We start from the raw sequence: 56,016 nt of genomic DNA on the forward strand, positions 1-56,016 counted from the left end.
GACGGCACCGGCCTTCGCGTCGTCGTCGTCGCCGGCACCTGGCACGACGTGATCACCGGCGGACTCATCGCGGGCGCGCAGCGCACGCTCGACGCCGCGGGCGCAACGCACTCGCTGGTGCGCGTGCCCGGCTCATTCGAGCTGGCGCTCGCCGCGCAGGCCGCCTTCGCCGGTGGTGCCGATGCGGTCGTCGCGCTCGGCGTGATCATCCGCGGGGGCACCCCGCACTTCGAGTACGTCTCGGCGGCGACCACCGACGGCCTGAACAGGGTCGCGCTGGATGCCGGCAAGCCGGTCGGCTTCGGAGTGCTGACCCTCGACGACGAGCAGCAGGGCATCGACCGTGCAGGTCTGCCCGGCTCGAAGGAGGACAAGGGCGCCGAGGCCGCGGATGCCGCGCTGCGTATGGCCCGCGTCGTCGCGGAGCTGCGCGGCTGACGTCCTTCGTCTCGCTGCGCTCGCTCAGGACCCGGAAACCCCGGTTCCTGAGCGAGGAGCGCGGCGACGAGAGACGAGCGCAGCGACGAGACGAAGGATGCTCGACGACCCGTGGATGTACCGGCACCCGCTCCGCTAGCCTGAAGCCATGGAAACCCTCCGCGAGATCGTCGTGTTCATCCATCTGCTCGGCTTCGCCACGCTCTTCGGCGCCTGGCTCGCGCAGGCGGTCGGCGGAAAGCACCAGTTCACGCAGCTGATGAACGTCGGGCTGGCGATCGCGGGTGTCGCGGGCCTGGCACTCGCTGCTCCGTGGGGCATCGACTGGACTCCCGGTATGAGCTTCTACATAAAGATCACGGTCAAGCTCGTGGTCCTGATCATCATCGGCGGTCTGATCGGCATGGGCATGGCGAAGCAGAAGCGCGGCGACGCGGTGCCGGCCGGCGCGTTCTGGGCTGTCGGCGTGCTCGCACTTCTGAACGCCGCGCTCGGCTTCTTCTGGCACTGAGCCTTCGTCAGACACCGAGCCGCGCGGTAGCGCTGCCCCGGAGGGGGCGGCCATCCCCTAGACTCCGATCCAGCGCTGGGAACGCACGACCGGAGGATCACCATGACCACGACAAGCGCGCCCGCGAACCCCCGATCACGGGTCATACTCGCGAGCCTCATCGGCACGACGATCGAGTTCTACGACTTCTACGCGTACGCCACGGCTGCCGTGCTGGTCTTCCCGATCCTGTTCTTCCCCACCGGCAACGACACCACCGCCCTGCTCGCCTCGTTCGCCGTCTTCGGCGCCGCCATGGTGGCACGGCCGATCGGCGCGATGGTGTTCGGCCACTTCGGCGACCGGTACGGCCGCAAGGCCACGCTCGTGGCGTCCCTGCTCACGATGGGTATCGCGACGTTCCTGATCGGACTGCTGCCCACGTTCCAGCAGATCGGCTGGGTGGCGGCGCTGCTGCTCCTGCTGCTGCGCCTGGCCCAGGGCTTCGCGCTCGGCGGTGAGTGGTCGGGGGCCGCGCTGGTCGCCACGGAGAACGCGCCCACGGGCAAGCGCGCCTGGTACGGCACCTTCCCGCAGCTGGGTGCCCCGCTCGGGTTCATCATCGCCAACGGCCTGTTCCTGATCATCAACTTCGCGCTGCCGCACCAGTCCGACCCGGCACTGAAGTCCGCGGCATTCCTCGACTGGGGCTGGCGCATCCCGTTCCTGTTCTCGGCCGTGATGGTGATCATCGGACTGTGGGTGCGTCTCAAGCTCGTCGAGTCCGACACGTTCAAGAAGGCCGAGGACAAGGGCGTCATCCGCAAGATGCCGCTGGCCACCGTGTTCCGGCACTACTGGAAGCAGCTCATCCTCGGCACGTTCATCATGCTGGCGACCTACGTGCTCTTCTATCTGATGACGAACTTCACGCTCAGCTACGGGACCAAGCCGGCGACGCTCGAGGCTGCGTCCGCCGCCGCGCAGGCCGCCGCAGAGGCGAAGGGCCTCCCCTTCGATGCGGCCACGTTCGCCGCGCAGTTCTATCCCGGCCAGGGCTTCGGCTACACGAACTTCGTGCTGATGCAGATCGTCGGCGTGGTGTTCTTCGGCATCTTCACGATGGTGTCCGGGCCGTGGGCCGACCGGATCGGCCGACGCAAGCTGCTGATCGGCGTGACGATCGCCATCATCCTGTTCGGCCTCACCTTCCCCTGGTTCCTCGGACCGGTGGCGAGCGACCCCAACGGCGTCGCGATGACCCAGGCGTTCCTGATCCTCGGCTTCCTGCTGATGGGCCTGAGCTTCGGCCCGATGGGCGCTCTGCTGCCCGAGCTGTTCCCGACGAATGTGCGGTACAGCGGGTCGGCGATCGCGTACAACGTGTCGTCGATCCTCGGCGCCGCCGTCGCCCCGCTCATCGCCGTGTGGCTCTGGGCCTCGGCCGATGGATCGTCGTGGATGGTCGGCATCTACCTCTCGGTGATGGCCGTGCTGACCCTCATCGCGCTGATCCTCTCGCCCGAGACGAAGGATCGCGATTACGAGGACGACCTCGGCATCGCGGCGCAGCCGCAGCTGTAGCCGCATCGTCAGAAGAGCCGCCGATGCCCGTGCATCGGCGGCTCTTCGCGTCTACGCTGGCCGCATGGCGACGCTCGACGATGTGCGCAGGATCGCTCTGGAGTTCCCTCGCGTCTCCGAGAAGGTGGAGGGCCACGGCGGCGGCGCCTCCTGGCGCACCGGCGCGGGGATGCTGGCCTGGGAGCGCCCGCCTCGTCAGCACGATCTCGAGCAGCTGGACGCGCTCGGCCGCGAATGGCCGGGAGGCGTGATCGTCGGCATCCGCGTCGACGGCGAGCAGGCGAAGGCCGCGCTGCTCGAGACCTATCCCGACGTGTTCTTCACGATCCCGCACTTCGACGGCTTCCCCGCCGTGCTCACCAGGCTCGACGTGATCGACGAGCAGCTGCTGCGCGAGACACTGACGGATGCCTGGCTGCTCCGCGTCCCTCGCACGGTGGCGAAGGCGTGGCTCGCCGAGCACGGGCTGGAGTAGCGCTCAGTCCGCGAGCTCCGCAGCCGTCACGCCACGTTCAGTACTGCGCCGTCACGGTGCGGGCGGCTCCGTCGAGTGCCACCGTGCCTCCGTAGGGCAGGATCCACTGCGGGCGGGTGTGCCCGAACGGCACGCCGACGCACACGACGGCATCCGGGTTGTACCGTGCGACCTCGCCGATGACGGCGTCACGCTGGGCGGCGCGCAGCTCGGCCCGCTCCGTCGGCGACGGTCGCACATCGAAGTTGCTGACCACGGGCCGAGCGACCATCACGCCCGCCACAGCCGAGAGGATGCCGCGCTCGCCGAGACTGCGCGTCCACCGGCGCACCCAGTCCGCGCGAGGCAGCTCCTCGCTGGTCTCCAGCAGCAGGATCGAGCCCTCGAGAGCCTCGACGGTGGGCAGCCGACCGGCGATGGCGAGCTCGTCGATGACCTCGAAGCATCCGCCCCAGGTCTGCCCGGCCACTCGTCGCGCGGGCCCGGCCCAGACCCACGGCTCGGTCGGCTCGCGCTCGCCGAACGAGGTGAGTGACTCGGGGCTATCCCAGCGCTGACCGAAGTCCTCCGACTCCCCCGGTTCGGTGAGCTCGATCTCGCCGCCCTCGAACAGCGCGGCGCGCAGAGAGCGCAGATGAACGTCGTCGATACCCGGCCCCGCCCCGAGATGCACCTGAGTGGACCCTCCGTAGAAGCTCGCGATGCCGTGCATCCAGAGCCAGTTGTGGATGTTGGTGTTGTCGCTGTACCCGAGGAACGGCTTCGGGTCTGCCTGAGCGACCACCGGATCGAGGTGCGGCGTGACGAGGATCTGGTCATCACCGCCGATGGTTGCGAGGATCGCTCGGATGCTCGGATCGGCGAAGGCCGCGTTCACGTCGGCCGCGCGGGCCTCGGGGCTCGCGTCCAATTGCCGTGTGGTCGGGTATTCCACCGGGATCAGCCCGGTCTCGTCCCTCAGCCGGCGCATCGCCTGCTCGTGGATCGCCGCCGAGGCCGCCGGCGCGGCGAAGGCCGGCGAGAGGACGGCGGCACGATCACCGGGACGGGCTTTCGGCGGAATCAGCATCCGCCCACCCTGCCACACATCTTGTACCTTGATCGAGACACAAGTTGTGATAGACATATGACACAAACAGTTCAGGAGGCATCATGCCGAGCAGCGCAGCCGCGTTCGACCCAGTCACGTTCCTCTCCGGAATCCTCTTCTTCCCACCTATCGCGCTCCTCGCCGCGATCGTCATCGCCGGAGGCATCCTGCTGTTCCGCCCGAGGCCGCGGACGGACGACAACAGCAGTCCCGCGGCTCCGCGGAAGTACACCGCCGAACGTCGCGCCATCTCGGTCGTCGCGCTCGCGATCGTCGCCCTGTTCATCGCCGAGTTCATCGAGCGGGGATACATCATCACCGATTCGGAGTTCATCCACTGGTGGCGATTCGCCACTCCCCTGGCGGCCGCTGCCGTCGGAATCAGCGTCGTCCTGGCGATGATCCTGACCAGGGGCAGCCAGCGCCCGGAGCAGCCGATTGCAACGCCCGGACGCCGGACGTGGACCAGCTTCAGCACCCCAGCCGCCATCGTCGCGGCGTCCGTCGTCTCGCTCGCGCTCATCGTGACCACCCTGACCGCGGGCTTCGCCTCTTCCCCGAACAGCCAAGGCCTGTACGTCTGGCTTGAGATCCCCATCGCCAACGAGCCGTCGATCCGCCCGATCCTCGCGCTGTTCTACGGCTGGAGCTACGGCGTCCCCGTCCTCATCTGCACGGCAGCCCTCGGCGCCCTCGCCTGGGCCGCGTTGGACCGCAACGCGGCGCGCCCATTCTCGCGCCCCGAGACGATCGCCGCCGAACGGGCCGCGCGCCGAACGATCGCCGCCGGCGTGACGCAGGTCGCGACAGCGGCCATGCTTCTCACACTGTCGGGAGCGTGGTGGCTCATCGCGCGCGCGGGATCCGGCACCTCATTGACCATCCTCGGAGACCGCGTTGACGGGCACTACGACGCCACCTGGCGCTACGCCGAGCTCGCCGTCGCGGCGGGCTGGCTCGCGCCGATCCTCGAGACCGCAGGGCTCGTCGTTGTGCTGGTCGTCGCGGGCGAAGGTTTCCGGCGCGCCCGCCCCGACGCACTGGCGGAGGCTGACGCGCCGATCGCGACGGCGGCACTCCGATGACCGCCAGCCCCCTCATCGCCGCCTACGAGGACGGCGGCTCCGCCGTCGACATCTACCGCCAGCTGCGTGCACTCATTGTCACGGGTCAACTGGGCGCGGATGAGCGGCTTCCGACTGTCCGCCAGACCGCCGCCGACCTCGGCGTCGCCCAGGGCACGGCCGCCAAGGCTTATCGGATGCTGGAGCAGGACGGACTGGTCGTGACGCGAACCGCGGCCGGCACCAGGGTGTCGAAGTCGGCAGGCCTGCTGCCGACGTCGGTGATCCGCCGCATCCGTGATCTCGCTGACGAGACAGCGGCGACCGGCACCGATCTCGAGGACGTGATCAACGTGCTGCGCACTGCCGGACAGGGACACCCCTCCACGAGCAGCGTCAATCCAGGTTGACAAACTCGAATCGTCAACCTAGATTGACACCATGACCACGCGTACTGCGATCTCCACCGAGCCCGAGGGCGAGCCGCTCGCCGAATTGCACCGGCTCACCGGCATCCGTCGCGAACTCGCGCGCGCGGAAGAGACGCAGGTGCGCCGCGCGCGCCTGACGGGATACTCCTGGCAGGCGATCGCGAGCGCCCTCGGCATCTCGAAGCAGGCCGCGCACAAGCGGTACGGACATCAGTAGCCGGCTCAGCCGAGGAACAGCGCTCTCAGTCGCTTGGTCGTGAAGACCAGCCCGATCGCGATCATGACCACGTAGTAGAGCACGTGCCACAGCATCCCCGGATACAGCGCCCCGGTGGTCAGCCCGCGGATCAGTTCGACGCCGTGCCAGAGCGGCAGCGCCTGAACGACCCGTTGCACCCACTCGGGGTAGACCGTGATCGGGTAGAACGTCGCCGAGAACAGGAACATCGGCATCAGCACGAACTGGATCCAGTCCATGTGCTGGAACGCCTTCATGTAGCTGGTCACGGCCATGCCGAAGCTCGCGAAGCCGAACGCGATCAGCGCCACCGCCGGCAGCGCAAGGATCGCCGTCCACGACAGGTTGAGGCCCCAGATCTGCATGATGATCATGAAGCCGCTCGCGTAGACCAGGCCGCGCAGCAGCGCGTAGATGATCTCGCCGAGCGCCACGTCGAGCGGGCCGAGCGAGGTCGCCAGCATCCCCTCGTAGAGCTTGCCGTAGTTCAGCTTGAAGAAGACGTTCCAGGTGGAGTCGTAGATCGCACCGTTCATCGCCGATACCGCCAACAGCGCGGGTGCGATGAAGGCCGCGTAGGGCACGGATGCCCCGGATTCGGTCTGCACGTCGCCGATCAGCGCACCGAGGCCGATGCCCATCGATGCGAGATACAGCACAGGCTCGAAGAAGCCGGACAGGATCACCACGAAGCTCGACGATCGCGCGGCGATCAGCCCACGCAGCACCACCGACCAGGGGTTGCCCGCCCAGAGCGCCCGCACTCCCCCGGCTCGCACGCGCGGGGCATCCGTCGCCTCCGTCGTCGTCATGCGGCCAGCCTCCTGGCGAAGATGCGCCGGGCGGCGAGGTAGCCGCCCACGGCGAAGGCGAGCAGCACGACCAGGTGCACGGCGACCATCAGACCGCTCGTCTCGCGGGGATATGACAGGTCACGCCCGAGCTCGGTCGCATGCCAGAGCGGCGAGATCCAGCCGATCCACTGCAGCCACACCGGCAGCGTGTCCAGCGGATAGAACGTGCCCGAGAACAGGAACATCGGCATGAACACGAAGCGCTGCACCAGTGCGAACTGCCCGGTGTCCTCCTCGAGGGATGCCGCATAGGCGAGCATCGGGATGCCGAAGGCGAGCGCGGCAAGAATGCCCGCCAGGATCATGATCCATCCGGTCGCCGGCGTCTCGACTGCCGGGAACAGCAGCAGGAAGACGTAGTACAGCCCGGCCGTCAGTACCACGCGGGCCGTCACGCCGAGGACCTCGCCGTTCACGATCTGCCCCGAGGAGAGCGGCGAGGCGCTGAACCCGTAGAAGAAGCGGCGCCATTTGAAGCCGGCCATCACCGGGTAACTGAACTCCTCGGATGCCACGGTGATGGCAGCGCTCATCAGCAGCGCGGGCGCCACGAAGACGACGTACCCGACCTGCTGCCCGCCGTCCTGGATGGGCGCCTGGATCAGTGCGGCCAGGCCGAGTGCGAGGCCGACCAGGTACAGCACCGGCTGCCCGACGGCGCCGACCACCAGGGTCCAGCCGTAGGCGCGCATCGCACGGATGATGTGCTCGGCCACGTACAGCGAGCCGTGCCGTCGCGGCAGCCGCGCCGCCGCGATCGCCTCGGTCCGCAGCTCGTCGATCGTGGGTCCTTCGTCTCCCGCGGATCCTGAGCGAGCGGAGCGAGACGAAGGGCGCTCAGGAACCGGATGAGACGTGCTCATTCGATCAGCGACCTTCCGGTCAGCCGCAGGAACACGTCCTCCAGGCTCGATCGGCGCACCAGCGAGGTGATCGGATGCAGGTCGCGGGCGCTGACCTGCTCGAGCGCGGCCTCGCCGTCCTGCGCGTAGACCAGCACGCGGTCCGGCAGCTCCTCGACGCGGTCGCCGATGCCCTGCATCCGCTTCGCCGCCTCCTTGTTGTGCGCCGAGCCGAAACGCACCTCGAGAACCTCCCTGCTGGAGTGCTCGCGGATCAGCGAGGCCGGCGTGCCCTCGGCCATGATGCGGCCCTTGTCGACGACGACGAGCCGGTCGCAGAGCTGCTCGGCCTCATCCATGTAGTGCGTGGTGAGCACCAGCGTGGTGCCCTGCTCCTTGAGCCGGAACAGCCGGTCCCACAGCACGTGCCGCGCCTGCGGGTCGAGGCCGGTCGTCGGCTCGTCCAGCAGCAGGATGCGAGGGTCGTTGATCAGCCCCCGGGCGATCGTGAGTCGGCGCTTCATGCCGCCGGAGAGCTGTTCGACCTTCGACGACGCCTTGTCCTCGAGCTGCGCGAACTCCAGCAGCTCGGCCGCCTTCTCCCTGCAGACCTTCGCGGGCAGCCCGAAGTAGCGGCCGTAGATGTACAGGTTCTCGCGCACGTTCAGCTCGCCGTCGAGGGTGTCCTGCTGCGGCACGACGCCGAGCCGGGAGCGGATCTCGGGCCCGTACCGGTCGGGGTCGAGCCCGAGGATGCTGAGCTCGCCGCCCGTGCGGGCCGACACCGCTCCGACCATCTTCATGGTCGTCGACTTGCCTGCACCGTTCGGTCCGAGCAGTCCGAACGACTCCCCTGGCGCGACCTCGAAGCTCAGGCCGTCGACGGCGAGGAAATCGGGCTTCCCCTTGGAGCGGTACGCCTTGACGAGACCCTCGGCGGCGATGACAGGTGCGGGCACCCGCATCACGGTAGTGGATTCGCTGACGAATGGGCACCCGCGTGAAACGAACAGGCGGCCCATAAGGAGTCCGGAGCACAATGGATCAGCCCCCATCGAAGAAGGTCTCTCCATGTCTCGCACGGCGACAGCACGCCGACGCGGGCGCGGCGCGCAGCAGGACGGTCCGCGCGCCTCGTTCCGCCAGCTCCTCCCTTTCCTGTTCGAACACAAGAAGGTGCTGGTGGTCGTCACGATCCTCAGCATCGTCGGCGCGGCGGCCTCGCTCGTGCAGCCGCTGCTGGTCGGCCAGGTCATCCAGCGCGTGCAGGAGAGCCTGCCGCTGGGCATGCTCATCTGGGCGCTGATCGCGTTCGTGATCCTGTCCTCGGTGATCTCCGGCTACCAGCACTACCTGCTGCAGCGCACCGGCACCGCCGTCGTGCTCTCCAGCAGGCGCCGCCTGATCGGCCGCATCCTGCATCTGCCCGTGAGCGAGTTCGACGCACGCCGCACCGGCGACCTCGTCTCGCGCGTGGGCACCGACACCACGCTGCTCTACGCCGTGCTCACCCAGGGACTCGCGGATGCCGTGGGCAGCGCCCTGCTGTTCGTCGGAGCACTCATCGCGATGCTGGTGATCGACCCGATCCTGCTGATGCTGATCGTGCTCGTGATCGGGGCATCCGTCATCGTGGTGGTGCTGCTCAGCGGCCGCATCCGCACCGCGTCGACCGCACAGCAGCAGAAGGTCGGCGAGCTGGCATCCGGCGTCGAGCGCGCGGTGTCGTCGATCCGCACTGTGCGCGCTTCCGGTGCGACCGAGCGCGAGACCGAGGCCGTGACGGGCCTCGCGACCGAGGCCTACGGCATCGGCGTGCGGATCGCGAAGATCTCGTCTCTCGTGGTGCCGATCGCCGGTATCGCCCTGCAGCTGTCGCTGCTGGTCGTGCTGGGAGTGGGCGGCTTCCGCGTGGCATCCGGCGCGATCACGATCGCGTCACTGGTGACGTTCATCATGTTCCTGTTCATGCTGATCATGCCGCTGGGACAGGCGTTCGGCGCGATCACGTCGGTGAACCAGGCGCTCGGCGCATTGGGCCGCATCCAGGAGATCCTCGATCTGCCGGCCGAGACCGACGCCGACGAACCGGATGCCGCGGCAACGGCTGCGCCGGTCGCCGGCTCCGCCGCGATCGAGTTCCGCGACGTGCGCTTCCAGTACCCCGAGAACGTGGTGGCGGCTCGCGAGGCGGCCGCGAAAGCCGCGAACGACCTGCTCGCCGACGCGCACCTGGCCGCTGAGACGGACACGTCGTCCGGCTCAGCGAGCGGAGCGGTGCGCGAGGTGCTGCGCGGTGTGTCCTTCGCCGTGCCGCGTGGCGCGCGCGTCGCGCTGGTCGGGCCCTCTGGCGCCGGCAAGAGCACGATCCTCTCGCTGATCGAGCGGTTCTACGACCCGACCGGCGGCTCGATCCGGCTCGCCGGGCACGATCTGCGCACCTACCCGCGCGACGAGCTGCGCGCGCAGTTCGGTTACGTCGAGCAGGATGCTCCGACGCTGGCCGGAACGCTCGCCGACAACCTGCGTCTGGCTGTGCCGGATGCCACGGACGCCGACTGCGAGCGCGTACTGCGGGCGGTGAACCTCGGCGACGTGCTGGAGCGCGGCCCGCTGGGCCTTGAGACCCCGGTCGGCGAGGACGGTGTGATGCTCTCCGGCGGCGAGCGCCAGCGACTCGCGATCGCGCGGGCACTGCTGACCGAGGCCCCGATCCTGCTCCTCGACGAGTCGACCTCGTCGCTGGACGGCGTCAACGAGCAGCGGATGCGCGAGGCGATCGACGCGGTCTCCGCAGACCGCACACTGGTCGTGATCGCGCACCGACTGTCCACCGTCGTCGACAGCGACCTCATCGTGGTGCTGCAGGACGGCACCGTGGTCGGCCAGGGCACGCATGACGAGCTGCTCGAGTCCACTCCCCTCTATCGGGACCTGGCGCGACACCAACTGCTGGTCTGAGCGACCCACGAGACTTCCGCTGCGGCGGCGGCATCACGAAGCGGGGGCTGCGCCTTCCGGCACCGCCCCCGCTCGCTCAGCTGTGGATCAGGCAGCCAGCCCCGTGTAGTACTCCGCGACCTCGTCGCCGAGTACGCCGCGGGTGATCGTGAACTCGTCACGAACACCCAGCAGGTCGAGCAGATTCTCGACCGAGTAGTCGCCGGATGCCTGGATGCCGGGCACCGACTGGATGGCGATCACGAGGTCGCGCACGCCCGAGTTGACGATCGCACCCAGGCACATGGCACAGGGCTCGAAGGTCGTGATGAGCGTGGCATCCGACAGGCCGAGGCCCCACTGCTTCCCCGCCTCGCGGACCGCGACCAGCTCGGCGTGCGCCGACACGTCGTGGGTGGTCTCCACCTGATTGCGCACGACCAGCGTGCCCGCAGGTCCGGTGATGACCGAGCCGTAGGGGTGATCCCCTGCTGCCTCGGCGATACGCGCCTGCGCGAGTGCCTGGCGGACGTGGTCCTCGTGGTTCGTCATGTGTGTCTCCTCGGTGTCGTGTCGATGTCGGTCAGACCGTGAGCGCCCGGTCGAGGCGCCCGCGCGAGATCAGGGCGATCTGGCCCAGGGCTTCCTGCAGCTCGGCCTCGGTCGCGTTGTCCTTGCGGCGCTCGAACTCGGCGAGGATCGAGTCCTTGTCGTGCCCGCGCACCGCGAGCACGAACGGGAACCCGTGCTTGGCCTGGTAGTCGGTGTTCAGCCGGGTGATGCGGGCGAACTCCTCCGAGCTGAGGGAGTTCAGCCCGGCACTCGCCTGCTCGCCGACCGACTCGTCGGTCATCTCCCCGGCGACGGCCTCCTTGCCCGCGAGGGCGGGGTGGCCGTTCAGGAAGTCGAGGATCGTCTGCCGGTCCGCCGCCTCGACGACGGCGAACATCGCCCGGTGCAGCTCGCTGATGTCGGCGAAGGGGCGGGACTCCCAGGCGGCGGTGGCCACCCAGGGCGAGTGCTCGAAGATCGGTCCGAGGACCTCGACGAACGCGTCCCTGTCCAGCTCGTTGATCTCGTTCAGGGTGGTCACGCCTTGACCTCTCCGCCGTCCTTGATCGGAACCTGCGCGACCTCGGCCTCGGTCTCGACGATCGGGACGCTGATCGTGGTGGTCTTCGCAGACTCCTTGAACTTCGGCACCAGCGCGATGATCAGGATCGTGGCGAGCATCTCCACGCCGGCGACGATCAGCAGACCGGGAGCCAGGCTGCCGGTGCTGTCCTTCAGGCTGCCGAGCAGCGTCGGGGCGAAGAAGCCGGCGAGGTTCGCGATCGAGTTGATCAGCGCCACGCCACCGGCGGCGGCCGCTCCGATCAGGAAGCGGTTCGGCATCTGCCAGAAGACCGGGATCGCCGACATCGTGCCGACGAGAGCCAGAGCCAGGCAGGAGATCGCACCGATCGGGCTGGTGTTGATCAGCAGTGCGGCACCGGCGAGGCCGATGGCTCCGAGTGCCGCCGAGATCGATGTCTGGATGCGCGAGTCACCGGTGCGGTCCGAGATGAAGCCGGCCGAGATCATGCCGGCGGCGCCGAGCAGGTTGATGCCGGCCATGATCCAGCCGACGACCAGCGGGTCTCCGAAGCCGACCTCGGCGATCAGCGTCGGGCCGTAGAAGGTCAGCGAGGAGTTCGCCGCGATGATGCAGAAGAAGATGAGGATGAACAGCCAGATCGTCTTGCCCTTGAGCGCGCCCAGCATGCTGTGCTGCTTCTCCTCGGCGTGCACCTCGTTGTCGAGCTCGGCCTGCACGAACTCGCGCTCGGTCGGAGTCAGCCACTTGGCGTGCTTCGGACGGTCGGTCAGGTAGAAGAACGTGACGATACCCAGGATGATCGACGGGATGCCCTCGATGATGAAGACCCACTGCCACGAGGCCAGGCCGGCGACGCCGTCCATGGTGTTCATGATCCAGCCGGCGAGCGGGCCGCCGATGACACCGGCGAACGCGGAGGCCGACATGAACATGCCGAAGGCCTTGGCGCGACGGTTCGCGGGGAACCAGTAGGTCAGGTACAGGATGATGCCGGGGTAGAAGCCGGCCTCGAACACACCGAGCAGGAAACGCAGGGTGTAGAAGATCTCGGGCGTGGTCGCGAACATCATCAGGATGCTGACTGCTCCCCAGCCGAGGGTGATGCGCATGATCGTCTTCTTCGCGCCGATCTTCTGCAGCAGCAGGTTGCTGGGCACCTCGAAGAGGAAGTAGCCGATGAAGAAGATGCCGGCGCCGATGCCGTAGATCGTCTCGCTCCAGCCGAGGTCGTCCAGCATCCGCAGCTTCACGAAGCCGATGTTGACGCGGTCGATCCAGGCGACGACCCACAGCAGCATGAGGAACGGGACGAGCCGGAAGAACACCTTCCGGTAGACGCGCTCGGCGGATTCGGGGGCGGCGGCCCGACTCAGCGATGTTGACATTGGAAATCTCCCTTGATTTCGCTTCGTGGAAGTTATATTCCACAAACGATGGATGCGAAGGAGAGACTATGCGCCGAGTTCACCGAAAGTCAAGAATTTGGCGTACCAAACTTCAGATTGGTAGACCAAACGTTACCAAGGGCGCCACTGCACGAAGAGCACCACGAGTCCGGCGACTCCCGCCGCGCCGACGGCGGCGGTCACGAGCGCCGGCAGTCGCCCGCTCACGATGAGCGTCTCGTCGCGCACGAGTCCGCCGTGCGCCCGGCGATAGCGGATGCTGCACAGCACCCACGCCACAACCGAGAGGACGAGTCCGAGGAAGCCGATGAGCGTCGCCCACAGCCCCAGAGCGTCGGAGAGGTACTTGATCGCGGCACCGTTGCCGACCGCCAGTGCGAGGCAGGTGCGCCGCCACGCGAGCAGCGTGCGCTCGGTCTGCAGCCCGACATCGAACGGACGATCTGCTGCTTGCTCCGCGGCATCCGTCACAGGAACAGCCCCGCGCCGAGCAGCAGGATGGCGATGATCACCCCGGCCGCGATGACGACGCCGGTCGTGGGCCCCGCCAGCGCGAGGTGCTGCCGCATCGCGCGCTCGCTGCGCGCCCACGAAAGCCAGGCGTGCACAGTCGCGATGACGCCCAGCAGCACGAACAGCACCGCAGCCAGGAAGCGCGGCACAGGATGGATGTCGAGCTGCAGCGCCTCGATCGCGATCCCCACGGCGACCAGCGCCAGTGCAGTGCGGATCCAGGCCAGGAAGGTGCGCTCGTTCGCGAGCGAGAAGCGCGGGTCGGGCTCCTCGCCCACGCCGTACACGCTCCGCGGGAACCGTCGATCACTCATGCGCTCAGCTTAGAACCCGGGCCGGATGCGGGATGCCGGCGCACCGGCATCCCTCATCCGTGGCTCTTCTCGGCCCCTGAGCGCCCTTCGTCACTTCGTCTCGCTCCGCTCGCTCAGTACGGCGCTCGTCGCTGCGCTCCTCGCTCAGGATCCGCGGCGAGACGAAGGGTCAGCTCGCGGAGGAGAGCCGGTAGCGAAGCGCGGAGAGCTCGCTGCGCAGAGCCGCGGGCAGCCTGTCGCCGAAGATCGCGTAGAACTCCTCCGTCTTGTCGGCCTCCTCCAGCCACGCGGCGGTGTCCACCGCGAACAGCTCGTCGAGGTCGGCCTGCGGAATGTCGAGTCCGTCCAGATTGAGGTCCGCGACGATCGGGAGCCTGCCGATCGGGCTGTCGACGGCGGCGACCTTGCCCTCGATGCGACGGATGATCCAATCGATGACGCGCGAGTTGTCACCGAAGCCCGGCCACAGGAAGCGGCCGTCCTCGCCACGGCGGAACCAGTTGACCTGGAAGATGCGCGGAGCTCGATCGAACCGCAGCGTGCGCCCCACCTTCAGCCAGTGGCCGAAGTAGTCGCCCATGTTGTAGCCGCAGAACGGCAGCATGGCGAACGGATCGCGTCGCAGCTCGCCGACGGTGCCCTCGGCCGCCGCGGTGCGTTCGGACGAGATCGTGGAGCCGAGGAAGACACCGTGCGTCCAGTCCGTCGCCTCGACGACCAGCGGCACGTTGCTGGCGCGGCGTCCGCCGAACAGGATGACGTCGAGCGGCACGCCCTCAGGGTCCTCCCAGTCGTCGGAGATCTGCGGGCACTGCGCGGCCGAGACCGTGAAGCGCGAGTTGGGGTGCGCGGCGGGGCGACCGGAGTCCGGCGTCCAGGGGTTGCCCTCCCAGTCGATCAGCTCGGCGGGCGGGGTGTCGGTGAGGCCCTCCCACCACACGTCGCCGTCGGAACGCAGAGCGACGTTCGTGAAGATCGTGTTGCCCCAGAGCGTCTCCACCGCGGTGACGTTGGTCGACTCACCGGTGCCGGGCGCGACGCCGAAGAAGCCCGCCTCGGGGTTCATCGCGTGCATGCGCCCGTCCTCGCCTGGACGGATCCAGACGATGTCGTCGCCGAGGGTCTCCACCTTCCATCCGGGGATGGTCGGACGCAGCATGGCGAGGTTGGTCTTGCCGCAGGCCGAGGGGAACGCGGCGGCCACGTGGTAGGCGCGACCCTCGGGCGAGATGACCTTGATGAGCAGCATGTGCTCGGCCAACCAGCCCTCGTCGCGGGCGATGACCGACGCGATGCGCAGCGCGAAGCACTTCTTGGCGAGGATCGCGTTGCCGCCGTAGCCCGAACCGTAGGAGTACACCTCGAGGGTGTCGGGGAAGTGCACGATGTACTTCTCGTCGTTGCACGGCCAGGCGACATCCTGCTGCCCGGGCTCGAGCGGCGCGCCCACCGAGTGCACGGTGCGCACCCACGGTGCGCCCTCCGCGATCTGGCGGGTGACCGCGTCGCCGACGCGGGTCATGATGCCGATGGATGCCACGGCGTAGGCGCTGTCAGTGACCTGGACGCCGATGTGCGAGAGCTTGCCGCCGACGGGGCCCATCGAGAACGGGACGACGTACATGGTGCGTCCGCGCATCGACCCCTCGAAGATGCGGTCCATGGTGGCGTGCATCTCCGCCGGGTCGGCCCAGTTGTTCGTGGGGCCGGCATCCTCCTGCTTCTCGGAGGCGATGAAGGTGCGCGCCTCGGTGCGCGCGACGTCGCTGGGGTGCGAGCGGGCCAGGTACGAGCCCGGCCGCCACTCGGGATTGAGCTTGATGATCTTGCCCTCGTCGACCAGCTCGCGCATGATCGCGTCGTTCTCGGCGGCCGAGCCGTCGATCCAGTGCACACGCGCGGGCTGCGTCAGCGCGGCGATGCCGTCGACCCATGCGCGCAGCTCCGCCATGGCAGGAGTGTCGTACCCAGGGGCCGAGCCGTAGCTCCGTGCGGGGGCGACGGCTGAGAGGTGAGGGGTGAACGTCTCGGCGATAGCCATGTCTGCTCCTTCGAAGCGGTGTGCTGTACATCCATCTTCTTCTCGAAACGCGGCGACTTTCCGAGGAATTGGCGAGAAAGAACCACAAATCTTTCGCTATGATCAAGACATGGCGAGCACCGGACTGGAACTGACCACCCTCGGGCACCGCATCCGTCACCATCGGGTGGCGCGCGGTCTCACCCTCGACGAACTGGGCGCCAAGGTCGGCATCGCCGGTTCGCAGCTGAGCCTGATCGAGAACGGCAAGCGCGAGCCCAAACTCTCGCTGCTGCAGGCGATCGCCGAGGCATGCGGCACCGAGGTCTCCGACCTCATCTCCGGCGAGCCGCCGAACCGCCGTGCGGCGCTGGAGATCGAGCTCGACCGTGCGCAGCGCTCGCCGGTATTCCGTCAGCTCGGCATCGCGCCGGTGCGCGTGACGAAGGGCATGAGCGACGAGACCATCGAGTCCGTGCTCGGTCTGCACCACGAACTGCAGCGCCGGGAGCGCGAGGCCATCGCCACCCCGGAGGAGGCCCGCCGCGCCAACACCGAGCTGCGTCTGCGCATGCGCGCGCAGAACAACTACCGCGGCGACATCGAGAAGCTCGCCGAGAAGCAGCTCAAGGCCGCAGGCCACACCTCGGGCGCCCTCACGCACCGCACGGTGAGCATCATGGCCGAGAAGCTCGGCTTCGAGCTGATCTACGCGAACGATCTGCCGCACTCGACACGGTCGTTGACCGATCTCGAGAACGGGCGCATCTACCTTCCGCCGGCATCCATCCCCGGTGGCCACGGCCTGCGGTCGATGGCTCTGCAGGCGATGGCGCACCGCCTGCTCGGGCACACCCCGCCCACCGACTACGCCGACTTCCTGCAGCAGCGGCTGGAGATCAACTACTTCGCCGCGTGCTGCCTGATCCCCGAGACCGCCGGTGTGGCGTTCCTGCAACAGGCGAAGAAGGATCGCAACCTCGCCGTCGAGGACTTCCGGGACGCGTTCGGCGTGACGCACGAGGCGGCGGCCCTGCGCATGACCAATCTGATGACCGAGCACCTCGGCATGCGCCTGCACATGCTGCGCGTCGACTCGTCGGGCGCGATCACCCGTGTCTACGAGAACGACGACCTGCCGCTGCCCATGGACGTCACCGGTTCCGTCGAGGGGCAGCCGGTGTGCCGTAAGTTCCAGGCGCGCGCGGCGTTCGGCCAGCAGAACCGCACCACCGAGCAGCACCAGTACACCGACACTCCCGCGGGCACGTTCTGGTGCGCGACGCAGACCGGATCGTCGAGCGAGGGCGAGTTCTCCGTGACGATCGGCGTGCCGTTCGACGATGCGCGCTGGTGGCGCGGACGCGAGACCTCGACGCGGGCGCAGTCGACCTGCCCTGACGAGGCGTGCTGCCGCCGCCCGGACGCCGATCAGGTCAGCCGCTGGAGCGGCCGCGCCTGGCCGAGCGCCCGCGTGCACACGCACATGTTCTCTCCTCTCCCCCGCGGAGCGTTCCCCGGCGTCGACGACACCGAGGTCTACGACTTCCTGGAGCGCCACGCCGCCGGCTGAGCCGGCTCTCGGACACCACGCAGGCCTCGCTCCCCGTCACCCAGAACAGGAGAGCACGCGAGAACAGGACGAATCAGCAGCATCCGTCCTGTTCTCGCCGAATCTCCTGTTCCGGACAAGCACCCACCCGACGCGCCGGCCCGGCCCGGCCCGCCGAGCATGCCGCGTCAGCCGGCGCGGAAGGCCGCGAAGCGGGCGAGGGCGGATGCCGCGGCATCCGCAACCTCGTCCGACGGCGGCGCGAAGAACTGCGGCTCGGGGGCCCGACCCCCTGCCCCGGCGTGAGACCAGGTGCCCGCGACACGGCCGCCGGCGATGATCGTGGGACGCACCATGCCGTTCTTGCCCGGCCCGACCGCCATGGCGTGCTCAGGGGAGCACACCGGCGTGCGATCGGCGTAGGAGATGTAGTACTCGTCGAACGCCGGCAGAGCGTGCACGGATGCCGCCCCGGCGGCCCGCCGCGGCGACTCGGCGGCGACGAACACTCCGTCCTCGACCTCCGTCACCCGATGCCGACCCCGCTCGACTGCCTCGCGGGCCTGTCCGAGCGTGAGCCCGGCCCACCAGGCGAGGTCCGCCGCGCCGGCGGGACCGTGACCGGCGACGTACCGCACGAACAGCTCGGCGAGCGGGTCGTCCGGCTGTGCGGCATCCGTGATCCACTCCTCTGCGAGCACGAACAGCTGGTCCTTGCCCGCGACCGGCCCCTGACAGAGCACGCCGTTGATCGTCAGCACGAAGAGCAGGTGGATGCCGCGCTGATCCTTCGGGTCGATGCCGACGGACGCGAAGGCCTCGAACGCCTGCGCACGGGTCATTCCTCCGTCCATCCGTTCGCGCAGCGCCCGCTCGGCTGTCGTGACGACGGTGTCGTCGATGCCGAGCTGACGGTGCCGGCTCGCGGCCTGCTGGTGCTGTCGCGGCGCCGTGACCGACAGCATCCAGCCGAGGTCCCGGGCAGGGACGATGTGCAGCGTGCCGCGCAACGGCCAGGCTCGTACGATCTCGCCGCGGGCGAGCGCGGCATCGACCTGCGACAGGGTCGCCGCTCCGCGGGTGCGCGCCCCCAGCGCCCAGCGACCGGCGACGAAGTCCTGGCTCTGCACCGCAAGCAGGTGCGAGGCGGCATCCGCCACGGTGCGCGCCGGGGCCGTGAGCCGATGCGAGCGCAGTCGTTCCGCGAGCAGGCGTTTCGTGTTCACCTGGCCCATCATGCCGGATGCCGCGGACACGACTCCGGTCTCATCGGATGCGGGTCCGTCGGCCGGAACACCCACAACGAGTGAGACCGGAGCAAAGGGAAGGCCGACCTCCAGATGCTCCGGTCCCAACGGATGCGGGTCCGCCGGCCGGAGCACCCACAACGAGTGAGACCGGAGCGCAAGGTGGACGGATCAGGCCGTCAGCGTGACCTCGCGGCGCGTCGGGATGACGACCGGGTGCGAGCCCGCCATCGTCTCGAGCACGCGGATGACCTGGCAGGAGTAGCCGTACTCGTTGTCGTACCAGACGTACAGCACGACGTCGTTTCCGGTGGCGATCGTCGCGAGGCCGTCGACGATGCCGGCGCGGTGCGAGCCGACGAAGTCGGTCGAGACGACTTCGGGGCTCTCCACGTAGTCGATCTGCTGACGCAGCTTGGAGTGCAGCGATGCGCGGCGCAGGTAGTCGTTCAGCTGCTCGCGGTCGGCCGGGTTCTCCAGAGTGAGGTGCAGCACGGCGAGCGAGACGTCGGGGGTGGGCACGCGGATGGCCGAGCCGGTGAGCTTGCCCGCCAGCTCGGGCAGCGCTCGCGCGACGGCCTTGGCGGCGCCGGTCTCGGTGATGACCATGTTCAGCACGGCGCTGCGGCCGCGACGGTCGCCCTTGTGGAAGTTGTCGGTGAGGTTCTGGTCGTTCGTGAACGAGTGCACGGTCTCGACGTGGCCGCGCACGATGCCGTACGCCTCGTCCATCGCCTTCAGCACCGGCGTGATCGCGTTGGTCGTGCAGGATGCCGCCGACAGGATGCGGTCGCCGTCCTCGATGGTGCTGTCGTTGATGCCGTGCACAATGTTCTTCAGCTCGCCCTTGCCGGGTGCGGTGAGCAGCACGCGGGCGACGCCCTTCGCCTGCAGGTGCTGCGAGAGGCCGTCCGCGTCGCGCCAGCGGCCGGTGTTGTCGACGACGATCGCGTCGTGGATGCCGTAGGCGGTGTAGTCGACGGATGTCGGGTCGTCGGAGTAGATCACCTGGATGCGGGTGCCGTTGGCGATGATCTGCGAGTTCGCCTCGTCGACCTCGACGGACCCCTCGAACCGGCCGTGCACGGAGTCGTGCAGCAGCAGCGACGCGCGCTTGACGATGTCGTTCTCGGCGCCGCGGCGCACGACGATGGCGCGCAGGCGAAGCCCGCTGCCGCCGCTGGTGTGCGCGATGAGGATGCGGGCGAGCAGGCGCCCGATGCGGCCGAAGCCGTACAGCACGACATCCGTCGGCTCGGCGGCCTCGGCGCCGAGTGCCGGCGCGAGCACCTCGCGGAGGTACTCGTCGAGGTCGCGGTCGCCTGCGGCGTGCCCCTCGACGAGGCGGGCGACGTCGATCGACGAGGCACCGGGATTCAGACGGCGAAGTCCTTCGAGCACGGCGAGGGTGTCCTCGACGCGCAGCTGCGCGTGGCCGAGCTGGGCGACCCGTTCGTGCACCTCGAGCAGTCCCTTGGTCGACAGGCCGAGCAGCCGGTGGCCGTGCAGCGACGTCACCACGTCCCGCTCACGCCGGAGCGATCCGATGAGCGGGATCATCCGCTCGGCCAGTTCCTCTCGCGAAGCCCATTCGTCGTGGCGGGCGGCGAAATCGTTCATCTGCGTCCTTGCATGCGTGCGCGCCGGAGGGTGGGACGGCGGCGGGGTGGATCGGGACGGATCCGTCCCGTGATTCCAGGGTACGCGGCGGTATACCGGAGACCCTGAGGATTCGGGTCTCAAGATCGGCGGATGCGCACGAGATGTTAAGAAACCCGATTCGGATGCCCCGTTAGGGTGTGTACATGACCCAGTCTTTCCGCATCCGTGCCGTGCTTCTCGACATGGACGGGACCCTGGTCGACTCGACGGCGGCCGTGGAGCGGACCTGGCTGGCCTGGGCGAAACCGCACGGTCTCGACCCCGCGCGCGTGCTCGAGGTCGTGCACGGCCGGCAGGGCTACGAGAGCATGGCGATCCTGCTGCCCGACCGCCCGCACGAGCAGAACATCGCCGAGAACGAGGTCATGCTCGCCACAGAGGCCGACGACGTGACCGGCGTCGTCGCGGTGCCGGGCGCCGAGAAGCTGCTGCACGACCTGCTGCCGCACCCGCACGCGATCGTGACCTCGGCCGATGTGCGACTGATGCAGGCGCGGATGAACGAGGCGCGGCTGCAGATCCCTGCCCTGCACATCACGGCCGAGGACGTCACAGCGTCCAAGCCGCATCCCGAGGGGTTCCTGCTCGGGGCGTCCAGACTCGGCGTCGATCCTGCCGACTGCCTGGTGTTCGAGGACTCCGAGGCCGGCATCGCCGCGGCGCGGGCGGCAGGCATGCGCGTGGTCGGCGTTGGCGCGGCATCCGCCGCGCACGCCCCTGACCTCGTGGTCGCCGATCTCACGGGCATCCGGATCGAGGCGGATGCCGAGGGGCTGACCCTCACGATCGAGACGCCGTAGGTCTTCCCGGGGCGTCACTCCCCAGGCCTTCGTCGCTGCGCGTGCTCGCGCTGTGACCCGCTCAACGAATCACAGCGCGAGCGCCCTCATTGCCCGGATGCGAGGAGGAGAACGCAGCTGCGGGCCCCGGCCGAGCTGCGAAGATCTCCTTGCACGCGCCACGCCGCTGTGACCGCGCCGGTCGGCACGAGAACTTCGTTGCGTCGCGGGCAGGGTCACGGGCGAGCGACCGGAGCCGCCTCGGGCACCGGGCCATAGACTGGTGCGGATTGCGGGGAGGACATCGTGCCGATCACACGCACCGTGCTCGCCGTGGCGGAGGAGCATCCGGACCGGATCGCGATCGCCGGTCCTGACGCGTCACTGAGCTACGCCGGGCTGGTCGAGGACTCGCGGCACACCTTCGCAGTCGTCGACGCGCTGCACCGCGAACATCCCGTCGCGCCTGCGCCCGAGACCGGCGGCATGCCGATCACGGCGGTGAGCATCGACTCGGCGTTCCACGCCGCGCGCATCGTCGCGGGGCTCGCCGGATACCGGGCGGTGTCGGCGACCATCGATCCGCTCTGGCCGCTCGCGCACCGGGTGCGCGTGATCGTGCGCTCCGGGATCGGGGTCGTGATCAGCGATTCCGCCGATCTGGCCGAGGCCCTCACGACGGAGGGGTGGCAGGGAACGGTGATCGGCCTCGAGGAGTTCCTCGCGCTCGAGGCGGCGGCCGCGCCCGCTGAACCGCCGACCGTGCGGGATGGCGACGAAGCGTTCCTGCTGCTGTTCTCGTCCGGAACGACGAGCGACCCGAAGGCGTTCCTGAAGACCCGGGCCCAGTACCGTGCGAACTTCGCGATCTCGAGCGCGCATCTCGAGCCGTTCCCCGGTGTCGCGACGCTCGCGCCCGGCCCGCTCTCGTACAGCCTCACCCTGTACGCGCTGATCGAATGCCTGGCATCCGGCGGTGGCGCGCACCTCGCCGACTCGTTCGACCCTGCGGCGATCGCCCGGCGCGTGCGCGCCGAGCGCATCACGCGGGTGGTCGCGGTTCCCGCGATCGTGCAGGCCCTGACGGATGCTGCGCGGCGCGACTCCTCCGCCTTCGCCAGGCTGGAACTCGTGGTCACCGGCGGCGCGAATCTGCCGGTCTCGATCCGCACGGGTCTCGCAGATGTGCTGCCCGGAGTGCGGCTGATCAGCTACTACGGTGCCGCGGAGATCGGGTTCATCGGTGACAGCCGTGGAGGCGACGGCACGCTCATCGACGTCTATGCCGGCGTCGACGTCTCCGTGCGGGACGAGGCCGGAGCGCAGGTTCCGGACGGCGAGGTCGGCGAGCTGTGGGTGCTCGCGGAGGCCTGCTCCGACGGGTACCTCGCGGGGACGGCTTCGGATGTCCTGCGCGGCCCGGATGGCTGGGCCACAGTGCACGACCAGGCCCGCGTGGTGGATGGCCGACTCGCACTGCTCGGCCGGGCCGGCGACATCGCCGTCACCGGCGGACACAAGGTCTCGCTCCCCGAGGTTGAGCGTGCCTTCGACGGGATGCCGGGGCTCGGTGCCGTCTGCGCGGTGGCGCTTCCGCATCCGCGACTCGGGGCCGTCGTTGCGCTCGTGGTCGAGGGGGTCGATGCGGACAAGGACGCTCTGCGCGCCTGGAGCCGCGAACGACTCGCACCGCAGTTCGTGCCGCGACGCTGGTACCTTGTCGCGGCGCTCCCCCGCACTGCCGGCGGCAAGATCCGCCGCGGCGAGACCACGGAGCTCGTCCTCGCGCCCGAATCGAGAGCGGTGCGGTTGTGAGCCGCCGCGTCGTCATCACCGGGCTCGGGGCGATCACCCCGAGCGGGCTCGACGTTCCCGCGCTCTGGGACGCCGCCGTCAACGGCCGCAGCGCGATCACCGCGCTGGGCGCCCCCGAGTTCGCTCACCTCCCGGTGCGCATCGGTGGGCAGGTGCGCGGCTTCGACGCGGCATCCGTCCTCGAACCGGCGCTCGCACGCCGGCTCAGCCCTGTGCAGCACTGGGCGATCGCCGCAGCCGACCAGGCGATGGCGCAGGCCGGCGCGGGCGCCCCGCCCTGGAACGCGACCCGCTTCGGCATCCTCGCCGCGACGGGATCCGGCCCGATCGACGCGATGCAGCAGGCCACGCGCGCGCTCGACGCGAAGGGGCCGCGCGGGGTTCCGCTCACTCTCGTCGTCTACGGCGCTCCGGATGCCGCGGCCGCGCTGCTCAGCCAGCGCTACGGCGCACAGGGCCCGGCTCACGGCGTCACTGCAACCTGCGCGAGCAGCGCGATAGGCCTCGGGGATGCGCTGCGCCGCATCCGCCATGGCTATGCCGATGCCGTGCTCGTCGTCGGCATGGAGGACTGCCTGAATCCGGTCAACCTCGCGTCGAACGCGAACCTGCGTGCACTCGCGAGCGGCTATGAGGACGACCCGGCGAGCGCGAGCCGACCCTTCGACCGCGGCCGCCGCGGTTTCGTGATGGCCCAGGGCGCCGCCGCGCTGCTTCTCGAGGCGGCCGACATCGCCGAGGCCCGCGGCGCGACACCGCTGGCCGAGGTCGCCGGGTTCGGCGAGTCCAGCGACGCGCACCATCCCACAGCCCCCGAACCGCACGGGCGAGGCGCGGCCCTCGCGATCACGACGGCCCTGACGGATGCCGGGATCTCGGCGACCGATGTCGACCACGTCAACGCTCACGGCACCGGAACGCCCGCCGGCGACGCCGCCGAGCTGTCCGCGCTGCGCGCCGCCCTCGGCGATCGACTCCCCGGCATCCCGATCACGGCGACGAAGTCGTCGACGGGGCATCTGCTCGGAGCATCCGGAGCGGTGGAGGCGGTGCTCGCTGTGCAGAGCCTGCTCACCGGCATCCTGCCTCCGACGATCAACCTCGACGCCCCGGAGTTCGGCGACGTCGACATCGTGACGGAGGCCCGACGGCTTCCGATCGACACGGTGCTGTCGAACTCGTTCGGGTTCGGCGGCCACAACGGCGCGCTCGTGCTGCGGCGCGCGGAAGGGATCACCCCATGACGGACAACTCCCCTGCTCGGCACGCCGCGCTGGCCGAGCAGTACTTTCCCGATGCGCTGTTGGAGCGCTTCCGCGAGCGCGCCGCGGTCTACGACCGCGAGAACCGGTTCTTCGACGAGGATCTCGCCGATCTGAAGGATGCCGGATACCTGCGACTGTTCGTGCCGGAGGACCTCGGCGGCGCCGGGCTGAACCTCAACGAGGTGTCGAAGCTGCAGCAACGTCTCGCGACCGCCGCTCCCGCGACCGCCCTCGCGATCAACATGCACCTGATGTGCACCGGTGTCGTGCACGCGATGCGCGAGCGCGGCGATCACTCCCTGGACTGGGTGCTCGAAGAGGCAGCCGCGGGCGAGATCTTCGCGTTCGGCATCAGCGAGCCCTCGAACGACTGGGTGCTGCAGGGATCGAAGTCCACCGCCGTGCCGCAGGACGACGGCGGCTACCTGATCTCGGGCGTGAAGATCTTCACCTCGCTCTCGCCGGTGTGGACGCGGCTGATCGTGCACGGCACGGATGCCTCGGACGAGACCCAGCTGATCTACGGATTCCTGGAGCGGGATGCCGCCGGCATCACGGTCTCGGACGACTGGGACGTCATGGGCATGCGCGCCTCGCAGAGCCGCGCCACGATCCTGAAGGACGTGCGGATGCGGCCCGAGCGGGTCGCCCGGCGGATCCCCGCCGGGCGAGTGCCGGACCTGCTGACCTTCGCGATCACGAGCAACTTCCAGCTGCTGATCGGCTCGGTCTACGCCGGCGTCGCGCAGCGCGCGCTGCAGCTGGCGGTCGCCGGGCTGAAGGCCAGGAAGTCGGCGAAGTCCGGCACCACCTATGCCGAGGTGCCCGAGACCCGCATCCGTCTGGCCGACGCGCACATGGAGTACATGGCCGTCCCCGCCCAGCTGGAGGCGTACTGCCGCGACTTCGACGACCTGGCCGATCACGGCGCGGGATGGCCGCTGAGGCTGGTGAGCGCCCGTCTGAACGCCTCCACTGCCGCCCGCCGCACTGCCGAAGTGGCCCTGATGTGCACCAGCGGCTCCGGCTTCGGCAACGCCCACGAGGCCAGCCGTCTGTTCCGCGACGCCACCGCTGGCCTGTTCCATCCGCCGAGCGTCGACGCCGCCCGCCCCATGTACGCCGCCGCCCTGCTCGACGACTAGGCTGCGCAGGCCCGCCACCCCGTCACGGATGCAGGCAGGGTCGAACGTCTGCAGGCGGACACGCCGCCCCAACCACGGGCATCCGTTCGACCTGCCTGCATCCGTCACTCGACCCGAGCCATCTCCGCACCGCAGACCGCTCGCCACAGCCGGCCCGGCGGGTGTGCCGGCATCCCTCGATGGGATGCCGGCACACTCCTGCCACACCACACGTGACCCGCTGCTCCCCACCTGCGCGGGGCGAGGTGTTCCCGGAGCGAGCATTGGGAGGGCCCGCCAGCCGGGGCGGGCTTGCCCGCCCCGGCTGGCGGGAGGGTCCCACTCTGCGAGCGCAGGGAACATCTCGCCCCGCGCCCACCCTGGGACTGGCGCCCTTCGTCTCGTCGCTGGCGCTCCTCGCTCAGGACCCGGGGAGATTCCCTCGCTCAGGACCCGGGGAGATTCCCTCGCTCAGGACCCGGGGCCCGGGGCCCGGGGACTACCCGCCCCAGTCCTCGAAGATCAGCGACGTCCGCGACGACCGCACCTGCGGGATCGCCTGGATCTCCTCGAGCACGATCCTGCGCAGGTCCCGGTTGTCGCGCGCGCGGACCAGGAGCAGCACGTCGAAGTCGCCGCCCATGAGGGCCATGTGCTCGACCTCGGCGATGCTGTGCAGTCTGTCGCGCACCTCCTGCCAGCTGGCCTGCTCGATCGCGACCATCACGTAGGCCGAGGCGTGGTGCCCGAGCAGCATCGGGTCGGTGCGCACCGTGTAGCCGGTGATCACGCCGGCATCCGTCATCCGCTTGATGCGCGCGTGCGCGCCGGCCCGGGAGATGTGCACGGCGTCGGCGATGCCCGTCATCGACGCTCGGGCGTCCTTCTTCAGCATCCGCAGGATCGCGAGGTCGGTCTCGTCGAGCTCCACCATGAGCGCCTCCGATTCGTCGAGTTCTCGTGACAGTTTGTCATCCGATCGCGCCCGCGAGAAGCATCCGTCCATGAAATAGCCCTGCAGTCTGGATGATCGCTCGGGCAGCGCGCATGCTGGCGGGAGGAGACGTTCGGCAAGGAGGCGGAGCGATGACAGACATGCTCCCCCGGGAATCCCCGGTTCAGCTCATCGATGAGACGGGTGCGGCCCATGCCGACGAGCAGTATCGGATGCCGGCATCCGACGCGCTTCGCGAGGCGTACCGGATGCTCGTCGAAGGCAGGCGCCTGAACGAGCAGTGCACCGCGCTCGTGAAGCAGGGCCGCCTCGCGGTCTATCCGTCCTCGCACGGCCAGGAGGCCTGCCAGGTCGCGGCGTCGATGGTGCTCGGCGACGGCGACTGGCTGTTCCCCACCTATCGCGACACCGTCGCGGTGGTCGGCCGCGGCGTGCGCCCGTCCGATGCGATGGTCATGCTGCGCGGCGACTGGCATGCCGGCTACGACCCCGCGGTCTACGGCGTCGCCCCGCAGGCGACTCCCCTGGCGACCCAGCTGCTGCACGCAGTCGGCTTCGCGCAGGCCGCCAAGATGCGCGGGGAGGACACCGTCGTGCTCGCGCTCTGCGGCGACGGCGCCACCAGCGAGGGCGACTTCCACGAGGCGATGAACTTCGCCGCCGTTTTCCACGTGCCCGTGGTGTTCCTCGTGCAGAACAATGGCTTCGCGATCTCCGTGCCGCTGGCGCGGCAGACCGCAGCACCCTCGCTCGCGCACAAGGCGATCGGCTACGGGATGCCCGGGCAGCGGGTGGACGGCAACGACGTCGCCGCTGTGCTCTCGGTGCTCACCGACGCGATCGACCGCGCTCGCGCGGGCGGCGGCCCCTCGCTCGTCGAGGCGCACACCTACCGGATGCAGCCGCACACGAACGCCGACGACGACACCCGTTACCGGGAGCGTGAAGAGGTGCAGCAGTGGCTCGAGCGCGACCCGCTGATCCGCATGAAAGCCCACCTGCGGACATCCGGAGCACTCGACGACGATGTCGAGCAGACGATCCGTGAGGGCGCCGAGCGCATGGCATCCGAACTGCGCGATGCGATGAACGCCGATCCCGAGATCGACCCGGAGGACATGTTCCGCTGGGTGACCGCGCAGCGGTCGCCGCAGCTCGAGGAGCAGTGGGAACTGCTGCGCGGCGAGATCGAGCGGGCGCAGATGGCCACGACCGAAGGAGGCGCACGATGACGATCGCCGACGTGCGGACGACGGATGCCGCATCCGCCGCCACTCAGACCATGACGATGGCCGGCGCGCTGAACCGCGCTCTCGCCTACGCTCTGGCCGACAGCCGCGAGGTGCTGCTGTTCGGTGAGGACGTCGGAAAGCTCGGCGGGGTGTTCCGCATCACCGACGGTCTCGCCGCCCGGTTCGGTGAGGACCGCTGCTTCGACACCCCGCTCGCCGAGTCCGGCATCGTCGGCACCGCCGTCGGCATGGCGATGAACGGCATGCGCCCGGTCGTCGAGATGCAGTTCGACGCGTTCGCATACCCCGCGTTCGAACAGGTCGTCAGCCACGTCGCCAAGCTCGGCAACCGCACCCGCGGCGCGATCCGGCTGCCGATGGTGATCCGCATCCCGTTCGGCGGCGGCATCGGCGGCGTCGAGCACCACTGCGACTCGTCCGAGGCCTACTACGCCCACACGCCCGGGCTCACGGTCGTCACGCCGTCGAACCCGCAGGACGCGTACTCGCTGCTGCGCGCGGCGATCGATTCGCCCGACCCGGTGATCTTCCTCGAGCCGAAGAAGCTGTACTGGATGAAGGGCGAGGTCGACACCTCGCGGCGCACCGAGCTGGGCACCGCGCGCATTGTGCGCGACGGCACGGATGTCACGCTGCTGGCGTACGGCACCGCCGTGCCGGTCGCGCTGGAGGCGGCCGATGCCGCAGCAGAAGAGGGCCGCAGCGTGCAGGTCGTCGATGTGCGCTCGCTCTCGCCGTTCGACGACGCGACCGTGACCTCGGCTGTGCGCTCGACCGGCCGCGCTGTCGTGATCGCCGAGGCACCGGGGTACGTGTCTGTGGCGTCCGAGATCCAGGCGCGCGTGTCTGAACGCTGCTTCGAGCACCTCCAGGCGCCGGTGCGCAAGGTCACCGGGTTCGACGTGCCGTTCGCGCCGCCGAAGTTCGAGCACTGGTATCTGCCCGATGTCGACCGCGTACTCGACGCGATCGACACCCTGCACTGGGAGGACGAATGAGCGTCGCCACCGCCCGGATCTTCCGGCTGCCCGATCTGGGCGAGGGCCTCACCGAGGCCGGCCTCGTGCAATGGCTCGTCGCCGTCGGCGACACCGTGAGCGTCGACCAGCCGATCGCTGAGGTCGAGACCGCGAAGAGTGTCGTAGAGCTTCCGACGCCCTTCGCCGGTGTCGTCACCGCCCTGCACGGCACCGAGGGCGAGACGATCGCCGTAGGCGCACCGGTGCTGGAGGTCGCCGATGCCGCGGGCGCTGTCCCCTCGGGCCCCGCCCCCTCAGGCCCTGCTCCCTCGGGTCCTGCCACCTCGGGGCCCGCCGCCTCGGGTCCTGCCACCTCCGGTCCTGCTCCCTCGGGGCCTGCCTCGGGTCCTGAGCGAGCGGAGCGAGACGAAGGACGCTCAGACTCGGCCCTCCTCGAAGCTCACCGGCAGGAGGAGCAGGCCGGCTCCGGCAACGTCCTGATCGGCTACGGCACGCCGGAGCGCGCCGCCTCGGGCCGGCGCCGTCGTCCTTCCGTCCGCCCGGCCCCGACCCCGACCCCGACCCCGACCCCGGACCCCAACGCCATCCATGCGGGTGTCGCGCTGCGACACGCCGACGAGACTCGTCGTGCTCCGAAGATGGGTACGGCCCCGAAGGATGCCGGGCAGTCGGCCGCTCCCGCGTCAACGGATGCCGCCGACGAGACGGCTACCCGACGGCCGGCTGCTTCCCCGAACCGAACTTCGGAGCTCAGCGCACCCGGCCCGCGCGTCGCCCCCGTACACGCCGCAGGAGCGCTGCCCGCTCCGAAGCCGGGCACGCGCTCGACCCCGGTCGCCGTCCGCAACCCGATCGTCCGCCGCCTGGCTCGCGACCTCGGGCTCGACGTGAGCGCGATCGCCGCGACCGGCGTGGACGGCGCGGTCACCCGAGCCGACGTGCTGCGCGCCGCGGTGGACAAGGCAGTGGATCACGCAGCGGCTGCTCATGCGGCAACCGCCGGCGCGGCGTCCACGGGCGCCGCATCCGATCCCTCCGGTCTGGCGATCCGCTCGCAGGAGCCGCTGTCGCCGCTGCGGCGAGCAGCGAGCGCGACGCTGAGCCGCAGCCGGGCAGAGATCCCCGAGGCCACCGTGTGGCTCGACGTCGACGCGACCGAGCTCTGGAACGCCCGCCGCGACATGGCGCCCGAGGGCGGCCGTGCGCCGTCGATGACAGCGCTGGTGGCCCGGTTCACCCTGCTCGCGTTGGAGGACTTCCCGATCCTGGCATCGCGGTTGTCCCCCGACGCCACAGAGCTCACGGTGTTCGACGGCGTGAGCCTGGGCATCGCCGCGGACACCCCGCGAGGTCTGGTCGTGCCGGTGATCCCGCGCGCGCACGCTATGGATCTCGACGCCCTCGACGCCGCGGTGCGGGACGCCGCCGACGCGGCCCGCGCGGGCACGCTCGAGCCGTCACGGATGCGCGGCTCGACCTTCACCCTGAACAACTACGGCAGCCTGGGCGTGGACGGCTCGGCGGCGATCATCAATCCGCCGAACGTCGCGATCTTCGGCGTCGGCCGCATGATCGAGCGCCCCTGGGTCGTGGACGGGCAGATCGTGCCTCGCCGCATCGCGCAGCTCTCGCTGGTCTTCGACCACCGGGTCTGCGACGGCGGCTACGCCTCGGGCTTCCTGCGCCGTGTGACCGAGTTGATCGAGCATCCGCTCCGCGCTTTCGGGAGACTGTGACCGAGGCCGCACCGGGCCGCTCGGCGAGTAGCGTCGAGTTCGTGAGCGCATGGACGGACGAACCGGGCGTTGTGGAACTGCCGGATGGCCGACGCATCCGCGGCACCGGGTCGCGCAGACCGCGCGGCCCTGTGTCGCCTCCCGACTTCGCGGTCTTCCTTCTCGGTCGCGACCCCGCGCCCGAAGGGTGGGCGTACCGCTGGGTGCTATGGCGCGACTTCCGGCTGCCCGACTCGACCGAGGACGCGCTGGCTGCGCTGCGCGAGTCGTGGGAGCGGGCGGGTGAGCAGCGTGTCGAGATCGCCTGCGGAGGCGGCGTCGGACGAACCGGGTCAGCCGTGGCCCTCCTGGCGGTGATGAGCGGAATCCGACCCGAGCACGCCGTGTCGTGGGCCCGCACCCACTATCACCGGCGGGCCGTCGAGACGCGACGGCAGCGACGCTGGGTCGAGTCGACGGCCAGATCCATCGGCGCGCACCGCGACTGAACTCACCCGCGCAGCGCGAGTGCGAACGGCAGCACTGCCGTAGCGCCCGCCTGGCGCAGGGTGCGCGCGGCGACCGTCAGGGTCCAGCGGCTGTCTGCGAGGTCGTCGACCAGCAGCACCGGGCCCGCGGGGACATCCAGCCCATCGGCGGCGAACCGGTCCCAGACGCCCGCCAGCCGGAAGGCGCTGTTCCCGCCGGGCGCACCGGACGGGCCCCCGTTCGCGAAGCCGAGCTCACCCAGGTACGGCAGCCGGCCGATCTCGGCGAGGCCGCGCGCCAGGGAGCCGGTCAGTTGAGGCTTGGAGCGCGATGGCATCCCGACGACGGCGACCGGGCGCTCGTCCCAGCCCCACCCCGCGAGCACTCGTACGCAAGCCTGCAGCACCTGCGGGGGCATTGGCTGATCGGGCACGCCGGCCGCGAACAGCTCCCGCAGCGTGCCGCCCCAGCCGAGGTCGGTCAGCCGCGCCAGCGCCCGCCCCTCGGCGGCCTGCTCCTCCGCTCCGATCCGTCCCCGCACCGGCACGTCGAGCCGGTCGGCACCCGTGGGCCACTGCTTGCGAGGTTCGATCGGCACACCTACCCGGTCGAGCGACTCGGCCGCACTCGTCGAGGCATCCGCTGCGACAGCCGTCGGGAACCACACTCCCGCACAGTTGTCGCACCGCCCGCACGGCGCGGCCGTGGCGTCGTCCAGCGAGCGCTGCAGGAACTCCATCCGGCATCCGCCGGTCTGCTGGTACTCGATCATGTGCTGCTGCTCGGCTCGGCGCTCCGCGGCGATGCGCTCGTATCGCTCGGCATCGTAGGTCCACGGCGCGCCGGTTGCGACCCAACCGCCCTGCACGCGCCGGACCGCGCCATCGACGTCGAGCACTTTGAGCAGCAGCTCGAGCGGCGTGCGCCTGATGTCGGCCCTCGCCTCCAGCGCTGGTGTCGAGATCGGCTCATCGCCGAGAGCCGCGATCACGCGCTCGGCTCGCTCGCGATCGGGCATCGATGCGGTCGCGAAGTAGTGCCAGATGTCGCGGTCCTCCACGCCGGGAAGCAGCAGCACGTCGGCGCTGTCACTGGCGCGACCGGCTCGGCCGACCTGTTGGTAGTAGGCCACCGGCGACGACGGCGCACCGAGGTGCAGCACGAATCCCAGGTCGGGCTTGTCGAATCCCATACCGAGCGCGCTGGTGGCGATGAGCGCCTTCACCTCATTGCGCTTCAGCAGACCCTCGGACTCCTCGCGCTCCTCGGCATCCGTCTGGCCGGTGTAGGCGCGCACGTCGTGACCGTGCTCGCGCAGCAGTCGCGCGGTGTCGACCGCGGCCGCGACCGTCAGCGTGTAGATGATGCCGGATCCCGGCAGGTCGTCGAGATGGCTGAGCAGCCATGCCAGCCTGCTCGCCGCATTGGGCAGCTGCAGCACGCCGAGGCGCAGCGAGGCACGCGCCAGCGGACCGCGGATCGTCAGCACGTCCGCACCGCCGAGCTGCTCCGCGACATCCGCGACGACGCGACTGTTCGCGGTCGCGGTCGTGGCCAGCACCGGAACGTCGGCCGGCATCTGCGCGATCAGGTCGCGCAGCCGCCGGTAGTCCGGCCGGAAGTCATGGCCCCAGTCGCTGATGCAGTGCGCCTCGTCGACCACGAGCATGCCGATCCGCTGCACCAGCGTGGGCAGACGCTGCTCGCGGAAGGCCGGGTTGTTCAGCCGTTCCGGTGAGACCAGCAGCACGTCGACCTCGTCACGGTCGAGCCGGGCCAGCACGTCGTCCCACTCGTGCGCGTTCGTGGAGTTGATCGCCACCGCGCGTACGCCGGCGCGCTCGGCCGCGCTGATCTGGTCGCGCATCAGCGCGAGAAGAGGCGACACGAGTACGGTCGGCCCCGCGCCCTGACGTCGCAGCAGCAGCGTCGCCACGAAGTACACCGCCGACTTGCCCCACCCGGTGCGCTGCACGACCAGCGCGCGTCGGCGCTCGGCGACGAGCGCCTCGATCGCCTCGTACTGCCCGTCGTGGAAGTCGGCATCGGGGCGCCCGACGAGGTCGCGCAGGGCGGCGAGGGCTGCATCACGAGTGGCGGAGGAGGTCATGCCTCCACCCTGCCGCACTGCGCCGACACGAGTGCCGCGTTGTCCACAGGTCAGGCGGTCGGCGGCAGGCCGAGATCCTCTTCGCGCACGGTGCCCTTGAACGACCACGGGAAGTCGATCCAGAGATCGGTGTCCTTCCAGGCGTAGTCGGGCTGGATGATCGTGGTCGGCTTCGTGTAGATCGTCACCGATCGCACATCCGCACCCTTGTCCTGCAGCAGCTGCACGGCCAGGGCCAGAGTGCGACCGGAGTCGGCCACGTCGTCGACGAGCAGCACGCGCCGCCCGTTCAGATAGTCCATGTCGAGTTCGGGCGGCAGCACCTCAGGAGCGTCCAGCACCGTGCCGATGCCGGTGTAGAACTCCATGTTGATCGCGCCGCAGTTCTTCGCACCGAGGCCGTACGCGATGGCGCCGGCCGGCAGCAGCCCGCCGCGGGCGATCGCCACGACCACCTCGGTCTCGAAGCCGCTGTCCAGGATGCGGCGGGCGAGATCCCGCGTCGCCTCACCGAATCCGTCCCAGGTGAGCGTCTCGCGCTCGATCACTGCATCCGTCATGAACCCATTGTGGTGCATTTAGAATCGGAAAGTCCGGCTGCGCAGCCGGTGCCCGAAAAAGGGGCACGAAGCACTCCGCGGCCCAGACGAGTGGCGAGACACATACGGAATCCTCATCCGTCCTGTTTCGAAAGGCTCAGTCATGCCCACCGTCTCCGCGCACGTCGCGCTCACCATCGCCCGCCACATCGACCACGTCTTCGGCGTGATGGGCAACGGCAACGCCTATTTCCTCGACGCGCTCGAGAAGCAGACGGATGCCACCTACACGGCCGTCCGTCACGAGCAGGGCGCCGTCGTCGCGGCCGACGCGCACTTCCGCGCCTCCGGCCGCATCGCCGCCGCCACGACCACCTACGGCGCCGGCTTCACGAACACGCTCACCGCGCTGGCCGAGTCGGTGCAGGCGCACATCCCGCTCGTGCTCGTCGTCGGCGACGAGCCCACCTCGGGTCCGCGCCCCTGGGACGTCGACCAGATCGCCCTCGCCTCGGGCGTCGGGGCGCGCACGTACACCGTCGGACATGCGGATGCCGCGGCCACGGTCGTCATCGCGATCGAGCACGCCCTCACCTATCGCGTGCCCGTCGTCCTCGCGATCCCCTACGACGTCGCCACACTCGACGCCGGCGAGGTGCCCGAGGGCGACGGCCCCCGCATCCCCGCCCCGCTCGCGCCGCGCGGTGAGTTCGCCGATGGGATGCTGGACGAGATCGCGTCCGCCCTAGCCGGCGCCGAGCGGCCGTTCCTGCTCGCCGGCCGCGGAGCCTGGCTGGCCGGCGCCGGCGAGGCGCTGGGCGAGCTCGCCGCGCTGACCGGCGCCCTGACCGCCTCGTCCGCGCTCGGCCGCGGCATCTTCCCCGAGCAGCAGTACGACCTCGGCGTCACCGGAGGCTTCGGTGCGGACGGCGCCATGGCTCTGGTGCACGAGGCAGACGTGGCTGTCGTGTTCGGAGCATCCCTCAACCAGTTCACGATGCGATTCGGTGAGCTGTTCGCGCCCGGCACCCGGGTGTTCCAGGTGGATGTCGCGCCCGCCGCGACCCACGCGCACGTCGGCGGCTTCGTGCGGGCGGATGCCCGAGTCGCGGCCGAGTCGCTCGTCGAGCGCGTGCGCGCTCTGCCGGTCGTCGAGCGAGCGGAGCGAGACGAGACGCGCCACGCCCCTTCGGCAGGCTCAGCGCGCCAGCATCCCTGGCGCGAGACCGTCGACGTCGCAGCCGCACGCGCTTACGACCCGGGCGACGACGTCGCAGCCGACGGCCGCCTCGACCCCCGCTCCGCAGCGCGGCGCATCGCCGAGCTGCTGCCCGAGGACCGCGTGGTCGTCTCGGATGGCGGGCACTTCATCGGCTGGGCGAACATGTACTGGCCGGTCGCATCGCCCGACCGCATGATGATGATCGGCACCGCCTTCCAGGCCATCGGCCAGGGCTGGCCGAGCGTCGTCGGTGCCACCCGCGCCCGGCCCGAGTCGACCGTGGTGCTCACCAGCGGCGACGGCGGTGGACTGATGGCGATCGCCGACCTCGAGTCGGCCGTGCGCGCCGCCGGCGGACGCGGCGTGGCCGTGGTCTGGAACGACGCCGCCTACGGTGCCGAGGTCAACCTTTACGGGTTGAAGGGCCTCGCCGAGCAGCCGATGCTCATCCCCCAGGTCGACTTCGCGGCCTTCGCCGCGGCCGTCGGCGCCGAGGGCGTCGCGGTGCACACGCTCGCCGACCTGGATCGCCTCGCGAGCTGGACGGCCGAGGACCCGGCATCCCGTCGCTTCCTCGTGCTGGACCTGCGCGTCTCCGGCGGCGTGATCGCGCCGTATCAGCACGAGATCATCCGCGTGAACTCCTGACGCTTCGTCGCCGAGACGGAAGGATGCCCGGACCCGCCCCGCAGGGGTGAGTCCGGGCATCCTTCCTTCGTCACTTCGTCTCGCTGCGCTCGCTCAGTACGGCGCTCGCTTCGCTCGCTCAGGAGCCGAGACGTCAGTCCTCGGTCGTCATGCCGCGGCGCAGCAGGCGACCGCGCGGGGTCTCGAAGTCGATGACCTCGCCGTGCAGCCAGGTCTTGCGCACCTTGCCTGCCAGGGCCTTGCCGTTATAGGGCGTGAGCTGGTTCTTGTGGTACAGCTTCGTGACGTCGACGACGTACGCGTCGTCGGCAGCGAAGATCGAGAAGTCGGCGTCGTAGCCCGGCGCAATGCGGCCCTTGCCGGTGAGGCCGGCGAACTGCGCGGGCTTCTCGCTCATCCACTCCACGACGGTCTCAAGCGACAGACCGCGCTGGCGCGCCTCGGTCCAGATCAGCGAGAGGCCGAGCTGCAGCGACGCGACGCCGCCCCAGGCCACGGCGAAGTCGCCGTTCTCGAGGTCCTTCAGGTCGAGGGTCGAGGGCGAGTGGTCCGAGACGATGAAATCGATGGTGCCGTCTTCGAGCCCCTGCCAGAGCAGCTCCCGGTTACCCGCCTCACGGATCGGCGGGCAGCACTTGAACGCGGTCGCGCCGTGCGGAATCTCCTCGGCCGTCAGAGTCAGGTAGTGCGGGCAGGTCTCGACCGTGATCTTCAGGCCGTCGTGCTTGGCGGTGCGCAGCATCGCCAGAGCATCCGACGACGAGAGGTGCAGGATGTGCGCGCGGCCGCCGGTCCAGCGGGCGCGCTCGATGACCTCGGCGATGGCGAGGTTCTCGGCGCCGCGCGGACGGGATGCCAGGAACTTGCTGTAATCGTCGCCCTCGGGCTGCGGCGCGCGGTCGATCGCGCGGGAGTCCTCGGCGTGCACGATCATCACCGAATCGAACTTCTTCAGCTCGCGCATGTCCTTCTCGAGCTCGTCCGGGTCCAGCGGCGGGAACTCGTCGACGCCGGAGTGCAGCAGGAAGCTCTTGAAGCCGAACACGCCGGCGTCGTGCAGCGGACGCAGGTCGTCGGTGTTGCCCGGGATCGCGCCGCCCCAGAAGCCCACGTCGACGTGCACCTGGTCGCGCGCGACCGCGCGCTTGGTGTTCAGCGCATCGACACTGACGGTCGGCGGGATGCTGTTCAGCGGCATGTCCACGATGGTGGTGACGCCGCCGGCGGCTGCGGCGCGGGTGGCCGAGGCGAAGCCCTCCCACTCGGTGCGGCCGGGCTCGTTGACGTGCACGTGCGTGTCGACCAGACCGGGGATCAGCGTCTCGTCGTCCTGGAGTTCGATGATCTCGGCGCCCTGCAGGTTGTTGCCGTAGGGCTGCATCGCCACGATCTTGCCGTGCCGGACGCCGACCTCGCGCGGGACGATGCCTGCGGTGGTCAGCACACGCTGGCCGCGGATCACCAGGTCGTAGTGCTCACCGGTCGGGTCGAGCGACACCGCTCCGGCATCCTGGTCTTCGGTGGTGTGCGACATGCACGGGTCCCTTCTCTGCGACGACTTGCCTATCGTAACCGATATTCCGGTATGCGAGAACCCGATTCCGCATAAAGAGATTCAGGATGCCGCGAGAAATGCTCCTTCGAAGAAGGATGCCAGCTCGTCGCGAGCCTGCAGTGGCAGGATCGCCGCGACGTACTGGTCGGGTCGCACGACGACCACGACACCGTCGCGGGACAGCCCGCGCTCGTCGAAGATGTCGCTGCGGCACCACGCGTTCGGCGCAGCGGAGTAGACCTTCTCCCAGTCGGTCAGGCCGAGCGGGCCGGTCTTCGGCTGCAGCACGTCGGGAACATCGGGCAGGTCGATCTCCTCGAAGGCCTGCTGGTAGATCGCCTTCACATCGAACACCGCATCGAGGTCTGCGTCGGCCGGTGTGAACTTCGCGATCTCGCCGCCGATCCATGCCGCCCAGTCGTCCAGGGCAGCGCCGGAGCGGTCACCGAAGCCGTACACGCGCCAGCGGCCGTCGGCCTTGGCGTGGTGCCCGAGGTGCACGACGTTCCCGTCGCAGACCCGCACCACCTCGGCGGACTTGAAGCGTCGGCCGAGCGGGAAGCCCGTGGCCAGCTCCTGCCGCGAGGCATCCGCGACGATCATCGACGGCTGGTACTCGGTCATGAAGCCGGACGGGAACTCGGCGGTGCCGAGGTAGAAGGTCGCGAGCTCCTGCGGGTCGGAGATCTCCTCCGGCTTGCGCGCCATCAGCGAGGACCACTCCTTGTCGAAGTCGATCAGCTGCTGCGCGACGGGACGGCGCTCCGATGCATACGTCTCCAGCAGCTCCTGCGGCGAGCGCCCGGTGAGCACGGCCCCGAGCTTCCAGCCCAGGTTGAACCCGTCTTGCATCGACACGTTCATGCCCTGGCCGGCCTTTGCGCTGTGCGTGTGGCAGGCGTCGCCGGTGAGGAAGACGCGCGGATGCCGGTCGCTCTCGAGCACGTCGTCGAAGCCGTCGGTGACCCGGTGACCGACCTCGTAGACGCTGTGCCAGGCGACCTCCTTCACGTCGAGCGTGTAGGGGTGCAGGATCTCGTTCGCCCTGCGGATGATCTCCTCGATCGGCGTGGAGCGCACCTGGTGGTTGTCGTCGTCGGCGACGGCGCCGAGGTCGATGTACATCCGGCTGAGGTAGCCGCCCTCGCGCGGGATGTGCAGGATGTTGCCCGCCTCGGCGTTGATCGCACACTTGGTGCGCCAGTCCGGGAAGTCGGTGTTCACCAACACATCCATGACGCCCCAGGCGTGCGCGGAGATGCCGCCCACGTGCTTGCGGCCGATGGCCTCGCGGACGCCGCTGCGGGCCCCGTCGCAGCCGGCGACGTACTTCGCGCGGATGGTGCGGTCGCCGGTCGCCGTGCGCACCTGCACCTCGACCGGGTACTCCCCCGCCTCGTGCACCGTGAGCCCGGTGAACTCCACGCCGTAGTCGGGCACGATCCGCCCTGGGCCGTTGAGCGCGGCCTCGGCGAAGTAGTCCAGCACGCGGGCCTGGTTCACGATCAGGTGCGGGAACTCGCTGATCTTGTACCCGTAGTCCTCGGTGCGGCTGGTGCGGATGATGTTCTCGGGGTTCTCCGGATCCGGACCCCAGAAGTTCATCCAGCCGATGTTGTACGCCTCGGCGACGATGCGCTCCGCGAAGCCGAACGCCTGGAAGGTCTCGACGCTGCGCGGCTGGATGCCGTCGGCCTGGCCGAGCACCAGGCGACCTTCGCGCTTCTCGATGATGCGCGTGACCACGTCGGGGTACTGCGACATCTGCGCCGCCAGCAGCATGCCCGCTGGGCCCGAGCCGACGATCAGCACGTCGACCTCGTCGGGCAGGTCGGCGGGACGCTCGATCCCGGTGCCGGATGCCGGAAGCACCCGCGGGTCGCCGGAGACGTAGCCGTGGTGATGGAACTGCATCGTCGTCGATTCCTTCCAAGTGTTCTATATTCGAACACAGAGTTCTACTATTGAACAGATCGTATATGAAAGGCAGACTCCTTGGCCACCCCCGCCTCCCAGACCCTCAGCCGCGGCATCCGGATCCTGGAGATCCTCGCCGACGGCCCCGGCGCCCTGTCGATCGACGACGTGGCCACGCAGCTCGAGGTGCACCGCTCGATCGCGTACCGGCTGCTGCGCACCCTGGAGGACCACGGACTCGTGTCGCGGGACGCCGCGGGGCAGGTCGCGCTCGGGCCGCGGATGGCCGCGCTGGCCGCCGGTGTCGCGCACGACCTGCAGGCCGAGGCACTCCCCGAGCTCACGGCCGTCGCCAACGAGCTCGGCCAGACCGCGTTCCTCGTGGTGCTCGACGGTGACGAGTGCATCACCCTCACCAGCGTCGAGCCGCGGCACTCCGTCGCGAATGTCGCGCAGCGGCCTGGAGCCCGGCATCCGGTCACCGTCGGCGCACCCGGCAAGACCGTCCTCGCGCAGCTGCCGGATGCCGAGTGGCCGGCAGTCGACGACACTCTGCGCACCCAGATCGCCGAGGCCCGCCGGCGCGGATACGCGACCAGCCACGACGAGGTGATCCCGACCGTGCGGTCGGTCGCGGTGCCGCTCCCGCTGCGCGGCAAGCGCCCCGCGGCCCTCGCGGTCGTGCACGTCGCCTCCCGATTCAGCGACGCCGAGATCGCCGAGCGCCTGCAGCGCTCCGCGGCGACCATCCGCGAGTCGCTCGGCGGCTGAACCCGGCATCCGCCGCAGCGGAACCGTGGACAACTGCAGAATCTCGGATCCCCCCTGGAGACCTCCGAGATCGTGCAGATCTCCGACGGGATGCCCCCTCAGACCAGCCGGTAGTCCGGCAGACTGTCGTCGGTGGCGAACACATCCGTCATCCAGAGCATGCTCCGGTACATCAGGCGGTTCGAGAACGTCCAGTTCCGCATCCGGATGCGGCGCTCGGACGGCGGCGCGAGGAACGGGCCGGCGTTACCCGCGCGGGCGATCTTCGTCGGCTTGCGCATCCGCCTGTCATAGGCCGCGAACGCCGCCTCATGATCCCCGCCTGCCGCGACGAGTTCGCCCGCCAGCACGTACGAGCCGAGCAGGGCGAGTCCGGTGCCGAAGCCACCGAGGGTGTTCGCGTACCCGGCATCGCCGACGAGCGCGGTGCGACCGCGGGTGAAAGTCGACATCCGAGTGCGGGTCAGCGCGTCCAGATAGAGGTCCGGATCGGTGCGCGCCGCCTTCAGCGCCTGAGGAGTCCGCCACCGGCCGTCAGCGAACGCCGACTCGAGGAACGCCCGCTGGGACTCGAGGTCCTTGCGGTCGTAGTCCGCGCTCGCAGCGCGGAAGACGAACAGTGCCGGCGCCTTCTGCCCGCCCAGCAGCACGAGGCGATCCGGGGTGTTGTACCCGTATGCCACCGCCCGACCGCTCGGGAGCGCCGTCTCGAGCCCGTCCATCGGCACGTGCCCGCTCGCGACGGCGTAGTAATAGCCGCGCGATTCGACGAACTCGTCTTCCGGGCCGAAGGCCAATCGGCGCACTGCGGAGTGCACGCCGTCCGCGCCGATCACCAGATCGAATCGCTCCGCCGCTCGGGAGGCGAACGACACGTCGACACCGCCGGATGTCTCGACCATCGATGTGATCTCGTCGCCGAACACGTACTCGGCATCCTCCGCCGACCGGCGATGCAGGATGCCGGCGAGGTCACCGCGCAGGATCTCGACGTCGCCGCCGATGAACTCCCCCGGCACGACGGCGTTCACGCGGTCGTGCTCGTCGACCATCCGCCAATCGGTCTTGGCGGTCTGATGGGCGTGCACCTCGTCGAGGATGCCCATGCGCGTGAGCAGTTCGCGATGGGTGCGTCCCTTGAAATCGACGGCCTGACCGCCGGGCCGTACGCCCGGCGCCTTCTCCACGACGGTCACGTCGAAGCCGTTGCGCCCCAGCCACCCGGCCAGTGCAGGGCCGGCGATGCTTGCCCCGGAGATGAGGATCTTCTTCGTACTCATGAGCAGCTCCTTCGTCAGAAATAATTGCGTCCTTGGGACACAATAACTAATCGCGTACGCTGGACGCAATAACTTCTTCGAGGAGGTCGGATGGCTGATCAGGACGACTCCGCCGGAGCCGGCGTGCTGTGGAGCACCCCTGCGCCGGCACGCCGAGGACCGAAGCCTAGGCACACCCTCGACGGCATCGCCGAGGCCGCATCCGCGATAGCCGACGCCGAAGGGCTGGATGCCGTCACGATGCAGCGCGTCGCCCAGCGCCTCGGCACGACGAAGATGGCGCTGTACCGCTATGTCGCCGGTCGCGCCGATCTGGATGCGGTGATCCTCGACCGCGCGTTGGGCGCCCCGCCGACGGACTCAGGAGCGACCTGGGAGGACGCGCTCACCGGCTGGACCCGCGCCCTGCACTCCCGGGCACTCGAGAGCCCGTGGACGGTCGAGCTGGCCCAGAGACCGCACGTGCCGGGGCCGGAGGAACTCACCTGGTACGAGCGCGGACTGGAAGCCACCGACGGCCTGTCGCTGACAGCGGGCGAGCGACTCGACCTCCTGGCGTTGCTCTCCGGTCACGCACTCTCGCTCGTGCGCCAGCAGGCGGGCTCGTCAGCCCCGGAGGAGGAACTGGCGTCGCGGCTCGGCCCCGTCCTCGCCGCGCGAGCCGAGCAGTATCCGCGCGCGGTCGCCGCCTTCGCCGAGGCAGGCCGGGATGGCTCCCGCGACGACGCCCTCCTGTTCGGCGTGCACCGCATCCTCGCCGGCGTGGCGGCATTGCTCGAGGAGCGTCGCGGCGCCTCGAACTGACGCCATCCATCGCGTCACGCCGACATGCGGAATCCCGGAGCCCCCAAGGAGAGGCATCCGGGATTCCGCCGATCCTCTCGCGCCACTCACGCTTTGACCCGCTGGGCGACTCAAAGCGTGAGCGGCGCGAGTGGACGTACCGAGGTCAGGCCTTCGACATGCCGTAGATCGGGCTCTTCGCCTGTTCGGCCTCGAAATCCGGGCCGAGCGGGATGCCGCTGCGGTCGCGCAGCAGCAGCGTGGCGGCGAGTCCGACCAGCGTCATTCCGGCCAGATACCAGGTGATGCCGGTCGTGGAATGCGTGTTCTGGAAGATCGCCTGCGCGATCAGCGGCGAGAACGCGCCGCCCAGGATCGCGCCGATCGCGTACGAGATCGAGACGCCGGAGAACCGGATCGACGCGGGGAACAACTCCGAATACAGCGCCGCCTGCGGGCCATAGGTGAAGCCGAGACCGACCGTGAGCACCACGAGGGCGACGGCGAGCGATCCGACTGTGCCGACGTTCACCATCGGGAACAGCAGGAACACACCGACCAGCTGCAGGATCCATCCCGCGATGTAGGTGTTGCGGCGACCGATGCGGTCGCTCAGCCACCCGCCGAGCCAGGTGAACACCAGCCAGGTGACGCCCGAGAGAGCGACGATCCAGAACACCGGGGCGGTGTCGAGGCCGATCGGACCCTTCGGGTCGGTTGCGTAGCGCTGCACGTAGCCGCCGGTGGTCATGTAGCCCACCGCGTTGTTGCCGGCGAAGACGAGCGCGGCGATGATCACGAGCAGGGCGTGCTTGCGGAACAGCTGCACGATCGGCATCCGCGTCTCCTCCTTGCGCTCGGCGATCTCCGTGAACACCGGGGACTCTTCCACGCGGCGGCGCACCCAGTAGCCGACCAGGATCAGCACGAACGAAAGCAGGAACGGCACGCGCCAGCCCCAGGCCAGGAACGCGTCACCGGGGGCGATCTGCGCCATCAGCGCGAGCATCATCGAGGCCAGCAGCAGGCCGATCGGCACGCCGATCTGCGGCGATGCGCCGAACACGCCGCGCTTCTTCTTCGGTGCGTGCTCCACCGCCATCAGCACCGCGCCGCCCCATTCGCCGCCCGCCGAGATGCCCTGCACGATGCGCAGGAAGATCAGCAGGATCGGCGCCCACACGCCGATCGCGGCGTGCGTGGGCAGCAGACCGACCAGGGTGGTCGATGCACCCATCAGCAGCAGCGTCAGCACGAGCATGGGGCGACGGCCGATCTTGTCGCCGAAGTGCCCGGCCAGGAATGCACCGAGCGGGCGGAACAGGAAGCTGACGCCGACCGTGAAGAACGAAACGATCTGGGCGAATTCCTCGCCCATCGGCTGGAAGAACAGGGTCGCGAACACGGTCGCCGCGGCGAACGCGTAGATGAAGAAGTCGTACCACTCGACCGTGGTGCCGACGACGGTGGCGAAGACGACGCGACGCCTGTCGCCGGGTGATGCGATGGTGCCGGTCGGGGTGAACCCGTCCTGATCTGTGCCGCTCATTCTCTCTCCTTCGAGGGTGACGTCCTTGTCGCGACTGCCGGAGAATCCGATGCTTGCCGCCGGGTATCAGGATGATATACGATTTCGAATACGACGCACAAGAGCCGCGCAAGGAGGCGCCCGTGAGCCAGCCGATCCCCCACCCGGGCAAGATCATCGCCATCCACCTGAGCTACGCCTCCCGCGCGGATCAGCGCGGCAGACGCCCCGCCGCCCCGTCCTACTTCTTCAAGCCGACCTCCTCGGTCGGCGCCTCCGGCGGCACCGTCGAGCGCCCCGCAGGCACCGAGCTGCTCGCCTTCGAGGGGGAGATCGCGCTCGTCATCGGCACTGCGGCCCGCCGCGTGACGCTCGAGGACGCCTGGTCGCACGTCGGCTGGGTCACCGCCTCGAACGACCTCGGTCTCTACGACCTGCGCGCGAACGACAAGGGGTCCAACGTGCGCTCCAAGGGCGGCGACGGCTACACGCCGCTCGGCCCGGAGTACCTCGACGCGCGTGCCGTCGACCCGAACGCGCTCCGCGTGCGCGCTTGGGTGAACGGCGAACTGCGCCAGGACGACACCTCGGCCGGCATGATCTTCCCGCTCGCCCAGTTGGTCGCCGACCTCTCCCAGCACTTCACGCTTCAGCCCGGAGATGTCATCCTCACCGGCACCCCGGCGGGTTCGTCGGTGATCGTGCCCGGCGATGTCGTCGAGATCGAGGTGGATGCTCCGGATGCCGGGCTCTCCTCCGGCCGGCTGACCACGACCGTGACCGAGGGCGACGCCCCGTTCGACGAGTCGCTCGGCTCGCTGCCCGCCGTCGACGACCTGCAGCGCACGGAGGCCTGGGGGTCCCGCGAGGAGGCCGGGCTGCCTCCGGTCGCCGAGCCTCCGGCGGATGCGGGAGCACTCTCCCCGGACCTCCGCGCCAAGCTCGACCTCGCCCCCACAGCCGGGCTCTCCAGCCAGCTGCGCAAGCGCGGGCTGCATTCCTGCTTCATCGACGGCGTGGCCGCGAACCTCCCCGGTACGAAGATCGTCGGCACCGCGAAGACCCTGCGCTTCGTCCCCGCCCGCGAGGACCTGTTCAAGATCCATGGCGGCGGCTACAACGCGCAGAAGCGCTGCTTCGATGAGATCCGCCCCGGCGAGGTCGTCGTGATCGAGGCCCGCGGCGAGGCCGGAACGGGCACGCTCGGCGACATCCTGGCGCTGCGCGCCAAGACCCTCGGCGCGGCCGGCGTGGTCACAGACGGCGGCGTTCGCGACTTCGACGCGGTCGCCGAGATCGGTCTGCCCGTCTTCTCGCAGGGCGCGCACCCATCCGTGCTCGGCCGCCGGCACGTGCCGTGGGACGTCGACGTGACCATCGCCTGCGGCGGCGCGACCGTGCAGCCCGGCGACATCATCGTCGGCGACGGCGACGGCGTGATCGTCATCCCCGCGAACCTCGCCGAGGAGGTCGCCGACGCGGCACTCGCGCAGGAGGACGAGGATGCCTGGATCGCCGATCAGGTCGCTGCGGGGCATCCGGTCGACGGTCTGTTCCCGATGAACGCCGAATGGCGCGCGAAGTACGACCAGCGGGACCGAACATGAGCATCCCCGCCCCGCCCACCAGCAAGTCCGAGGCCGCCTACGCCTGGATCCGCGAGCGCATCGCGAACCACGCGTTCGGCCCCGGCTACCGGCTGGTGCTCGGCGCGATCGCCGACGAGCTCGGCATGAGCGTCGTGCCCGTGCGCGAGGCGATCCGGCGACTCGAGGCCGAGGGGCTGGTCACCTTCGAGCGCAACGTGGGCGCCCGCGTCACCCTGGTCGACGAGAGCGAGTACGTGCACACGATGCAGACGCTCGGTCTGGTCGAGGGCGCCGCCACCGCGCTCTCCGCCCCGCTGCTGCTCGAGGACGACCTGGAGCGCGCCGACGAGATCAACGGCCGCATGCGGCATCTGCTCGACCACTTCGACGCGCACGCCTTCACGGCGCTGAACCGCGACTTCCACTCCGTGCTCTACGAGCCCTGCCCCAACCCGCACCTGCTCGATCTCGTGCACCGCGGATGGTCGCGGCTGTCCGGCATCCGCGACACGACGTTCGCGTTCGTGCCCGGCCGTGCGCAGCACTCCGTCGACGAGCACGTCGAGATCCTGCACCTGATCCGCACCGGCGCGGACCCGCTCGAGATCGAGCTGGCCGCGCGCAACCACCGCTGGCGCACGATGGAAGCCTTCCTCGATGCGCGGCATCCGAAGACCGCCTGACCCCCGAAGGATGATGATGACCGACGCATACGTCCCGGCCGACCTGCCGGACAAGATCCAGCACTACATCGACGGCGAGTTCGTGGACTCGATCGACGGCGACACCTTCGAGGTGCTCAACCCGGTCACCAACGAGACCTACGTGCGCGCCGCCGCCGGCAAGAAGGCCGACATCGAGCGCGCCGTCGCCGCCGCACGCCGCGCGTTCACCGAGGGCCCCTGGCCGAGGATGCTGCCGCGCGAGCGCTCCCGGGTGCTGCACCGCATCGCCGACATCGTCGAGTCCCGCGATCAGCGCCTCGCCGAGCTGGAGTCCTTCGACTCCGGTCTGCCGATCACGCAGGCGCTGGGCCAGGCCCGCCGCGCCGCCGAGAACTTCCGCTTCTTCGCCGACCTGATCGTGGCCCAGGCCGACGACGCGTTCAAGGTGCCCGGCAAGCAGATGAATTACGTGAACCGCAAGCCGATCGGCGTCGCGGGTCTCATCACGCCGTGGAACACCCCGTTCATGCTCGAGTCCTGGAAGCTCGGCCCCGCGCTCGCGACCGGCAACACCGTCGTGCTCAAGCCCGCCGAGTTCACGCCGCTGTCGGCCTCGCTGTGGGCGGGCATCTTCGAGGAGGCAGGGCTCCCCAAGGGCGTCTTCAACCTGGTCAACGGACTGGGCGAGGACGCCGGTGACGCCCTGGTCAAGCACCCCGACGTGCCGCTCATCTCGTTCACCGGCGAGAGCAGCACCGGACAGCTGATCTTCGGCAACGCCGCGCCCTTCCTGAAGGGCCTGTCGATGGAGCTCGGCGGCAAGAGCCCCGCCGTGGTCTTCGCCGACGCCGACCTCGACATCGCGATCGACGCCTGCATCTTCGGCGTCTTCTCGCTCAACGGCGAGCGCTGCACCGCGGGCTCCCGCATCCTGGTCCAGCGCGAGGTGTACGACGAGTTCGTCGAGAAGTACGCCGCGCAGGCGAAGCGCGTGAAGGTCGGCCACCCGCACGACCCGGCCACCGAGATCGGCGCGCTGGTGCACCCGGAGCACTACGACAAGGTGATGAGCTACGTCGAGCTGGGCAAGACCGAGGGCCGTCTGGTCGCCGGCGGCGGCCGCCCGGAGGGCTTCCCCACCGGCAACTACGTCGCCCCGACGGTGTTCGCCGACGTCGCTCCCGACGCCCGAATCTTCCAGGAGGAGATCTTCGGACCCGTCGTCGCGATCACCCCGTTCGACACCGAGGAGGAGGCGCTCGGCCTCGCGAACAACACGAAGTACGGCCTCGCCGCCTACATCTGGACCAACGACCTCAAGCGGGCGCACAACTTCGCGCAGTCCGTCGAGGCGGGCATGGTGTGGCTGAACTCGAACAACGTGCGCGACCTCCGCACCCCGTTCGGCGGTGTGAAGGCCTCCGGCCTCGGCCACGAGGGCGGCTACCGGTCGATCGATTTCTACACCGACCAGCAGAGCGTGCACATCACGCTGGGCGCACCGCACAACCCCACGTTCGGGAAGCAGCTGCCTCCGGCCGCTCCCGACCTGGACGACCCGGACCCCCGCTGACCTGGCACCCGAATTCGAGCAAGGACGCTGACATGACCAACCGTGAAGACATGACGCTGACCTCCTCGGGCTTCTACGTGAGCCAGGAGGCGCCGATCCAGACTGACAACCCCACTCCGACGCCGACCAGCACTCCGCCTGACGTGCTGCGCTGCGCGTACATGGAGCTGGTCGTGACCGACCTCGCCGCGTCGAGGCAGTTCTATGTCGACATCCTCGGCCTGTACGTCACCAGCGAGGACGACGAGGCGATCTACCTGCGCTCCACCGAGGAGTTCATCCACCACAACCTGGTGCTGCGCAAGGGCCCGCTCGCCGCCGTCGCCGCGTTCTCGTACCGCGTGCGGACCCCCGAGGACCTCGACCGCGCTGTCGACTTCTACACCGAGCTCGGCTGCGATGTGCGTCGCAACCCCGACGGCTTCGTCAAGGGCATCGGCGACTCGGTGCGCGTGATCGATCCGCTCGGCTTCCCGTACGAGTTCTTCCACCAGACCGAGCACCAGGAGCGCATGTCCTGGCGGTACGACCTGCACATCCCCGGCGAGCTGGTGCGCCTGGATCACTTCAACCAGGTCACCCCCGACGTGCCCCGCGCGGTGAAGTTCATGCAGGACCTGGGCTTCCGCGTTACCGAGGACATCCAGGACGAGGAGGGCACCGTCTACGCCGCCTGGATGCGCCGCAAGCCCACCGTGCACGACACCGCGATGACCGGCGGCGACGGACCCCGCATGCACCACGTCTGCTTCGCAACGCACGAGAAGCACAACATCCTCGCCATCTGCGACAAGCTCGGCGCGCTGCGCCGTTCCGACGCGATCGAGCGCGGCCCTGGCCGCCACGGCGTGAGCAACGCGTTCTACCTCTACCTGCGCGACCCCGACGGGCACCGGGTCGAGGTGTACACGCAGGACTACTACACCGGCGACCCGGACAACCCGGTGATCACCTGGGACGTGCACGACAACCAGCGTCGTGACTGGTGGGGCAATCCGGTCGTGCCGTCCTGGTACACCGACGCGTCGCTCGTGCTCGACCTGGACGGCAACCCACAGACGGTGCACTCGCGCACCGACAGCAGCGAGATGGCCGTCACGATCGGCGCCGACGGGTTCAGCTACACCCGCTCCGCGGACGACGAGGCGATGCCCGAGTGGAAGCAGGGTGAGTACAAGCTGGGGCACCAGCTGTGACCCTCCCCGCCGAGACCATCGCCGCGATCGCGGAGGAGCTCGCCGAAGCCGAGCGCACGCGCGTGCTGATCCCGCGGATCACCGCGCGGTATCCGGATGCCACGATCGAGGACTCCTACGCGATCCAGGGCGTCTGGCGCGACCGCCGGCTCGCAGCGGGCCGGCGCCTCGTCGGACGCAAGATCGGACTGACCTCGAAGGCCATGCAGCAGGCGACCGGCATCACCGAGCCGGACTACGGCGTGATGTTCGACGACACCGTGTACGCCTCAGGCTCCGACATCCGGTTCGACGACTTCTCGAACGTGCGCATCGAGGTCGAGCTGGCCTTCGTGCTGAAGACGCCGTTGGAGGGTCCGGACTGCACGCTCGAAGACGCGCTGGCGGCGATCGACTATGCCGTGCCGGCACTCGAGGTGCTGAACTCGCACATCGAGCTCGAGGGGCGCACGATCGTCGACACCATCAGCGACAACGCCGCCTACGGCGCGATGGTGCTCGGCGACGTGCACCTGCGGCCCGACGAGATCGACCTGCGCTGGGTGCCCGGTGTGCTCAGCCGCAACGGCGAGATCGAGGAGACAGGTGTCGCGGCCGGCGTGCTCGGACACCCCGCCACCGGCGTGGCATGGCTCGCGAACAAGTTCCACCAGCACGGCGCGCGGCTCGAGGCCGGCGAGATCATCCTGGCGGGATCCTTCACCCGCCCGATGTGGGTCTCGAAGGGCGACGAGGTGCTCTGCGACTACCGGGAGATGGGCACGATCGCCTGCCGCTTCGTGTGACCTGAGTGCCGGGGGCGTAGCGTCGAACCATGTCCGTGCTCTTCGTCGCCACGATGCCGGCCTCCGGCCATGTCAATCCGCTGCTGCCGGTGCTCTCCCGGCTCACCGCAGCGGGCACCGATGTGGTGGCGGCGGGCACCGAGGAGTTCGCCGAGCGGATACGCGCGACGGGAGCGGAGTTCGTGCCCTATCCCGCCGGCGTCCTGGAGTCTTCTGACATCGCCGAGGCGACCCAGAGCGGCAGCAGCGTCGCCGTGATCGTGAAGGTGCTGAAGGCCACGGAGACCTTCGCGCCCTTCGTCGCCGAGCAGGCGAAGAACGCGTCGGCCGCGGCGATCCTGCACGACTCGAACGCGCTCTGGGGCCGCATCGGCGCGCGTCTGGCCCAGCTGCCGACCGTGTCGTTCATGACGACGATCCTCATCGGCCCCGGTGCGATCAAGGCGCTCTCGCTGCGTGAGTCGATGGCCGAGACCTGGCCGACCATGCGGTCTCTGCCCGCCGCGGTGAGCGGCCGGCGCGAGGTCGTGCGGATGTTCGGCAAGGACCTGGTGCCGCCGACGCCGATGCTGCCGCTGCGCGGCGACCTCACGATCTTCCCCGTGCCACGCGACCTGCAGGGTCCGGACGACCGACTGGACGAGACGTGCGTCTTCGTCGGCCCGACGGCGGATGCCGGCAGCCCGGCCGACCTGGACGAGCAGCTGCGCACCTTCATCGACGGGCCGGCCCCGGTCGCCCTCGTCTCGCTCGGCACGCTGCACGCCGCCGGCGAGGAGTTCTTCGAGACGTGTGCGGCGGCCCTCGGCGATCTGCCGCTGCGGGTCGTGCTGGCCACAGGGCGGGGTGATCTCGCGACCGCGCTGCCCGCCAACATCCTGGCTCTTCCCCGGGTTCCTCAGACCGACCTGCTGGCTCGCACCGACGTCTTCGTCACGCACGGAGGCATGAACAGCGCGCTGGAGGGCATCGCCGCCGGCGTACCGCTCGTCGTCGTGCCGCAGCAGGTGGAGCAGTTCCTGATCGGGCAGGCGTTCGCCGATCAGCACGCCGCCCTCATACTGCGCGAGAACCTGTCCGGCCGCCCGGTTCCGGCCGACGAGCTGCGGGTCGCCGTGCGCACCGCCCTCGACGTGCCGCGCTTCCGCGACGCCGCCGCGGCGCTCGGCGAGCGGATGCGCGAAGAGGGCGGCGCCGATCGGGCCGCCGAGCTCATCGGCGCGTTCCTCCGCCAACGGAGCTGACCCCCGCGTCCGGCGGCGATGCCCGGCCCGGGCTGTCCGCCATCCGTCGGTCTCAGCGAGTCCGACTCGCTGCCTCCCAGGCGTTCATCCCACCGGCGAGGTTCCGCAGCGCGGCATCCTCCGGCGCCGACCCGGCGAGCGCGTCGATCGCACGGGCCGACCGCAGCCCGGCCTGGCACACCAGCACGATGTCCCCGCCGACCGCGTCGAGCACCCCTGCCACCGCCGGCCAGCCGCGGTCCAGGATGTCGGCCAGCGGCAGGTGCGCGGAGCCGGGGATCGCGGATGCGCCGCGCTCCTCGTGCGTGCGCACGTCGATGACCGTCAGACCTGGTCCGCCCAGCCGTGCGACCACCTCGTCCGCCGAGATGTCATCGGAGCGCCCTGTCGGCGCGCCGCACAGGACGGCGACCTCCGCGAGACTCAGGACCGGCGGTCGTCCGGGGTCGGCGGAGAAGCGCAGCTCATCCCACCGGGCGCCGAGGGCGTCGTACCGCGCGAGCCGGCCGATGAGCGGCTCACCGATGCCGCAGATGAGCTTGAGCGCCTCGACGGCCATCGCCGAACCGACGACGCCGCAGAGGGCCCCGAACACTCCGCCGACCGCACAGGACTCGATCGCGTCGGCCTCGGGGACATCGGGGAACAGGTCGCGCAGCATCGGCCCGTGCCCGGGCAGGAACACGCTGAGCTGCCCGCTGAAGCGATGGATGCCTCCCCACACCACGGGCGTCCCGGTCAGCTCGGCCGCGTCGTTCACGAGGTAACGGGTGGCGAAGTTGTCGCTGCCGTCGAGCACCAGGTCGTGTGCGGAGAACAGCTCGAGGGCGTTGCCGGGGTCGAGGCGGCCGACCGTCCCCGTCACCTCGATGCAGGGGTCGAGCAGCGCGGCCGCATCCTGTGCCGACACCGCTTTCGCGCGGCCGAGGTCGGCCTCTCCGTGCAGCACCTGGCGCTGCAGGTTGCTGCGCTCGACCCGGTCGTCGTCGATCACCGTGATCCGGCCGACCCCCGCGGCGACGAGGTACTGGATGATCGGGGCGCCCAGCCCGCCCGCGCCGATCACGAGCACACGGGAGGCGGCGATGCGCCGCTGGCCCTCCCCGCCGACGCCGGGCAGAGTCACATGGCGGGCGAAGCGCGCCGCCCTGACCTGCGACAGCGGCGGCCCGGGTTCCACGAGGGCGGGCAGACTCACAGATCCGCCTCGGAGGGGCGAGCGGCGATCAGGCCGTCCACGGCCGAGGACGCGAGAGCGAGCGGGCGCCGGGGGATTCGCCCCGCCCCGCGTGCGAGTCGACCGGCCTCGACCGCGCCGCGCATCGCCCGTGCCATCGCCGCCGGGTCGTGCGCCCGGGTGACCGCGCTTGCCAGCAGCACGGCATCCACACCGAGCTCCATCGCGAGCGCGGCATCCGACGCCGTGCCGACGCCCGCGTCGAGCACGATCGGCACCGATGCGCGCTGCACGATCGTCTCGATGTTGTGCGGGTTGAGGATGCCGAGGCCGCTGCCGATCGGTGACCCGGCGGGCATCACGGCACTCGCACCGGCATCCTCCAATCGGCGCGCCAGCGCAGGGTCGTCGTTCGTGTAGGCGAACACCCGAAAGCCGTCTGCGACGAGCTGCTCGGTGGCGCGGAACAGCTCGATCGGATCGGGCAGCAGGGTCTCCTCGTCGGCGATCACCTCGAGCTTCACCCAGTCGGTCTCCAGCGCCTCCCTGGCCAGCTGAGCGGTGAGCACCGCGTCGCGCGCCGTGTAGCAGCCGGCAGTGTTCGGCAGGGCGCGGATGCCGAGGCGCTCCAGCAGCGCGAACACCGAGTCCCGGCCCTGCGGCGAGAACCGGCGGATCGCGACGGTGGTCAATTCGGTGCCGGAGGCGACCAGAGCGTCCTCGAGCAGGGCGAGACTGGTCGCACCCCCGGTGCCCATGATCAGGCGGGACGAGAACGACTCCCCCGCGACGAGGAACGGGTCGGCGAGGTCCTGCGTACTGACGATGCTCATGGGTGCTCCTTCTCAGCCGCCCTGGACAGCGGTGACGATCTCGATCTCGTCGCCTTCGGCGACGCGGCGGGCTGACCAACGGCTGCGCGGCACGACGGCGCCGCCGACCGCGACGGCCACGCCGAGGCGCCCGCCGTCGACGCGCGAGCCGTCGGACTGCAGGTCGTGCCCGGTGAGCCGCGCGACGAGATCCAGCAGGGTGTCGTCGGGGACTGCGGCTGTCGCGTCCCCGTTCACTCGGATGGCAATGGTCATGATCAGCCTTTCCTGACGCCGGCGAGTTCGGCGACCGCGGGTGGGGTGAGGTGCTCGGATGCGGCCACGGGCCTGTTCCCGGCATCCGGGAAACGCAGCGGGTCGAGGATCGCAGCCGTCGCCCCGTCGAGGGGAACGCCCTCGGCGAGATCGGCGCCGAGGCGCGCCGCCCACGGCGCGAGCAGCACACCGTGCCGGTCATAGCCGGCGGAGATCACCAGCCCGGGTTCAGGGCGGCCGAGCAGCGGAAGCGCGTCGGGCGTGCCGGGGCGCGGGCGTGCGAGCATCTCGACGATCTCGCACTCCGAGATGCCGGGCAGCACCGCCTCGGCGTCGCGCAGCAGGGCGAGAACCTCGCCTGCCTGCACACCCGCGACTCCCCCTTCCCGCACGGACGCGCCGAGCACGACCGTGCCGTCGTCGCGCGGAACCAGGTACACGGCGCGCCCTCGCACCAGCGCGCGCACCGTGCGGGTGAGCAGCGGGCGCAGCGCAGCGGGCACGCGCAGGCGCAGGATGTCGCCCCATACCGGCCGCAGGGGCAGTGCGGGCAGCCCGTCGATGTCGGTCACGCCGAGTCCGGCGGCCGCGATCACGACGTCGGCCTCGACGTTCTCCCCCGCCTCGAGGCGGATGCCGATGACACGGCCGTCTCGACGGACGACACCCCCGACCCGCTCGGCGCGCACCCGCTCGCCGAGGATGTCTCGCAGCGCGCCGGTGACTCGGCGGGGATCGATCCGGTGGTCGCCGTCGGCGAGGACCGCCGAGGACACCGCAGGTCCGAGCGCCGGTTCGAGCTCGCGCGCCGCGCTGCCAGTGAGACACTGCACCGGCATCCCGTGCGAGCTCTGCAGCTCGGCGAGCTCGAAGAGAGCGGCGCGATCAGCGGCATCGACGCCTGCGGCGAGTGTGCCGGTGGCTCCGTACCCCACATCGTGCCCGCTCGCCGCTTCCAGAGAGGCGACGAATCCCGGGTACAGTGTGGCGGACTCTCTCGCGAGCGGCAGCAGATCGTCCTGCCCCCAGGCGGTCTCGGCCGTGGCCGCGAGCATCCCGGCAGCCGCACGGCTGGCGCCGTTCCCGGGCTCGGGGTCGAACAGGGTGACATCGTGGCCGCGGCCGACCAGTTCGGCGGCGGTCGCCGAGCCGATGATCCCCGCGCCGATCACAGCGATGCGCATCTGCGTGCCCTTTCCTACGACGGCATGACCCGTATCAGGTTCAGCGGTCGGCACGTGGCCCTCTCAGCCTTCAGCAGGCTCCCGCGGACGCCTCTACCCTATAGGGGTGACCATCGCCGATCCGCACCCCGTCGTAACAGTGCCGTCCCTGTCCCGGTCCGAGCGGCTCGCGCGTCTCGAGGCGGCCCGGCTCTACGTGTGCACCACCGCGCGCACCGACACCGGCGATCTGGAGGACTTCCTCGAGGCGGCCTATTCCGGCGGCGCGGACATTATCCAGCTGCGCGACAAGCAGCTCGAGGCGCGGGCGGAGGTCGCTGCGCTCCAGGTCCTCGCAGATGTCGCCCGCCGGCACGGGAAGCTGTTCGCGTGCAACGACCGCGCCGACATCGCCGCGCTCGTGGGTGCCGACGTCTTCCACGTCGGACAGGGCGACCTCAGCACTGCACAGGCGCGGGCGCTGCTCGGCGCCGATGTTGTGATCGGCCGATCGACGCATTCGGTCGAGCAGGCCGCCGCTGCCGACGCCGACCCCGGCCTGGACTACTTCTGCGTCGGCCCGGTGTGGGAGACGCCCACGAAACCCGGCCGGGCGGCGATCGGCCTCGAGCCGCTGCGCGCGGCGGCCGGCTCCGCGAAGCCGTGGTTCGCGATCGGCGGCATCGGCGCGGGCCCTCGGCTCGACGACGTGCGCACCGCGGGCGCGACCCGCGTCGTCGTCGTGCGCGCCGTGACCGAGGCCTCCGACCCGGCGGCGGCGGCCGCCGACCTGCGCGCCGCGATCACACGATCCTGACCCACCCATCGAAGACGACAGAGGAGCATCCATGGCACTGCAGCTCGCACCCACCTTCCGCGCGCGACTGACCGAGAGCGACCGCGCCCTCGTCGGCATGTGGGCCTGCACGGGTTCACCTCTGGTGACCGAGATCGCCGCGGGGTCGGGGCTGGACTGGCTGCTGATCGACATGGAGCACTCCGCCAACACTCTGGACTCCGTGCTGGTGCAGCTGCAGGTCGCCGCCGGCTACCCGATCACACCCGTCGTGCGCGTGCCGTTCAATGACACGGTGATGATCAAGCAGGTCCTCGACCTCGGTGCGCAGAACCTGATCGTGCCGATGGTGTCCTCCGCCGAGGAGGCGCGGGCCGCGGTGCGCGCCGTGCGGTACCCGCCCGCCGGCGTGCGCGGCGTGGGCAGCGCGCTGGCGCGAAGCGCGCGCTGGAACCGCGTCGACGGCTATCTGCAGGACGCCGATTCGCACACCACCCTGGTCGTGCAGATCGAGACCGCCGCCGGTGTGGATGCCGCCGAGGAGATCGCCGCCGTCGACGGCGTCGACGCCGTGTTCGTCGGTCCCAGCGACCTGGCCGCGTCGATGGGGCACCTCGGTGAGCAGACGCACCCGGACGTCCTCGCCGCAGTCGCCCGCGCGTTCGCCGCGGTGAAGGGCGCCGGCAAGCCGGTCGGCGTGAACGCCTTCGACCCCGTCGCCGCCGAGGAGTACATCGCGCACGGCACCGACTTCATCGCGGTCGGCGCGGACGTCGCACTGCTCGCCCGGGCTTCCGAGGCGCTGGCGGCGCGCTTCATCCCGGCATCCGATTCTGCGCAGCGCGCGTCGTACTGACGCGCGTCGCACGTGCCAGAATCGACGGATGCCGCACCTGAGACCCGCCCGATGAGCCGTGGCCTCGCGGCGCTCGGCGACCGCAACTTCCGCTGGTTCTTCCTCGCGCGGGCGATCACGCTGATCACCGGGTCGATGTCGTCGATCGCGCTGGCGTTCGCGGTGCTCGGCATCGACAATCATCCGGAGAGCCTGTCCTACGTGCTCGCCGCGTTCACGATCGCGAACATCGTGTTCGTGCTGTTCGGCGGCGTGGTCGCCGACCGGCTGCCTCGCGCACTGGTGATCCAGGTCTGCTACGTGCTCGACATCCTCTCGATCGGCACGGTCGCGGTGCTCCTGTTCACCGGCGCCGCGAGCATTCCCGCGATGATCGGCCTGGCTGCGGTCAACGGCGCCTCGACCGCGTTCGTGCTGCCCGCGATGCAGGGGCTCATCCCGCAGCTGACCACGCCGGCACACCTGCAGCAGGCCAACGCGATGCTGTCGTTCGTGCGGTCCGCCGTCACGATCGGCGGCCCGGTGATCGCCGGACTGCTCGTCGCGACGGTCGGGCCCGCGTGGGCGATGGTCGTGCAGGTGATCGGGTGGCTCGCCGCCATCCCGATCCTCGCGATGGTGAAGCTGCCGCCGCCGTCCGGCACCGGTGAGTTCTCGCTGTTCGCCGATCTGCGCACCGGATGGACCGAGTTCTGGAGCCGCTCCTGGCTGTGGACCATCGTGCTCGCCTTCATGATCATGAACGCGATCCACGTGGGCGCGTGGGGCGTGGTCGGACCGTACATCGCGAAGAACGACGACAGGCTCGGCATCTCCGGCTGGGGCTGGGTGGTCAGCGCCGAAGGGCTCGGCGTGCTCCTGATGACACTGATCCTGATGCGCTTCCCGCTGCGCCGG

At 69.9% G+C, this 56,016-nt stretch carries 52 protein-coding genes and 1 riboswitch (2 of these 53 running past the window's edge); of the genes, 29 read left to right on the plus strand and 23 right to left on the minus strand.

The window, feature by feature from the left end:
• From ribH to ACFVDO_RS06675, 4 genes are all read left to right on the plus strand, one after another.
• Window positions 1-438, plus strand: partial view of a 6,7-dimethyl-8-ribityllumazine synthase gene (gene ribH, locus ACFVDO_RS06660; protein ID WP_378859568.1) — the 3' portion only. Its footprint begins 39 nt before the window's first position; the window shows 438 of its 477 coding nt (coding positions 40-477); its start codon lies off the left edge, out of view; its stop codon occupies window positions 436-438.
• Window positions 439-586: 148 nt separating this feature from the next.
• Window positions 587-949: a Fe-S protein gene (locus tag ACFVDO_RS06665; protein WP_378859567.1), complete on the plus strand. Its 363-nt coding sequence runs from the start codon at window positions 587-589 to the stop codon at window positions 947-949.
• 102 nt (window positions 950-1,051) lie between these two features.
• Window positions 1,052-2,512, plus strand: coding sequence for an MFS transporter (locus tag ACFVDO_RS06670; protein WP_378859566.1), 1,461 nt, complete (start codon window positions 1,052-1,054; stop codon window positions 2,510-2,512).
• Between the two features lie 64 nt (window positions 2,513-2,576).
• Window positions 2,577-2,987, plus strand: a complete 411-nt coding sequence (locus ACFVDO_RS06675) for an MmcQ/YjbR family DNA-binding protein (RefSeq protein ID WP_378886844.1) — start codon at window positions 2,577-2,579, stop codon at window positions 2,985-2,987.
• A 37-nt stretch (window positions 2,988-3,024) separates the two neighbouring features.
• Here the strand turns inward: ACFVDO_RS06675 and ACFVDO_RS06680 are convergent, their stop codons facing one another.
• Window positions 3,025-4,056: a S66 peptidase family protein gene (locus ACFVDO_RS06680; RefSeq protein WP_378859721.1), complete on the minus strand. Its 1,032-nt coding sequence runs from the start codon at window positions 4,054-4,056 to the stop codon at window positions 3,025-3,027.
• 83 nt (window positions 4,057-4,139) lie between these two features.
• Here ACFVDO_RS06680 and ACFVDO_RS06685 point away from each other — a divergent pair, with 83 nt between their 5' ends.
• The 3 genes from ACFVDO_RS06685 to ACFVDO_RS06695 are packed head-to-tail and all read left to right on the plus strand — an operon-like array spanning window position 4,140 to window position 5,789.
• Entirely contained in the window at window positions 4,140-5,162 is a 1,023-nt protein-coding gene (locus tag ACFVDO_RS06685) for a hypothetical protein (protein ID WP_378859720.1), read from the plus strand.
• Window positions 5,159-5,551 (plus strand): GntR family transcriptional regulator, encoded by a 393-nt coding sequence (locus tag ACFVDO_RS06690; protein WP_378859719.1) that lies wholly within the window; start codon window positions 5,159-5,161, stop codon window positions 5,549-5,551. Before ACFVDO_RS06685 ends, ACFVDO_RS06690 begins: the two co-directional genes overlap by 4 nt.
• Window positions 5,552-5,582: 31 nt before the next feature.
• Window positions 5,583-5,789, plus strand: a complete 207-nt coding sequence (locus tag ACFVDO_RS06695; RefSeq protein WP_378859718.1) for an AsnC family protein — start codon at window positions 5,583-5,585, stop codon at window positions 5,787-5,789.
• 5 nt (window positions 5,790-5,794) lie between these two features.
• Here ACFVDO_RS06695 and ACFVDO_RS06700 read toward each other — a convergent pair whose 3' ends face one another.
• Genes ACFVDO_RS06700 through ACFVDO_RS06710 form a run of 3 tightly spaced genes read right to left on the minus strand, consistent with a single transcriptional unit; the run spans window position 5,795 to window position 8,465 of the window.
• Window positions 5,795-6,622: an ABC transporter permease gene (locus ACFVDO_RS06700; RefSeq protein ID WP_378859717.1), complete on the minus strand. Its 828-nt coding sequence runs from the start codon at window positions 6,620-6,622 to the stop codon at window positions 5,795-5,797.
• The gene (locus ACFVDO_RS06705; protein ID WP_378859716.1) at window positions 6,619-7,527 is read right to left on the minus strand and encodes an ABC transporter permease; all 909 of its coding nucleotides are present in this window, start codon (window positions 7,525-7,527) and stop codon (window positions 6,619-6,621) included. Before ACFVDO_RS06705 ends, ACFVDO_RS06700 begins: the two co-directional genes overlap by 4 nt.
• Window positions 7,524-8,465, minus strand: coding sequence for an ABC transporter ATP-binding protein (locus ACFVDO_RS06710; RefSeq protein ID WP_378859715.1), 942 nt, complete (start codon window positions 8,463-8,465; stop codon window positions 7,524-7,526). Before ACFVDO_RS06710 ends, ACFVDO_RS06705 begins: the two co-directional genes overlap by 4 nt.
• A 112-nt stretch (window positions 8,466-8,577) precedes the next feature.
• Between ACFVDO_RS06710 and ACFVDO_RS06715 the strand changes: the two genes are divergently transcribed.
• Window positions 8,578-10,467, plus strand: coding sequence for an ABC transporter ATP-binding protein (locus ACFVDO_RS06715; protein ID WP_378859714.1), 1,890 nt, complete (start codon window positions 8,578-8,580; stop codon window positions 10,465-10,467).
• An 87-nt stretch (window positions 10,468-10,554) separates the two neighbouring features.
• Here ACFVDO_RS06715 and ACFVDO_RS06720 read toward each other — a convergent pair whose 3' ends face one another.
• From ACFVDO_RS06720 to ACFVDO_RS06745, 6 genes are all read right to left on the minus strand, one after another.
• The gene (locus ACFVDO_RS06720) at window positions 10,555-10,998 is read right to left on the minus strand and encodes a nucleoside deaminase (protein ID WP_378859713.1); all 444 of its coding nucleotides are present in this window, start codon (window positions 10,996-10,998) and stop codon (window positions 10,555-10,557) included.
• Window positions 10,999-11,029: 31 nt separating this feature from the next.
• Window positions 11,030-11,539, minus strand: coding sequence for a 2-oxo-4-hydroxy-4-carboxy-5-ureidoimidazoline decarboxylase (gene uraD / locus ACFVDO_RS06725; RefSeq protein ID WP_378859712.1), 510 nt, complete (start codon window positions 11,537-11,539; stop codon window positions 11,030-11,032).
• Window positions 11,536-12,930: an MFS transporter gene (locus ACFVDO_RS06730; RefSeq protein ID WP_378859711.1), complete on the minus strand. Its 1,395-nt coding sequence runs from the start codon at window positions 12,928-12,930 to the stop codon at window positions 11,536-11,538. Before ACFVDO_RS06730 ends, uraD begins: the two co-directional genes overlap by 4 nt.
• 132 nt (window positions 12,931-13,062) lie before the next feature.
• Window positions 13,063-13,422, minus strand: a complete 360-nt coding sequence (locus tag ACFVDO_RS06735) for a DUF202 domain-containing protein (RefSeq protein ID WP_378859710.1) — start codon at window positions 13,420-13,422, stop codon at window positions 13,063-13,065.
• Window positions 13,419-13,778 carry a YidH family protein gene (locus tag ACFVDO_RS06740; RefSeq protein WP_378859709.1) on the minus strand — a complete coding sequence of 120 codons (360 nt, stop codon included), beginning with the start codon at window positions 13,776-13,778 and terminating at the stop codon, window positions 13,419-13,421. The genes ACFVDO_RS06735 and ACFVDO_RS06740 overlap by 4 nt, the downstream gene beginning before the upstream one ends.
• 169 nt (window positions 13,779-13,947) lie before the next feature.
• The gene (locus tag ACFVDO_RS06745) at window positions 13,948-15,819 is read right to left on the minus strand and encodes a phosphoenolpyruvate carboxykinase (GTP) (protein WP_378859708.1); all 1,872 of its coding nucleotides are present in this window, start codon (window positions 15,817-15,819) and stop codon (window positions 13,948-13,950) included.
• A gap of 109 nt (window positions 15,820-15,928) precedes the next feature.
• Here ACFVDO_RS06745 and ACFVDO_RS06750 point away from each other — a divergent pair, with 109 nt between their 5' ends.
• On the plus strand, window positions 15,929-17,371 hold the full coding sequence (locus tag ACFVDO_RS06750) for a helix-turn-helix domain-containing protein (RefSeq protein WP_378859707.1): 1,443 nt from the start codon (window positions 15,929-15,931) through the stop codon (window positions 17,369-17,371).
• 167 nt (window positions 17,372-17,538) lie between these two features.
• Here the strand turns inward: ACFVDO_RS06750 and ACFVDO_RS06755 are convergent, their stop codons facing one another.
• Both ACFVDO_RS06755 and ACFVDO_RS06760 read right to left on the minus strand, forming a co-directional pair.
• Entirely contained in the window at window positions 17,539-18,606 is a 1,068-nt protein-coding gene (locus ACFVDO_RS06755) for a winged helix DNA-binding domain-containing protein (protein WP_378859706.1), read from the minus strand.
• 162 nt (window positions 18,607-18,768) lie between these two features.
• Window positions 18,769-20,217 carry a glyceraldehyde-3-phosphate dehydrogenase gene (locus ACFVDO_RS06760; RefSeq protein WP_378859705.1) on the minus strand — a complete coding sequence of 483 codons (1,449 nt, stop codon included), beginning with the start codon at window positions 20,215-20,217 and terminating at the stop codon, window positions 18,769-18,771.
• Window positions 20,218-20,402: 185 nt separating this feature from the next.
• Here ACFVDO_RS06760 and ACFVDO_RS06765 point away from each other — a divergent pair, with 185 nt between their 5' ends.
• The 4 genes from ACFVDO_RS06765 (at window position 20,403) to ACFVDO_RS06780 (ending at window position 25,263) form a co-directional block, all read left to right on the plus strand.
• Window positions 20,403-21,059, plus strand: a complete 657-nt coding sequence (locus ACFVDO_RS06765; protein WP_378859704.1) for an HAD-IA family hydrolase — start codon at window positions 20,403-20,405, stop codon at window positions 21,057-21,059.
• Between the two features lie 285 nt (window positions 21,060-21,344).
• Complete coding sequence (locus tag ACFVDO_RS06770) at window positions 21,345-22,853, plus strand: class I adenylate-forming enzyme family protein (RefSeq protein ID WP_378859703.1); 1,509 nt, start codon at window positions 21,345-21,347, stop codon at window positions 22,851-22,853.
• The gene (locus ACFVDO_RS06775) at window positions 22,850-24,097 is read left to right on the plus strand and encodes a beta-ketoacyl-[acyl-carrier-protein] synthase family protein (RefSeq protein WP_378859702.1); all 1,248 of its coding nucleotides are present in this window, start codon (window positions 22,850-22,852) and stop codon (window positions 24,095-24,097) included. Before ACFVDO_RS06770 ends, ACFVDO_RS06775 begins: the two co-directional genes overlap by 4 nt.
• Window positions 24,094-25,263: an acyl-CoA dehydrogenase family protein gene (locus tag ACFVDO_RS06780; protein ID WP_378859701.1), complete on the plus strand. Its 1,170-nt coding sequence runs from the start codon at window positions 24,094-24,096 to the stop codon at window positions 25,261-25,263. The genes ACFVDO_RS06775 and ACFVDO_RS06780 overlap by 4 nt, the downstream gene beginning before the upstream one ends.
• 478 nt (window positions 25,264-25,741) lie before the next feature.
• Here ACFVDO_RS06780 and ACFVDO_RS06785 read toward each other — a convergent pair whose 3' ends face one another.
• The gene (locus ACFVDO_RS06785; protein WP_378859110.1) at window positions 25,742-26,176 is read right to left on the minus strand and encodes an Lrp/AsnC family transcriptional regulator; all 435 of its coding nucleotides are present in this window, start codon (window positions 26,174-26,176) and stop codon (window positions 25,742-25,744) included.
• 152 nt (window positions 26,177-26,328) lie between these two features.
• Between ACFVDO_RS06785 and pdhA the strand changes: the two genes are divergently transcribed.
• The 4 genes from pdhA to ACFVDO_RS06805 are packed head-to-tail and all read left to right on the plus strand — an operon-like array spanning window position 26,329 to window position 30,654.
• On the plus strand, window positions 26,329-27,429 hold the full coding sequence (gene pdhA, locus ACFVDO_RS06790) for a pyruvate dehydrogenase (acetyl-transferring) E1 component subunit alpha (RefSeq protein ID WP_378859109.1): 1,101 nt from the start codon (window positions 26,329-26,331) through the stop codon (window positions 27,427-27,429).
• A complete protein-coding gene (locus ACFVDO_RS06795; protein ID WP_378859108.1) occupies window positions 27,426-28,448 on the plus strand; it encodes an alpha-ketoacid dehydrogenase subunit beta in 1,023 nt (340 codons plus the stop codon). Before pdhA ends, ACFVDO_RS06795 begins: the two co-directional genes overlap by 4 nt.
• The gene (locus ACFVDO_RS06800; protein WP_378859107.1) at window positions 28,445-30,166 is read left to right on the plus strand and encodes a 2-oxo acid dehydrogenase subunit E2; all 1,722 of its coding nucleotides are present in this window, start codon (window positions 28,445-28,447) and stop codon (window positions 30,164-30,166) included. The genes ACFVDO_RS06795 and ACFVDO_RS06800 overlap by 4 nt, the downstream gene beginning before the upstream one ends.
• 41 nt (window positions 30,167-30,207) lie before the next feature.
• On the plus strand, window positions 30,208-30,654 hold the full coding sequence (locus ACFVDO_RS06805) for a protein-tyrosine phosphatase family protein (RefSeq protein ID WP_378859106.1): 447 nt from the start codon (window positions 30,208-30,210) through the stop codon (window positions 30,652-30,654).
• A gap of 2 nt (window positions 30,655-30,656) precedes the next feature.
• Here ACFVDO_RS06805 and ACFVDO_RS06810 read toward each other — a convergent pair whose 3' ends face one another.
• On the minus strand, window positions 30,657-32,744 hold the full coding sequence (locus ACFVDO_RS06810) for a RecQ family ATP-dependent DNA helicase (protein WP_378859105.1): 2,088 nt from the start codon (window positions 32,742-32,744) through the stop codon (window positions 30,657-30,659).
• Window positions 32,745-32,794: 50 nt separating this feature from the next.
• Window positions 32,795-33,304: a phosphoribosyltransferase gene (locus tag ACFVDO_RS06815; RefSeq protein WP_378859104.1), complete on the minus strand. Its 510-nt coding sequence runs from the start codon at window positions 33,302-33,304 to the stop codon at window positions 32,795-32,797.
• 142 nt (window positions 33,305-33,446) lie between these two features.
• On the opposite strand from ACFVDO_RS06815, the gene ACFVDO_RS06820 reads away from it, so the two are divergent.
• Complete coding sequence (locus tag ACFVDO_RS06820) at window positions 33,447-35,153, plus strand: thiamine pyrophosphate-binding protein (protein ID WP_378859103.1); 1,707 nt, start codon at window positions 33,447-33,449, stop codon at window positions 35,151-35,153.
• Window positions 35,154-35,286: 133 nt separating this feature from the next.
• Here the strand turns inward: ACFVDO_RS06820 and allB are convergent, their stop codons facing one another.
• Together allB and ACFVDO_RS06830 are read right to left on the minus strand one after the other, a co-directional pair.
• The gene (allB, locus tag ACFVDO_RS06825; protein WP_378859102.1) at window positions 35,287-36,687 is read right to left on the minus strand and encodes an allantoinase AllB; all 1,401 of its coding nucleotides are present in this window, start codon (window positions 36,685-36,687) and stop codon (window positions 35,287-35,289) included.
• 81 nt (window positions 36,688-36,768) lie between these two features.
• The gene (locus tag ACFVDO_RS06830) at window positions 36,769-38,622 is read right to left on the minus strand and encodes an FAD-dependent monooxygenase (RefSeq protein ID WP_378859101.1); all 1,854 of its coding nucleotides are present in this window, start codon (window positions 38,620-38,622) and stop codon (window positions 36,769-36,771) included.
• A gap of 81 nt (window positions 38,623-38,703) precedes the next feature.
• Here ACFVDO_RS06830 and ACFVDO_RS06835 point away from each other — a divergent pair, with 81 nt between their 5' ends.
• On the plus strand, window positions 38,704-39,396 hold the full coding sequence (locus tag ACFVDO_RS06835) for an IclR family transcriptional regulator (protein ID WP_378859100.1): 693 nt from the start codon (window positions 38,704-38,706) through the stop codon (window positions 39,394-39,396).
• Window positions 39,397-39,494: 98 nt separating this feature from the next.
• Here ACFVDO_RS06835 and ACFVDO_RS06840 read toward each other — a convergent pair whose 3' ends face one another.
• Entirely contained in the window at window positions 39,495-40,676 is a 1,182-nt protein-coding gene (locus ACFVDO_RS06840; RefSeq protein WP_378859099.1) for an FAD-dependent monooxygenase, read from the minus strand.
• 90 nt (window positions 40,677-40,766) lie between these two features.
• Between ACFVDO_RS06840 and ACFVDO_RS06845 the strand changes: the two genes are divergently transcribed.
• The gene (locus tag ACFVDO_RS06845) at window positions 40,767-41,480 is read left to right on the plus strand and encodes a TetR/AcrR family transcriptional regulator (protein ID WP_378859098.1); all 714 of its coding nucleotides are present in this window, start codon (window positions 40,767-40,769) and stop codon (window positions 41,478-41,480) included.
• Window positions 41,481-41,625: 145 nt separating this feature from the next.
• Here the strand turns inward: ACFVDO_RS06845 and ACFVDO_RS06850 are convergent, their stop codons facing one another.
• Window positions 41,626-43,008 carry an MFS transporter gene (locus tag ACFVDO_RS06850; protein WP_378859097.1) on the minus strand — a complete coding sequence of 461 codons (1,383 nt, stop codon included), beginning with the start codon at window positions 43,006-43,008 and terminating at the stop codon, window positions 41,626-41,628.
• 71 nt (window positions 43,009-43,079) lie between these two features.
• On the opposite strand from ACFVDO_RS06850, the gene ACFVDO_RS06855 reads away from it, so the two are divergent.
• The 6 genes from ACFVDO_RS06855 to ACFVDO_RS06880 are packed head-to-tail and all read left to right on the plus strand — an operon-like array spanning window position 43,080 to window position 50,039.
• The gene (locus ACFVDO_RS06855) at window positions 43,080-44,594 is read left to right on the plus strand and encodes a fumarylacetoacetate hydrolase family protein (protein ID WP_378859096.1); all 1,515 of its coding nucleotides are present in this window, start codon (window positions 43,080-43,082) and stop codon (window positions 44,592-44,594) included.
• Window positions 44,591-45,259, plus strand: a complete 669-nt coding sequence (locus ACFVDO_RS06860) for a GntR family transcriptional regulator (RefSeq protein ID WP_378859095.1) — start codon at window positions 44,591-44,593, stop codon at window positions 45,257-45,259. Before ACFVDO_RS06855 ends, ACFVDO_RS06860 begins: the two co-directional genes overlap by 4 nt.
• Before the next feature lie 16 nt (window positions 45,260-45,275).
• On the plus strand, window positions 45,276-46,814 hold the full coding sequence (gene hpaE, locus ACFVDO_RS06865; protein WP_378859094.1) for a 5-carboxymethyl-2-hydroxymuconate semialdehyde dehydrogenase: 1,539 nt from the start codon (window positions 45,276-45,278) through the stop codon (window positions 46,812-46,814).
• A 32-nt stretch (window positions 46,815-46,846) separates the two neighbouring features.
• Window positions 46,847-48,010: a 3,4-dihydroxyphenylacetate 2,3-dioxygenase gene (hpaD, locus tag ACFVDO_RS06870; RefSeq protein ID WP_378859093.1), complete on the plus strand. Its 1,164-nt coding sequence runs from the start codon at window positions 46,847-46,849 to the stop codon at window positions 48,008-48,010.
• Complete coding sequence (locus ACFVDO_RS06875) at window positions 48,007-48,795, plus strand: 2-keto-4-pentenoate hydratase (RefSeq protein ID WP_378859092.1); 789 nt, start codon at window positions 48,007-48,009, stop codon at window positions 48,793-48,795. The genes hpaD and ACFVDO_RS06875 overlap by 4 nt, the downstream gene beginning before the upstream one ends.
• Window positions 48,796-48,824: 29 nt before the next feature.
• Window positions 48,825-50,039, plus strand: a complete 1,215-nt coding sequence (locus tag ACFVDO_RS06880; protein WP_378859091.1) for a nucleotide disphospho-sugar-binding domain-containing protein — start codon at window positions 48,825-48,827, stop codon at window positions 50,037-50,039.
• A 52-nt stretch (window positions 50,040-50,091) separates the two neighbouring features.
• Here ACFVDO_RS06880 and ACFVDO_RS06885 read toward each other — a convergent pair whose 3' ends face one another.
• The 4 genes from ACFVDO_RS06885 to thiO form a co-directional block, all read right to left on the minus strand.
• The gene (locus ACFVDO_RS06885) at window positions 50,092-51,237 is read right to left on the minus strand and encodes a ThiF family adenylyltransferase (RefSeq protein ID WP_378859090.1); all 1,146 of its coding nucleotides are present in this window, start codon (window positions 51,235-51,237) and stop codon (window positions 50,092-50,094) included.
• Complete coding sequence (locus ACFVDO_RS06890) at window positions 51,234-52,049, minus strand: thiazole synthase (RefSeq protein ID WP_378859089.1); 816 nt, start codon at window positions 52,047-52,049, stop codon at window positions 51,234-51,236. The genes ACFVDO_RS06885 and ACFVDO_RS06890 overlap by 4 nt, the downstream gene beginning before the upstream one ends.
• Before the next feature lie 12 nt (window positions 52,050-52,061).
• The gene (gene thiS, locus ACFVDO_RS06895) at window positions 52,062-52,304 is read right to left on the minus strand and encodes a sulfur carrier protein ThiS (protein ID WP_378859088.1); all 243 of its coding nucleotides are present in this window, start codon (window positions 52,302-52,304) and stop codon (window positions 52,062-52,064) included.
• A gap of 2 nt (window positions 52,305-52,306) precedes the next feature.
• Entirely contained in the window at window positions 52,307-53,488 is a 1,182-nt protein-coding gene (thiO, locus tag ACFVDO_RS06900; RefSeq protein ID WP_378859087.1) for a glycine oxidase ThiO, read from the minus strand.
• Window positions 53,482-53,583, minus strand: a riboswitch (TPP riboswitch). It overlaps the preceding gene by 7 nt.
• Window positions 53,584-53,600: 17 nt before the next feature.
• On the opposite strand from thiO, the gene thiE reads away from it, so the two are divergent.
• The 3 genes in view from thiE to ACFVDO_RS06915 are tightly spaced (at most 31 nt apart) and all read left to right on the plus strand, a layout consistent with a single transcriptional unit that may run on beyond the window.
• Complete coding sequence (gene thiE, locus ACFVDO_RS06905; RefSeq protein ID WP_378859111.1) at window positions 53,601-54,284, plus strand: thiamine phosphate synthase; 684 nt, start codon at window positions 53,601-53,603, stop codon at window positions 54,282-54,284.
• A gap of 31 nt (window positions 54,285-54,315) precedes the next feature.
• Complete coding sequence (locus ACFVDO_RS06910) at window positions 54,316-55,119, plus strand: HpcH/HpaI aldolase/citrate lyase family protein (RefSeq protein WP_378859086.1); 804 nt, start codon at window positions 54,316-54,318, stop codon at window positions 55,117-55,119.
• Window positions 55,120-55,131: 12 nt separating this feature from the next.
• Window positions 55,132-56,016: the 5' portion of an MFS transporter gene (locus tag ACFVDO_RS06915; protein ID WP_378859085.1), read on the plus strand. Its footprint extends 387 nt past the window's final position; 885 of the gene's 1,272 nt are visible here — the first part of the coding sequence; it begins with the start codon at window positions 55,132-55,134; its stop codon lies beyond the right edge, outside the window.

The sequence above is a fragment of the Microbacterium sp. NPDC057741 genome, assembly GCF_042798735.1.
Taxonomy (GTDB): domain Bacteria; phylum Actinomycetota; class Actinomycetes; order Actinomycetales; family Microbacteriaceae; genus Microbacterium.

Excerpts from the sequence above, each read along its gene's own strand:
- ACFVDO_RS06665 (WP_378859567.1), top strand. The coding sequence starts at position 587 with ATGGAAACCCTCCGCGAGATCGTCGTGTTCATCCATCTGCTCGGCTTC.
- ACFVDO_RS06670 (WP_378859566.1), top strand. The coding sequence starts at position 1,052 with ATGACCACGACAAGCGCGCCCGCGAACCCCCGATCACGGGTCATACTC.
- ACFVDO_RS06675 (WP_378886844.1), top strand. The coding sequence starts at position 2,577 with ATGGCGACGCTCGACGATGTGCGCAGGATCGCTCTGGAGTTCCCTCGC.
- ACFVDO_RS06680 (WP_378859721.1), bottom strand. The coding sequence starts at position 4,056 with ATGCTGATTCCGCCGAAAGCCCGTCCCGGTGATCGTGCCGCCGTCCTC.
- ACFVDO_RS06685 (WP_378859720.1), top strand. The coding sequence starts at position 4,140 with ATGCCGAGCAGCGCAGCCGCGTTCGACCCAGTCACGTTCCTCTCCGGA.
- ACFVDO_RS06690 (WP_378859719.1), top strand. The coding sequence starts at position 5,159 with ATGACCGCCAGCCCCCTCATCGCCGCCTACGAGGACGGCGGCTCCGCC.
- ACFVDO_RS06695 (WP_378859718.1), top strand. The coding sequence starts at position 5,583 with ATGACCACGCGTACTGCGATCTCCACCGAGCCCGAGGGCGAGCCGCTC.
- ACFVDO_RS06700 (WP_378859717.1), bottom strand. The coding sequence starts at position 6,622 with ATGACGACGACGGAGGCGACGGATGCCCCGCGCGTGCGAGCCGGGGGA.
- ACFVDO_RS06705 (WP_378859716.1), bottom strand. The coding sequence starts at position 7,527 with ATGAGCACGTCTCATCCGGTTCCTGAGCGCCCTTCGTCTCGCTCCGCT.
- ACFVDO_RS06715 (WP_378859714.1), top strand. The coding sequence starts at position 8,578 with ATGTCTCGCACGGCGACAGCACGCCGACGCGGGCGCGGCGCGCAGCAG.
- ACFVDO_RS06720 (WP_378859713.1), bottom strand. The coding sequence starts at position 10,998 with ATGACGAACCACGAGGACCACGTCCGCCAGGCACTCGCGCAGGCGCGT.
- ACFVDO_RS06730 (WP_378859711.1), bottom strand. The coding sequence starts at position 12,930 with ATGTCAACATCGCTGAGTCGGGCCGCCGCCCCCGAATCCGCCGAGCGC.
- ACFVDO_RS06740 (WP_378859709.1), bottom strand. The coding sequence starts at position 13,778 with ATGAGTGATCGACGGTTCCCGCGGAGCGTGTACGGCGTGGGCGAGGAG.
- ACFVDO_RS06745 (WP_378859708.1), bottom strand. The coding sequence starts at position 15,819 with ATGGCTATCGCCGAGACGTTCACCCCTCACCTCTCAGCCGTCGCCCCC.
- ACFVDO_RS06750 (WP_378859707.1), top strand. The coding sequence starts at position 15,929 with ATGGCGAGCACCGGACTGGAACTGACCACCCTCGGGCACCGCATCCGT.
- ACFVDO_RS06760 (WP_378859705.1), bottom strand. The coding sequence starts at position 20,217 with ATGAACGATTTCGCCGCCCGCCACGACGAATGGGCTTCGCGAGAGGAA.
- ACFVDO_RS06765 (WP_378859704.1), top strand. The coding sequence starts at position 20,403 with ATGACCCAGTCTTTCCGCATCCGTGCCGTGCTTCTCGACATGGACGGG.
- ACFVDO_RS06780 (WP_378859701.1), top strand. The coding sequence starts at position 24,094 with ATGACGGACAACTCCCCTGCTCGGCACGCCGCGCTGGCCGAGCAGTAC.
- ACFVDO_RS06785 (WP_378859110.1), bottom strand. The coding sequence starts at position 26,176 with ATGGTGGAGCTCGACGAGACCGACCTCGCGATCCTGCGGATGCTGAAG.
- pdhA (WP_378859109.1), top strand. The coding sequence starts at position 26,329 with ATGACAGACATGCTCCCCCGGGAATCCCCGGTTCAGCTCATCGATGAG.
- ACFVDO_RS06795 (WP_378859108.1), top strand. The coding sequence starts at position 27,426 with ATGACGATCGCCGACGTGCGGACGACGGATGCCGCATCCGCCGCCACT.
- ACFVDO_RS06800 (WP_378859107.1), top strand. The coding sequence starts at position 28,445 with ATGAGCGTCGCCACCGCCCGGATCTTCCGGCTGCCCGATCTGGGCGAG.
- ACFVDO_RS06810 (WP_378859105.1), bottom strand. The coding sequence starts at position 32,744 with ATGACCTCCTCCGCCACTCGTGATGCAGCCCTCGCCGCCCTGCGCGAC.
- ACFVDO_RS06815 (WP_378859104.1), bottom strand. The coding sequence starts at position 33,304 with ATGACGGATGCAGTGATCGAGCGCGAGACGCTCACCTGGGACGGATTC.
- ACFVDO_RS06820 (WP_378859103.1), top strand. The coding sequence starts at position 33,447 with ATGCCCACCGTCTCCGCGCACGTCGCGCTCACCATCGCCCGCCACATC.
- allB (WP_378859102.1), bottom strand. The coding sequence starts at position 36,687 with ATGTCGCACACCACCGAAGACCAGGATGCCGGAGCGGTGTCGCTCGAC.
- ACFVDO_RS06830 (WP_378859101.1), bottom strand. The coding sequence starts at position 38,622 with ATGCAGTTCCATCACCACGGCTACGTCTCCGGCGACCCGCGGGTGCTT.
- ACFVDO_RS06840 (WP_378859099.1), bottom strand. The coding sequence starts at position 40,676 with ATGAGTACGAAGAAGATCCTCATCTCCGGGGCAAGCATCGCCGGCCCT.
- ACFVDO_RS06845 (WP_378859098.1), top strand. The coding sequence starts at position 40,767 with ATGGCTGATCAGGACGACTCCGCCGGAGCCGGCGTGCTGTGGAGCACC.
- ACFVDO_RS06850 (WP_378859097.1), bottom strand. The coding sequence starts at position 43,008 with ATGAGCGGCACAGATCAGGACGGGTTCACCCCGACCGGCACCATCGCA.
- ACFVDO_RS06855 (WP_378859096.1), top strand. The coding sequence starts at position 43,080 with ATGATATACGATTTCGAATACGACGCACAAGAGCCGCGCAAGGAGGCG.
- ACFVDO_RS06860 (WP_378859095.1), top strand. The coding sequence starts at position 44,591 with ATGAGCATCCCCGCCCCGCCCACCAGCAAGTCCGAGGCCGCCTACGCC.
- hpaE (WP_378859094.1), top strand. The coding sequence starts at position 45,276 with ATGACCGACGCATACGTCCCGGCCGACCTGCCGGACAAGATCCAGCAC.
- hpaD (WP_378859093.1), top strand. The coding sequence starts at position 46,847 with ATGACCAACCGTGAAGACATGACGCTGACCTCCTCGGGCTTCTACGTG.
- ACFVDO_RS06880 (WP_378859091.1), top strand. The coding sequence starts at position 48,825 with ATGTCCGTGCTCTTCGTCGCCACGATGCCGGCCTCCGGCCATGTCAAT.
- ACFVDO_RS06890 (WP_378859089.1), bottom strand. The coding sequence starts at position 52,049 with ATGAGCATCGTCAGTACGCAGGACCTCGCCGACCCGTTCCTCGTCGCG.
- thiS (WP_378859088.1), bottom strand. The coding sequence starts at position 52,304 with ATGACCATTGCCATCCGAGTGAACGGGGACGCGACAGCCGCAGTCCCC.
- thiO (WP_378859087.1), bottom strand. The coding sequence starts at position 53,488 with ATGCGCATCGCTGTGATCGGCGCGGGGATCATCGGCTCGGCGACCGCC.
- ACFVDO_RS06910 (WP_378859086.1), top strand. The coding sequence starts at position 54,316 with ATGGCACTGCAGCTCGCACCCACCTTCCGCGCGCGACTGACCGAGAGC.